Below are 57,671 nucleotides of genomic sequence, written 5' to 3' on the forward strand. Positions count from 1 at the left end.
GAAGCATAGGAAGGCCAAGTTTTCCACCCGATTGTCATTTTTGTTTTTGTTTAAATGAGCTATTTGCCCTCTTTTTTGTGTGCTGTCCTGATTTAATCCAAAGCATAATGCACATCTGCGAAGGCTTTTTGTAAGTACAGTCTGCTCTGCAATTTGTGGCAACTTAGATCTGGCCATGATTTCTCTCTTAGTAGGCGTTAATCGAATTTAATATTTTCATTTTCTTGAAGACAGCTTTGGCGAAAGCGTTGTAAAACCGCGCTTTACAACGCCAGCTGCTCGAAGTCTCCCCCGTCACCCTGCAAGCTGATCCTGTCCCCGGCGGCACCTGCGCCGCCTGATCAAACCACGACAGGAAACGCTTATGACGGCATCAACACAGCCCACCACCCGAGCCTGCCGGCGCGTCGAACGCATCCAGCTTGGCAACCGCCTGTTGCGCCGCCGCGAGGTGGAGCTCAAGACCGGCAAGAGCCGCTCATCGATCTACAAGGGCGTGAGCGAGGGCACCTTTCCGGCACCCGTGCCGATTGGCGACAACAGCGTCGCCTGGCTGGAAGAAGAGATCGACGGCTGGATCGCCGAACGCCTCTCCCAGCGCAACACCACTCTGAAAACCACTGCCCAACCGGAGGCCCGTGCATGAAACGCTTCACCATGAAAATCGGCAATCAGAGCATCGACTTTACAGAGGCCGACATGGAGTCGATGGATTCGGCCCTGACCGGCGCCGTCAACCTGCCGGGCCGCGAGATCGTGCGCGGTGGCAGTGAGCGCTTTGTGTCCGTCACGCAGCACAAGACGAGCACCACACCCGGCCATCACGCCGAACACCCCACCAATCATCACCTGCTGACCGATCTGCACTGGGGCCCCAGCATCGAGACCGATTGCTAGGCCGCGCCACCGCCTGACCCTCTGAACCACTGAATATCACCGCTGCCCGGTAGTCACCGGGTGGGGTTGGGGGAACTCTGCGCCGAAAACGGCGAAAGCCCCGCAGCTGGGGGCCACGGGGCTTTCGGAACATCGTCGAGGAGACCGCTACAGGATACCGCAATGCGCACCGCTGTCACGTCCCACTTTTTGCCAGGCATGGCCGCCGAACGATACCCGCTGACCGCGCCGGACTTGCCCCGGCCACAACGATCTGATTATGATGCTCGCGTCACGGCAAAATCCGTGACCGGGTTTGGCGACCCGAATCACTCAAGGCGCAGTAGCGCCCAAACCATTGCAGGCGCTTTTTTTGTGTCTGTAGTGCGTCGTTATGGCGGGCTGCGTGGGGAGACCTTCGGGTCTGCCGGTTTCCTTGAGTGCCGGTTCGCCAACCCTGCGCAGTCCGCCCCCATGCTGTTTGGCGACAGCCGGGGCGGTTCCGATACTCAAGGAGCCCGTCTCATGGCACATCACGCCCGAAGTGCGTCCGCACGCCCTGAAATCCCCCTCGAACAGCAGGCCATCGCCCTGATCGGCGCGAAGCTGATCGCCTTTCGCATCAACCGTCACCCCGAACAGCTCGCCCAGCTCATCGGCATGTCGCGCATGGCCGCCCAGCTCGGGGCCATCTCCAATGCCGAGCATATCCAGCTGCTGGAAGACCTCTACGCCCTCGCGGATGAGGAGGTGTCCCATGGCTGAGCGCCATAACCTGCCCCTGAGCCACGACATTCCCCTGACCACCAACGTCCGCCACGACGTGCCGGTGCTGGTGATCCGTGCCGATGCCGACTTCCAGAACCTGCACGACTGCGCCGGCCGACGCCTGACCGCCGCCAAGGAGATGCTGTTCTCGATTGCCTCCGTGGGGATCGAGCGCGCCGTGGCCGCCGAGGGCCGCGATCTGGCCAGTATCGCCAACGCCGCCTATCTGCTGCTGGAAGACGCCGACGACATGCTGCTGGCCATCGGCCGTGCCCACACCCGCGAAGTGGCGGATGCCCGGGAGGTGCGCCGTGGCTGAGCACGCAACCGTCGCGAAGATCCGGCAGGTGGCCATGGCCGCCCTGACCGACAGCGAGACCCTGTTGCGCGAGCTGCTGCCGGAAGGCCGGCGCAGCGGCTCGGAGTGGATCGCCCGTAACGTCGCCCGGGGGGATCAGTCCCCCGGCTCGTTCGGCGTCTCGCTGGTAAGCGGCAAGTGGAACGACTTTGCCGACAGTGCCGCCCACGGCGGCGATCTGGTATCGCTGTATGGCTATCTGCACCGCTGCCGGCAGGTCGATGCCGCCATGGCCATCGACCGGCTGCTGGGGCTGGGTATCTTCCAGCACGGCGCCGGAGTGCCACACCCCGCCCCGCAAGACACGGCCGTATCCGACCGGGAGGCATGGCTCGCCCGGCAGAAGCGTATCGAGAGCGAACGCGCCGAAGCCCGCGCCCATGCCGCCGAACGCGCCCGGCAGTGCTGGGACAGCGCCCGGCCGGCCGCGTCCACCCATCCCTATCTGATCGACCGGGGCGTGCCGGCCTACAACCTGCGCCAGTCGAAACGCGGCTGGCTGCTGGTGCCGCTCTACCACCAGGGCGAGCTGGTCAACGTCCAGTCGATCATGCCCAACGGCGGCAAGCGCTTCCTGAAGGGTGGCCGGGTACAGGGCTGTTACGCCCCCATCGGCGAGCCGCGCCCCTTCGGCAAGCTGTTCATCTGCGAGGGCTGGGCCACCGGGGCGACGCTGCACCGGCTGACCGGCGAGCCGGTGGTGTGCGCCATGCACGCCGGCAACCTCGCCGCCGTGGCACGGGCCATGCGCCCGCTGTGCGACGGCTCGCTGGAGCTGATCATCGCCGGCGACGACGACCGCCACACCGAGGGCAATCCCGGGCGCACCGCCGCCAACGATGCGGCGCTGGCCGTGGGCGCGATGGTGCTCTATCCGAAGTGGCCCGAGGGCTGCCCGGACGATCTCACCGACTTCAACGACCTGTATCGCTGGCATCGCCGGCAGCTTGCCCATGGGGACCCTACTGACCTGACAGGGGGTGACCGATGAGCGAACCTCGTCTGAGTCTGGTCGGCGAGCCGGCCGCGCCGCAGCAGGCCGCAGCACTCGCCCGCCCCGGGTATGCCGTCTATGCCGGACCCACCACCGTCGAGGGCCGCGTGTTCGATGGCGGCGTCTGGTATCACGGCCTCAAGCAGACCGGCCCCGATGAACCCGGGCTGCCGTTCGATCTGTGGATCTGTTCGCCGCTCTATGTCGATGCCGAGACGGTCGACAGCGAGGACGGCAGCATCGGCCGGCTGGTGCGCTTTGCGCACCGGGGCCGGGAACGCGAGTGCGTGATCCCCATGGAAGCGCTCGCCGGCAAGGGCGAGGACGTGTTGCGCCAGCTGATGCGGCAGGGCCTGACCGTCGCCTACAACCAGCGCAAGCATGTGCCGGCCTATATCGCCAGCCACCACGCCCCGGCCACGGTACTGGCCACCACCACCCGCACCGGCTGGCACGCTGCCACCGGCTCGTTCGTGCTGCCGCATCGGGTGATCGGCAGCGACGAGGTGCGCTATCAGAGTTCCGGGCTGGAAGCGCGCATCTTCGACAGCCGGGGCACCCTTGCCGAGTGGCAGCAGGAGGTGGCCACGCCCTGCCTGGGCAACCCGGTGCTGATCCTCTCGCTGTGCTGTGCGCTCTCCGGGCCGCTGCTCCGCAGGGTCGGGGTACACGGGGGCGGTATCCACCTGATCGGCGATTCGTCCAGCGGCAAGTCGCTGTGTCAGGACGCCGGGGCGTCTGTGTGGGGCGCGCCGGATCGCTTCAAGCTCTCCTGGGACATGTCGGGCGGCGGCGTCGAGATCGAGGCCACCACCCGCAACGACACCGCCCTGATCGCCGACGAGATCAGCCGCGCCAATCCCAAACGGTTGCAGGAGCATATCTACGCGCTGGCCAACGGGGCCGGCAAGGGCACCATGACCCGGGATCGCGAGGGCCGGCCGAAAAACCACTGGTGTGTGCCCATCCTCTCCAGCGGCGAGCGCAGCGCCGCCGATCATGCCGGCCTGTCCGGCCAGACGGCGCATGCCGGGGCCGAACTGCGACTGGTCGACATCAATGCCGGGACAAGACCCTATCGGGCCTTCGATGACGTCCACGGCACCACCGGGGAAGCCTTCCACCGCGCCCTGACCGGGGCGGTCAATCGCCACTATGGCCATGCCGGCCCGGCACTGATCGAACAGCTGCTGGAGCGCGAGGTGATGGACGGCCTGCCGTGGCGCTTCGGCGAGCTGCGCCGTTCGTTCGACGTGGCCAGCGCTCAGGCCGGCCGGGTGGCCGACCGCTTCGCGGTCATGGCGCTCGCCGGGGAGCTGGCCAGTGAATGGAGCATCCTGCCGTGGCCCGAGGGCACCGCCCTTGCCGCCTGCCGGATGCTCTTTCACGAATGGCTGGCCACCATCGGCGATGGCAATGCCGAGGATCGCCAGATCCTTGCGGCGCTGGCCGACTTCATCGCCCGCCACGGAGACAGCCGCTTTTCGGACGTGAATGCCCAGCTGGCCGCGCATGTGATCAACCGCGCCGGTTTCTACGAGATCGACAACGGGCGTCGGCTGTTCCTGTTCAACCGCGCCGCGCTCATAGAGGCCGCCGAGGGCTACAGCCGCGACCGCATCCTGCGCACGCTGGGCACCCATGACGTGATTCCCAAGACCGACCCGGGAAGGCTCCAGAAAAAGTACCGCCTGCCGGGCGGGGGCAGCGCCCGGTTCTTCGTCATCGATCCCGAAAGGCTCGATCCGGAGCGCCCGGCATGACGAGACACGCCCACCGGCATCTATCCCCCGCACCCCGTGGCCACCGCGTGGCCACGATCACCTGCCCACCCCATGGAGATGACACCCCATGACCGCTGCCAACGCCCGCACCACTCCGGACAACGCCACACAGGAAGCGCCGACCATGACCAGCGAGAATGCCAACATCACAGCCACCACAGACACGCCCCCGTCAATGCCGCAGCCCTCGCGGCGTCTGCTGGAGATCGACTTCGAATACCAGCCGACCACACCGGCCATCGAGGCTCTGACACCGCAAAGGGCCCACAGGGCACTGGACAAGGCGCGGACCGAGTATCTGGCGTGGCGCGAACGCCTGAAACAGGCCAGCGGGGAACTGGCCCGGCTGCAAAAGACCGTCAGCGCCGCCGAAGCTCAGGAGCAGGAGGCCGGCAAAGGCTGGCGCCGGGCGTTTCTGGAAGGGGCCGGCCAGCAGGGCCGGGAAGTACGCGACCAGCAGAAACAGGCCACCCAGTGGCGCATCGAGGCCGAGCAGAAACGCGAGATGATCGAGCTGCTGACCCCGCAGGTGGAGTGGCTGAAGATCAGGACCCGGTACGCCCGGGAAGAGTTCCAGCACCGGTTAAGGGCCGCGCAGGAGGTCACCACGCATCACACACTGCTGGCCGAGGCCGAAAGCCTGTTCGACGGACTGGAGAGCGGGGCCTTCCGGGCCTCTCTCTCGGGCCTGTTCCAACGTATCAGCGATGACCTCTGCAACGATGCCTCGTACATGCTTCGGTACGGTCTGGATGTGTCCAGCCAGCCCGGTGAGGGCATCTTCGCCTTCCTCGACAATCGGCAGACTCAAGCGGTCCGCCACGATATCCGCGAACGCCAGTATGCCGCGCTGGGTGAACTGGTCTGGCACCTGCTGCCGAAGACGGCCACCGAAGAGCCCACCACCCTCAGGGGCATCGCGCCGCTGGACTGCGAAGCGAACGGGAATGAATGGGGCACCAGCATTGCACGTCACCGGCGCCTGAAGGAGCTGGAAGCGTCCATGGAGTACATCCCCGGCCAAACGCAACAATAGCCCCCTGACAGCCGCAGAAGGCCCCGACCGGTGCGGGGCCTTTTTTTCAGGTCAGGTAGAGACTGTTAAACCGAAAGTCAGGCGCTGTCATGCATGGAGAACAGGACATGATGGCCGTCCCAGCCCATATACAGATACTTGCCCACTTCAAGCCTGTCGATAATATCTCGGCCCATTCTGGGCTCGGGAATTCTGTCCGGATTTCTCAAGGCATCGTAATAGCTGAATCTGACAGGCATGGAGTACCTCCCGGATGGGCCCCCCGAAGTCCAGCGCCCTTCATAACCCGGAGCGTGCTGGTCACCACCTTCAAGAGGCTCGATGCCTGCAAGCCGCAAAATGTTTTGTTGCTCGGGGCTTGGAAGATACGCGCGTTTATCAACATCTGTTTTCGTTATCATTTTGGCGGCAGAGGGAATTCTCCTGGAATTGGCACTCATGGCGCGAACCTCATCATGTGAACGGCCCCGGTGTTGATTGACCAATCCAGTACACCTTGTTGGTCGCAACAGGGTCCTGATCCTATCGGCCCCTGTTCGGCCAAGGGGGTAAAAGAGGCTGAGCCCCGGGTGCCCTCCTCATAATGTATCTACGGCACTTCCCGAATAGGCTGTAACGGCTTCAGGGATGAACTGAAGACCTCGGGTATCCCTCGCTTTCTGCGAAGAGCGTCTTGCAGGAGTGCCACTTCCCCCCTCTTTCGCTCGCCAGAGAAAGAAACGGTCATCGACATGATCGGATGCCACTGATCGGCCCGGCCATGCCGACCACCGGAACGCCCCGGAAGGAGCGTTACAGGAACCTGAAACGAGTGGCAACAGTGGCAACGGATCGCTACAGCCCACGGCTGGCGTGGCCTGCCGTGTTGCCACTCCCTATAAATAAGTGGCAACGGCTGGCAACACACCTCTTTGGGTACTTATAGAGAGAGGGTTCTGTTGCCACTCGCCATTTGACTGGCAACAGCGTTGCCGCTCTGAAACCCGCATGGTTGAGCCTTGTACCCGGTGTACCCGGTGTACCCGGTCGAAAATTACAGGTGTGAAAACGTATCAGAGGAATGGGAATCAGTATCAACAAAAGAGAGGCCCGAAACGGCTGGAGTGAGGCGTGATATTTCATTCTGGCGAGCGAAATTACTGACTTTGATAGGCGCGGTAATCTTCATTCTGTAATGGGTTATCGAATCACCATTTTTTGTTCAAGGGGGATCGGGCAAATGCCTTATAGGGTACGGCTGATGTTTGAATGGGGTGGTGGATGTATCTGGTGCGGTAACGATGCTGCTCGGGAAAGGTTTGGTGTGGGCTCCATTGAAGAGAATCTGCCGCTATCGGAAGCCACTCTCCAGAAGCTTCATGCGTTGACTGTCTGGCATGACAAGGCATTGGACTGGGATTATCCACCTGACCCCAGCCCTTGGAGCGAAGAAGAGTTTCGAGCTTTTGAAACTGCCGCCCATGACATGAGATCCAGACTTCAAACGGAGCTTGGTCCCGAGTTTGAAGTCGTTTATGAATCATTTCCCTGATCTGGAATGGTGAGCACAGACTGCCACAGGAACCTGAATCGACTGGCAACAGTGGCAACAAGGCAACACGTCGCTGAAAGCCGCGTCACAGGCGGGCTCCCGTGTTGCCACTCCCCATAAATAAGTGGCAACGGCTGGCAACACACCTCCTTGGGTACTTATGGAGAGAGGGTTCTGTTGCCACTCGCCATTCGACTGGCAACAGCGTTGCCGCTCTGGAACCCGCATGGTTGAGCCTTGTTGCCACTGTTGCCAGTGTTGCCACCGAAAAATCACAGGTGTGAAAACGTATCAGGGGAATGGGAAACGTTCTCACCTTTCAGGCTTCCCCCCGGCCCGAACGAATCGGCATCTCGTTACTGACTGGCGAGCGGGGGTTGTTTGTCGGGCGATGGCGTCAGACCCAGCTACATCGGTTGAAAATCTCGCTCGCCGGAAAGGAAGATCGAGCGGCGACATGGCCGGGCATCGTTGCGTCACCGAAACGGTGCCAATCCCGGAACGGTCGGGAAGCGAGTCACAGGAACCTGAAAACGAGCGGGAACACCGGGAACAGTGGGAACACCTCGCTGGAAGTCGCACCACAGGCGGGCTGCCGTGTTCCCGGTAATCACCATATGAGTGGGAACAAACGGGAACACCTCCCTGATAGAGGGTATATCTACGTGTTTCTGTTCCCACTCGATTTTTCAGTGGGAACAACGTTCCCACGCTGGAACCCGCATGGTTGAGCCTTGTTCCCACTGTTCCCGGTGTTCCCACTCAAAAATCACAGGTGTGAAAACGTTCAGGGAAAATGGGAAACGTTCTCGATAAGTGAAAGGCCATCCAGCTCGAATCGAACGCTTACTCTTTCAGCCTGGCGAGCGATTAGCCGGTGAAGGGAATTCCGGATGGGAGAGCGTCCCCGCTGACAATGTGATCACGGTCCGACCCGCTCCCTTCTTCCTGCCAAAACCAGCGCGATCCTGTGCATACTTTTGTATGGCTTTGTAACCATGGTTATCCGTGATAAAAGTGGACGCTAATTCGATAAAGGATGATGTCTGTTCGGCGGGTAACGGACCGAACAGGACCCCTGATGGCCACCGGCGCTGTGAAACGCTGCCGGAAGCTCGGATCAGCGTCCCACGGGGTGCATTGGGGAGGGTGCAAAATGCAACAAAGCGCAACGTTTTTCGGTGCCCCGAAACCACGCCCTGCCCCAGTACTGGCGCGGTTGGCGCCCTGATGCGTCACTGCAACAAAACCGACCCATTTAGCCCGCAGGCGGGGCGAGGAGTCGACAGCGCGCCGGGGGAGCTGACCGAGGTTTTCACCGTGGGCCGTTGCAGATGTGTTATCCACGGTGTCAGGAGCGCGGCAGTCGTGTCTAACCACTCATGTCGTACCAACAGCAGCAAGGAGTCATTATGGGTCTTAAACCGGGTCCAAAACGGATCGCTGATTCAACCGGCAAACCCGACCGCCGTCGGCGTGACAACAAACAGACATCTGGCAACACACCATCTTTGAAGCCACATAAACATAAAAAGGGTAATTAAGTATTCAAGCTGACATTAAGCCCCGCCATCGCATGGGGTTATCAAGGTGGCTTAATTTCCGGATTCAAAAACGTCAACTATTACTATCTTTTGAACCCACTCGTTTATAACGCCCATATACCGAAGCGCCATTAAACTAGGCAATTTTTCATAACCCAAAGCTGTTCAACAGTTTGCATTCATCATACTCTTTATAAAGAACCTGCTAGTTAGCAACATAACAAACCCCCTCCATTCAGCTTGGAAAGTAAAATGTCTGACATTGCAAACACTCGAACTGAAAAAACTATATTCAAAGAATTAGAGCTGCTTTGCCAGTCGCCGGGATACGTCCATGTTATCGCTTATTTGTGCATCCGAGACAACACTATCAGACATTCTCCTTCCGAGGTTAAGTTGGAAGATATTTTGCAACAATTTTCGATGGAGAGATTAGTTCGCACAGAGCTCTCGACTATAGTCGGCCTTATGTGCAAAAAAAACATAGACAACAGCCTCCCCTCTCCTGATGTTTTCCAAGAATACATCGACAAAACTGATAGCTTATTATTAGAACTCCATGAATCAATGCGTCCCGGTATGGATAGGATCTTTAATACAGAAGAAGCAAGAAAAGGAGAAATCAATCCTTTCCAGTCAGGTTCTATATTGAGAGAGTCCATTTTTTATGGGGGTGAATCAGCTTATCAATTCCAGTACAAAGATTTCTCAAAATTAAAGTACGAAAAAGATGATAACTGGCTTGTTTTAAACAAAGGTTATAATTTAGATCAAGCTATAAAAGTAATTACAGCCATCCAAGACGTCCACGATGAAAAGTTAAATAATGTTTTCATTGATTTTGCTCAAAAAGATCCAAAAGAATGGACTTTTTTGGAAACTTTTAAATTTAAAACAGAGGAAATATCGAATAATTCTGGCGTCGACACAGCCGTGTCACAGAAAGTTATAGAGTCTCTTACATGCTATACAGACATGGCTTGCTTTCAAAATCTGGATGACTTTAACCCTATAAATGCTTGCCCCATAATAAAAGTTGAAGATGGGGAATATCTTTTATTTTCAGTTTACAGCTTATTCCAAGCTTTCTATGAGACTCCCTTTTTTTGGTTTAATGAAGACAAAAGCTACAAGAACAAGGCCATGCAGCACCGCGGCGAATTTACTGAATTATTTTCAAAAGAAAGATTAGAGATCGTTTTTGGTGAAGAACGTGTATTTTGTAATATTGACATTTTCGATTCTGGAAATCAGAAAGTTGGCGAAATAGATGTATTAGTTTTATTTTCTGATAGAGCAATAGTCTTACAAGCCAAATCCAAGAAATTAACTATTGAAGCGCGAAAAGGAAATGATCTTTCTTTGAAAAGCGACTTTAAAAAAGCCGTACAAGACGCTTACGATCAAGCTTTCTCTTGTTCAAGATTGATTCTGGAAGGGAATTGCAGATTTTTTGATAGTCAGAAGGAAGAAATAAAAATTAGCAACGATTTTAAAGAAATATATCCTTTTTGTGTCGTTTCTGATCACTACCCTGCGCTTTCCTTCCAAGCCAAGCAGTTTCTCAAACAGAAACAAACGAATATAATAAAACCAGCATTTGTAATGGACATCTTCTTTCTTGATGTTTTAACAGAAATGCTACAGTCCCCTTTACACTTCCTAAGCTATATTCATAGAAGAGTTTTTTACAACGAAAAAGTCTTATCAACTCATGAGCTTACTGTTCTTTCATATCATCTCAAAACAAACTTGTGGATAGAAAATGATTTCTCACTAATATACCTCGAAGATGATATATGTGCCGATCTCGACCTTGCAATGCTATCGAGAAGAGAAGGGCTGCCCGGCCCGAAACAAGTTGATGGCATTTTAACAAAATACCAAGGGACTCATTTCGAAAAGCTAATTTCTGATATAGAAGAATTAGAACGCTCGGATACAATCGATTTCGGATTTATGATGTTAGCTTTCGGGGGAGATACGATTGAGTTAATCAATGACAGTATCGATAAAATAGCTGAAGCAGTTAAATACGATGGAAAACACCATGATTTGACATTAGTAGTAAGTGATCAAAAAGCAGGCTTGACCATTCATTGTAATAACAATTCAAATCATGATGCTATCCAGTTATTAAATAGGCACTGTGAATCTCGAAAATATTTACAGAAAGCTGACAAATGGTTTGGAATATGCATAGACCCAAAAACTTTAAAATTAAGATTTGGGGTGAATAAAGTTTTCCCTTGGAAACAATCAATTGAAATGGACAATTTAACGAGAAACTTTATGCCAGCCAAACCTATAGCAGCAAACGGTCGCGTAAATTTCAAAACTAAAACAATAACAAAAATTGGCCGCAACGAGAAATGCCCATGCGGTAGTGGTAAAAAATACAAAAAATGCTGTTTATGATAAAAGGATATCCATTCCATAAATGGCGCTGATGGTATACATCAAGGTATAACAAACACGATGCTCAAATAAATACCTTTTAAAAACATAAAGATACATTATAAGTAGAATCCTGACGGGGGCACCAACAGATTTGATGACTTACGGGCGACCCATTGCGGTCGCCCGTTTGTTCTCCTGCCTTCATCACCGCACCAATAATCGCAGTACCGCTTTAAACCAACCAGACAAAACAGAAGTCCAAATGCCCTCCATATCCATTAACTCAACAACAGCGCCTTGATCCGATTTCCAAAGCAGCCCGAGATTGCCAGCGAGTTAAAATGATGGGGATGCCATCTAGCCGCGATGCCAAGGCCTTTCGCGGTGCTATTCGGTCATCTGCTGTCAGGCTGACCGAACTCTCAAAGCCGGATACCGAATCCATCGCAATAGTGCTTGGATCCTGTCTGAAAAGTCACCGAGCGATGTCAGGGCAAGGCAAAAAAACGGCGAAGATACGGAATTTACATGGGGTAAATGAGTATCCTGATCTGGATTTTTAACACAGTATGCACAAGCGTAGGCACTTTTCAGACAGGGCCTGAGTTTCCGCAGAGCGCGGCATTAGGCCGAAAAAGGAAATAACGCAATGACTCAAACAATCTCCGGCGGATGCGCCTGCGGCTCAATCCGTTATGTGTGCACTGGCGCACCAGTCGCGATGCTCAATTGCCATTGCCGCGACTGCCAGCAGTCGAGTGGAGCGCCCTTCGCATCGGGCGTCGTCGTGCGAGTTGCAGATACAGAGGTGTCAGGTAGCCCGGGCACATATTCTGTTCAGGGTAGTAGCGGAGGCACTACAATTCGCAGCTTCTGCATACGTTGCGGCACGCCTTTATTTACCCGTGGCGAGGTCGTCCCGGACTTGATGTCTATTCGCTTTGCCTCACTGGATGATCAGGCCGGATTCAAGCCGATGGTAGACATCTGGACGTCGAGCGCACAGCCGTGGGTGAAGCTCAGCGAAGATATTCCTCACTATCCGCAGTCGCCCTAGCGTGGGTACGCAGGGCTTGCTGTCCGAGTTCCAAATTTGGAGTGCAAAAAGACCGAATCCTGATGCACACCTCCGCCTGCCTACCAATCAGCCCTGCATTGCTCGGCCAGATCAGCCCTCCGGGCGTTCCCTTCATCTCAACCGTGCAGCGATATTCTCAGCCTGCCGATATCGTGTTTCCTGCACCTCAGCCATATCCGCGAGCACGTGCTCACGGATGGAAGTCGGAGCTGTTTCCGGGCGTCCGGCGTTGAATGGCGGTTCGGGGGCGTATTCAAGCGTCAGTTGTGCGATTTGCGCGGTCTCGTCATCAAATAGAGCAGCAATCACTGTCAGCGCAAAATCGATGCCGGCAGTGACGCCGCCACCGGTAATGATGTTGTCATCCCGAACGATTCGCGCCGAATCGGGCACGGCCCCGAAAAGCGGCAGGAGATCGCGCCAGGCCCAGTGGCAGGCAGCGCGTCGTCCCTTCAGCAACCCGGCGGCGCCCAGAATCAGTGAGCCGGTGCAAACCGAAGTGACATACTGCGCCGTTTCGGCCAGTCGCCGAATGGCGTTGATGAATGGTTCATCCTCCGCAGCATCGAGGCATCCCATGCCCCCGGGCACACAGAGCACATCGCATGCGGTGAGATCATCAGGATCGGCCAGATTGGCAAAGGTCAGGCCCTGAGTTTCGATGGGACGGCCACCGGCCGAGGCTACTACCACTTCGACCCCGGGTGTGCGTGAAAAGAATTGATGCGGCCCCGTGAAATCCAGGTGCGTTACGCCAGGATAGATCGGTATCACGATACGTCTTTGCGAGGTCATGGTGCGCTCCGCGGCATCAGGGGTCACACTGTAGAATAGCGCGAGACCTGCCATGTGCGAGCGGGCCACGTCAGCTCATCGCTCGCCGTCTTCAAGACAGCCTCTGAGACCTGCCGACCATGATGCATGTAGAAATTTTCCAGCCCCGGGAAGAGCACCAATCAGCGTTCCTGGCGGCGGTTCAGCGCAGCGAATCCGTTTTTGACCGTTGGGTTATCCCACCGAACACGCCGGAAAAATATGCTGATTATCTGCGCCGGTACTCAGCGAGCACTCACTACAGCTACCTGGCTCGGGCAAGTGACGGCACGCTGATCGGCTGTATCAATCTCAATGAAATTGTTCGCGGGGCGCTTCAGTCTGCCTACCTTGGCTACTACGCCTTTTATCCGAATCAGGGCAAAGGGCTGATGAAGGAGGCCCTGAGCGCCGTGATGTCACTCGCCTTTGATACGCACGAGCTGCACTGACTGGAGGCCAATATTCAGCCGAATAATGTGCGATCGGTGAGTCTGGTCAGGTCGCTGGGCTTTCGGTTGGAAGGCTACTCACCGCGATACCTGAAAATTGATGGCGAATGGCGGGATCACGAGCGCTATGCCATCACCTCGGAAGAATGGGTTTGCCAGAGCAGGTGACGTGCTATCGGTTGGAGGGCCAGAGCTGATGTATTGTTTCTGCGCGGCACGCTTGCAGAGAGACTGCAGAACTGCCGGGTCTTTCGATCAGTGTCTGCCCGTCCAGCGGCGTGCAATCCACCAGCCTGCCACCATGGTGACCATGAAGGCGGCCAGTGGCCAGGAGAGCCCGGTCAGAGACGCAACTGCCGGCCCCGGACAGTAACCCGAGAGCGCCCAGCCAATGCCGAACAGGGCGGCCCCACCGAGCAGACGCGCATCCAGGTCACGCCGCTCAGGCAGCTGAAAACGATCGGCCAGCAGCGGTGCTCCCCGGCGCCAGACAAGACGATAACCGATGAAGGTCGTGATCACGGCACCGCCGAGCACACCCATCAGTGTCGGATCCCAGTCACCGGCCACATCGAGAAAACCGATCACCCGAGCGGGGTCGGTCATGCCACCAATGGTCAGACCAAGCCCGAACAGCAACCCCGCCACATACCCTGCCAGCATTTTCATGCGCTCCCTCCCATCAGATGATGGGTCACGAAGACCGTCAGCATGGCGACAGCCACAAAGGTAAGCGTTGCCGCCAGCGAACGTGGCGACAGCCGTGCCAGCCCGCAGACACCATGGCCGCTGGTACAGCCACTGCCGATGCCGGTACCTGCACCTACCAGCAGCCCGGCCAGCAGCATGATCGGCACACCGGCCATCGGCGTGCCGATCACGGCACCAGCAGAGTCGGCGACATTTCCCCAGCCAGGGCCGCCCAGGGTCAGCCACAGCGGAGCGCTGATCAATCCCAGCACAAACGCCAGGCGCCAGCCGCGATCCGACCGGTCACGCTCAAACAGCAAGCCACTGACCAGGCCACTCACGCCGGCAATACGCCCCAGCAGCCCCATCAGGACGACCGCGGAGCAGCCAATCAGCACGCCCCCTGCGACCCCCTTCATCAGACTCAACATTTCCATTTCACCGCTCCTCGATGATCATCGCGCCCCACCCTTCAGCGCACCGCAGTGTGATCCGATGTTAAAGAAGAGGTTGCGATATCGGGATGCGTCAGCGGCGTAGAGGCATGCCCATGCAGCTGACACCAGGCTTCGAAAGTGCTCAGAAACACCTGACCGTTCAGCGAGGCCAGCAGCCCGGTGCCGTTCAGGCGATCCATGACCGGCCCCTTGACCTCGGCCAGGTGCAGGCCGATACCGACCTCCTTCAGGCGCTGATTGAGTGCTTCCAGGTTCTCCAGCGCCGTGGCATCGATCACGTTGATCGCCTGACACGCCAGCACCAGATCTCGCGGTGGCGGCTCGCGATGGATGACCGTCGTCACCAGATCCTCCAGATAGCGCACATTGGCGAAATAGAGGCTTTCATCCACTCGCAGGATGGCCACGTGTGCATCGGTTTCCACAGCGTGGCGATGGATGTTGCGGAAATGTTCGGTACCGGGAATCCGCCCGACTTCGGCACTGTGGGGCCGGCTGGTGCCATAGAGATGCAACGCCAGTGACATGCCGACCCCGACCAGAATACCGATCTCCACGCCCAGCAGCAGCGTGGTCAGCAGGGTCGCCAGCATGGCGATACCCTCGCCTCGCGAGTAGCGCCAGACCCGCACGAAGGCCGGCAGATCGACCAGCGACAGCACGGCGACCACGATGGTAGCGGCCAGGGTGGCCATCGGCAGCTCGCGCAGCCAGGGGGCAAACAGCAGCATCACCAGCAGAATGCCGAGCGCTGTAAACGCCCCGGCAGCCGGGGTGCGGGCGCCGGCATCGAAGTTGACCACCGAACGCGAGAAACCACCGGTGATCGGCATGCCGCCTGTCACCGCGGCGGCCATGTTGGCGCCGCCAAGGCCAATCAGTTCCTGATCGGGATCCAGTCGTTCGCCCCGCCTGACCGCGAGGGCCTGGGCGACCGACACCGACTCGACATAACCCACGATGCTGATCAGCACCGCCGGCCAGAGAAGGGTCTGCCACAGTTCCGGCTGCCACTGCGGCAGGGTCAATGGCGGCAATCCGGCAGGAATCTCGCCGATGACTGCCACCTGGTGACCCAGCCATCCGGCAGCACCGGCGATCAATGCCGCCAGCGCGATGGTCATGATGGGCGCCAGTCGTACCAGCATCCCGGCGCTGCGAGGTGACAATCCACAGTGCTGGAGGATACTTCGTCCCCGGTGGCGCACACTCCAGAGCAGGAGCAGCGAACCGCCTCCGATGCTCATGGTTGCCGGACTGATGCCGTGTATTGCTTCAGGCAACTGCGCCAACAGGGTCGGGAGTGTGGCACCGGAGAGTTCGATCCCCAGCAGATGTTTGAGCTGACTGGCGGCAATCAGAATGCCCGAGGCGCTGATAAAGCCGGTCATCACCGGGCGACTGAGAAAGTTGACCAGAAACCCCATCCGACAGAGCCCCATCACCAGCAGAATGCCCCCGGAGAGCAGTGCCAGCACCAGCGCTGCGGTCACCGGGTCGGCGAGGCCCTGATCGGTAATCCGATTCAGCGCCGCCGCGGTCATCAGCGAGACAACCGCCATGGGGCCGACCGAAAGCGAAGAGCTGCTGCCCAGCAGGGTATACAGCAACAAAGGCAGCAGACTGGCATAGAGCCCCGTGACCGGCGGCAATCCGGCCAGCATGGCGTAGGCCAGTGCCTGCGGCACCAGCATCAGAGTGACGATGAGCGCCGCCAGCAGGTCATCGCCCAGCAGGCGGCCGCTGTAGTGGCGTCCCCAGTCAAGAATCGGTAGCCAGCGTCGGGGAGCGCGCCTCTCGTGTTGCGTCATGTTTGTGCCCTTACCGGGTTATCAGGCGAAGCTCACTCCCAGGCCGCCCCTTCCAGAGCATTCAGCGGGATTTTCAGATAGCGCTTGCCGTTGTCTTCCGGCTCGGGCAGACGCCCTCCGAGGATATTCACCTGCAAGGCATGCAGAATCAGTTTGGGCATCGGCAGTTCACGGTCGCGCCGTTCCCGCAGTTCGACATAGGCCGCTTCACTGAGCTCGCCCAGCTGGTGCTTGTTATGCCGACGCTGCTCGTGGACGGTGCTTTCCCATCGGGGCTCTCGACCATCGGGCATATAGTCATGGCCGGTAAAGAGCCGGGTCTTTTCCGGCAGGGCCAGAATTGCCTGAATCGAATGCCACAGTTGATGCGCACTGCCTCCGGGAAAATCGGCACGGGCGGTGCCGAAATCAGGCTGAAAGATCGTGTCATGTACGAAGGCGGCATCACCGATCACATAGGTGATCGAGGCCAGGGTATGGCCTGGCGAATGCATGACCCGTACCGGCAACTCACCCACCCGGAAGGTGTCGCCATCCTCGAAAAGGTGCTCCCACTGGCTGCCATCGTCACGCAGATCCGGCCAGTTGTAGATCTGCTTCCAGAGCGCCTGGACACGGGTCACCTCTCGCCCGATGGCGGTCGGCGCGCCGGTCTTGTCATGGAGATAACGAGCCGCGGAAAAGTGATCGGCATGAGGGTGGGTATCGAGAATCCATTCGACGTGCAGACCTTCACGCGCAATATAGTCCAGCAGCTCATCGGCATGATGGGTGGCCGTGGCGCCGGACTTTTCATCGAAATCCAGTACCGGGTCAATCACGGCACAGGCGCGGGTTGCCGGATCGATTACGACGTACTGGACGCTGAAGGTGCGAGGGTCGAAAAAACCGGCGACATTCGGTTGACCCGGCTGGCCTTGTGAGAGCGCAAAAGTATTCATGGCAGCTCCTGAAGCAGTCTCATCACTGCCAGCATAACGCTATTTACATTATAACGTTAGACTTAAAGAGAATATTCAAACTTTCAGTAATAGCCTGTGATGCGCTCTAACGGTGTCGCCCGTTGGCTTGCCAGCGGGTCAGGACAGGGGTGGTGTATCGGGGAACCCGGCGCTGAAGGCGGCTGCCTCTTCAAGTAACCAGTCGATGAATTGTTGGACGGTCGGCGGAGCCTGACCGCTGGCGGGCAGGATCAGATTGTAGGTATAGCTGGAATCGATCACGTAATCGGCGCCGAACGGGCGGACCAGCCCGCCATTGGCGAGCCGGTCAGCAACGACCGGGTAACTGGCGAGCATCACGCCATGACCGGCCATGGCCTGATCGAGCGCCATGCCATAAAGGGAATACTGGCGCTTGATCGGTCTATCGGTCACTTCCAGACCGGCCGCATGAAACCAGTCACGCCATCCCGGCACGTTCCCCCCCTGCCGTGCTCCCCAGTTGACTTCCAGCAGAGAGTGCTCCAGCAGATCCGCTGGCGCGAGAATGGGCAAGCGCTCAAGCAAGGCCGGTGAGCAAACCGGAAACAGAGCATCGCCAAACAGACGCAGGGATTTTACCCCCGGCCAGGGGCCGCGCCCGTAGCGTAGAGCGAGCCTGGCTCCGCTGCCTTGCCAGGCAGGCGAAATCAGCGCCTGTTCCGCTTCCAGGGTAATGTCCAGCCGGCTCTCCCGAGCCTCGAAGGCCTCAAGCCGCGGCAAAAGCCAGAGCTGTGCAAAGGAGGGAGGCGCGTTGAGCGTCAGACGAGCAACGCCAGTATGGTACTTCTCAATATTCCGAACACCCTCGGCAATACGTGCCAGCCCGCCGCTCACATCCCGGGACAGTATCCTGCCGGCCTCGGTAACCCGAACGCCATGGGCCTGACGCTCGAACAGAGCGATGCCGAGGCGCTCTTCGAGCTGTCTGATCTGTCGGCTGACCGCACCCGGGGTGACACCCAGTCGTTCCGCTGCGGCCTTGAAACTCTCGGCTTCGACCGCTTCGGAGAAGGCACGCAAGGCATTGAGTGGGAGCCGTTCAATCTTCATGAGTTGAGTTTTCCTGAGCCTGGATGCGCAGATTAATCGTTTGGCGCCCCAGGCGACAAATGGTGAACTGACGGCCTTTTCAGGACAGGAGTGGTCTCATGAGGCATACAGGATCATCCATGGCAGAAGCCGAGACGTCATCACCCCACAGCCGGCATCGACGCTCCATCGACATGACCGCCAGCGCACTGATGACACTGTTCTGTCTGGCCCTGGGCTTCCAGCAAGTGGCCATGAAGGCCGTGGCCATGGAGATACCCACGCTGGCCCAGGTAGCGCTGCGTTCCACCATGGCCGCCCTGCTGGTCATGCTGCTGATGCGCTGGCGTGGCATCCCCCTCTCCTCCCTGCTCTCTCATGCGAGGCCGGGCGCGCTGGTTGGAGTGGGATTCGCCGCAGAGTTCACATTCGTGGCCTGGGGGCTGAACTACACTCTCGCCTCACATATGTCGGTGTTTCTCTATACCGCACCGGTTTTTGCTGCGCTCGGACTGCACTGGCTGGTACCGGGAGAACAGCTGCATCACCATCAATGGTGGGGGGTAGCACTGGCCTTTGCAGGCATGGTGATCGCCATGGCACCGACGCCGACCCGACTTGATGAACCGGGGCTATTGCTGGGGGATGCACTGGGTCTGCTGGCGGGGCTCTCCTGGGCGGCCACTACGCTGGTGCTCAGAAGCTCGACCCTCTCGGAAGCGCCCCCGGAGCAGACCCTATGCTACCAGCTGGTGGTTGCCGGATTGCTGTTGTTGCCGGCGGCCTTTTTCATGGGCGACCTTCAAGCGATTGACTTAAGCGGCCCGGCTGTCGCCAGTCTGGCCTTCCAGACCCTGGTCATTTCGTTTGGTGCCTTGTTGTTATGGTTTGCTCTGCTGCGCCGTTACAAGGCCTCGCAACTCGGAATCTTCTCGTTTTTGTCGCCACTCTTCGGCGTCCTGTTTGGTGCCCTGTTGCTCGATGAACCATTAACCCTCAATTTCGTGCTTGGCGGGATAGTCATCCTGGGCGGGATCATCCTGGTCAGCCGCTAGCCCTGTATCATGAATTTAGTGTCGGGAAGTCTTGTTATATGAACACTCGCATTTTTCAGGTCGGTTCCCTGCTGCTAACCACAATGCTACTCAGCAGCTGCAGTACCAGTGCTTCACATGTTTCTGCCGTGCCGGACGGAGCCTGCGATAAAGTGGCCCATTACGATCTCCCGGCTCAACGCTTTGATGAAACGGCTCAGCAACTGGCCCATGCCACCGGTTGTTTCATCAGAACGGATTTGGAGAACACCGGCTCGGTAACCGTCAGCCCCGTAAAGGGAGAAATGAGCATTCGCCAGGCTCTTGAAGCGGCGCTTCGGGGGACGCAACTGAGTATTACCGCGAGCCAGCCGGACACCCTCACTGTTTATTGATGTCGCTTTCAACACCCCCTTGATACAACGCTTTGGCGCTTGAAAAGACGCACTGACGACCACCCATGGAGAAATGATCGGATCTGTACAGGAAAAAAGTGTACAGGTCTGCTACAAATGTAATTGAACGTTAATCAACACACCGGAATGTAAAAACGTCCACTCACAGGGAGGTGAGATGACTTATTTGCTGACCGCGATCATTTCCATGGCAGGTATCATTCTCTGCGCTTACGGCACCATTGAGGGGTTGTTCATGATGGGAGGTGTATAGCCCCCGGCACCTCTGCTTACGACAATAGCCCGCCCTTTGGCGGGCTATTGTCATGCCTGAAGCCCTCACCTTGCGCCATATCAAGTGCCGCACAACCGGCGCGGGCGCTCAGCCTGCATAACAGAACACCCCGCGATATTCAGGCGATAACCCTCTCTGTGGCCTCCAGGGTGACACAGGTGCCCGAATGACCACTCAGCAGTGCATCCAGCTCATGCAGTGACCCGATCATGGCGGGCCTGCCGGTGCGCTTCACGAAATCGATTGCGGCTCGGACCTTCGGCTGCATGGAGCCCTCGGGGAAGGAATACTTGGCCAGCTCGTCGGGATGGATGCGAGCGATGCGCCGAGCATGGTCAGTCCCCCAGTCGAGATAGATGCCCGCCACATCCGTGACGATCAGCAACCCATCCGCCTTGAGCTGACAGGCCAGTAGTGCGGCACTGGCATCCTTGTCGATCACCCCTTCCAGACCACACAGCTGTCCCTGTTCATCGCGGTAAACCGGTACACCGCCTCCGCCGGCACAGATCACCAGGGTATTGTGCTGCAAGAGCCGTTCGATCGAATCGATTTCAAGCACATGACGTGGCGAGGGACTGGGCACCACACGACGGTAGTGTGGCCCATCTGCAGCCATTTCCCATCCTCGGCTCTCCGCCAGCTTCAATGACTCTTCCAGGGTGTACACCGGCCCGATGAACTTGTGTGGGTGTTGAAAGGCAGGATCGTCACGTGCCACCTCAACCTGGGTGATGAGTGTCGCAACCGGACGTTCGGGCAACGCATTGCGCAGCTCCTGTTCCAGTACATAGCCGATCATGCCTTCACTTTCCGCGCCCAGCACATCCAGCGGATAAGCCTCAACCGCTGTATAGGCAGCAGCCTGCAATGCCAGCAGGCCCACCTGTGGCCCATTGCCATGCACCACCACCAGCTCATGCGCCAGCCCCGGCTCATGCAGGTGATGCGCCGCTTCACGAATACGCTGGCGCTGATTATCGGCGGTCATCGGTTCGCCGCGCTCCAACAGGGCATTACCGCCCAGGGCGATCACATAACGCATGCTCGTTTCCTCCTTCAGGGCAACGCTCTACCGATCACCCAGTGAAGCGACCATGACCGCCTTGATGGTGTGCAGTCGATTTTCTGCCTGATCGAACACGATCGACGCATCGGATTCGAAGACCTCTTCAGTCACCTCGATACCACCGGCCAGTTCCGGGTGCTGCTGGCATACCTGTTCACCGATATGGGTATCACGGTTGTGCAGCGCAGGCAGACAGTGCATGAAACGCACCTGCGGGTTGCCGCTGGCCTCCAGCAGCGCCGCATTGACCTGATAGGGCATGAGCTCGCGAATACGCTCGGCCCAGCGCTCGTTCGACTCTCCCATCGACACCCAGACATCGGTATGAATGAAATCCACACCCTGCACCGCCTCACGAGGGTTCTCGGTCAACGTCAACCGGGCGCCACTGCGATTGGCCAGCTCCCGGCAAATCGCTTGCCACTCTTCTCGCGGCCACAACGCCCGTGGGGCAGCAATGCGCACATCCATGCCCAGCAGCGCCCCGACCAGCAGCAGCGAATTGCCCATGTTGTTGCGCGCATCTCCCAGATAGGCGTAGCGAATATCCCGCAGGGGCTTGTTGGCGTGCTCCTGCATGGTAAACACGTCGGCGAGCATCTGGGTGGGGTGTTCCTCATCGGTCAGACCATTGAACACCGGCACTCCCGAATAACGGGCCAGTTCTTCCACGACCCGCTGATGAAAGCCACGATACTCAATGCCGTCGAACATGCGACCCAGTACCCGCGCGGTATCGCGCAGGGTTTCCTTGTGACCCAGCTGCGAGGATTCGGGATCGATGAAGGTGACATGTCCCCCCTGCTGATGCGCCGCCACTTCAAAGGCACAGCGTGTACGCGTGGAAGATTTCTCGAAGATCAGGGCAATATTCCTGCCCACCAGGCACGGCTGTTCGAACCCGGCCATTCGAGCAGCCTTGAGCTCGCGCGCCAGCTCGAGCAGATACATGACTTCCCGAGGCTGAAAGTCCCGCAGTGACAGAAAGCTGCGCGCACGCAGATTAATGGCCATCGTGTTTGGCTCCCCTGATGAAAAAAAGGGATCGCAGGCGTTCCTGAACGCCACGATCCGAACGGTTGTCGCTCAGTAATCGACGGCGTCACGCACGATGGGACAGGTCATGCAATGCCCCCCGCCTCGACCACGGCCCAGTTCGCTGGCATTGATGGTGATTACTTCGACCCCGGCCTTGCGCAGCTGAGTATTGGTATAGGTGTTGCGGTCATAACCGATGACGACGCCGGGCTCCAGGGCAATCACGTTATTGCCGTCATCCCACTGCTCTCTTTCCTGCTCATAGCTGTCTCCGCCGGTACGCACCATCCGCAGCTTTTCAAGGCCCAGCGCCCGAGCAACCACTTCCGGGAAGGGGCGCTCTTCGCGCTGCAGTGCCATCCCATTGGGCGCACTTTCATCGGGTGTCAGCGAGAAGGTCACGATATTGTCCACCACCTCGGGAAACAGGGTGACCAGATCGTGATCGCAGAAGGTAAAGACGGTATCGAGGTGCATGGCGGAGCGAGAGCGCGGCAGTACTGCGACGATCACCCGGCTGGCGGCACCATGCTGGAACAGTGCCTGCGCGACCTGGCCGACCGCCTGACGGGAACTGCGTTCGCCCATGCCAATCAGCACCACACCATTGCCCAGCGGCATGACATCGCCCCCTTCCAGGGTCGCCATTGCGTGATCGACATCCGGGTCGCCCCACCAGACATGAAAGTCCTCGGCCACGAAATCCGGATGGAAACGATAGATGGCGCTGGTCAGCAGCGTCTCCTGTCGACGTGCAGCCCAATACATCGGATTGAGCGTGACGCCGTTGAAGATCCAGCAGGTGGTATCGCGCGTGAACAGGGTATTGGGCAGCGGTGGCAGCACGAAACCGGACATGCCCATCGTTTCCCGTATCAGCGACGCAGCCGGATTATGCAGTTCCCGGGGAAGGTCGCTGACAGCCACGCCACCGATCAGATGCCGCGCCAGCAACTCATCGGAGAGTTCATTCAGCCAGCCGCGCACATCGTCGACGAACCCCAGGCCTACCTGGTTGACCGTGGTGCGTCGATCCAGCACCCACTGGCGAGCTTCCGGTACGGCCAGCGTCTCTGCCAGCAGTGCATGCATTTCAACGACTTCGATGCCTCTTTCTTCCATCTTGTTGACGAAGTCGTAATGATCACGCCGCGCCTGATTGACCCAGATCACATCGTCGAACAGCAGTGCATCACAGTTCTGGGGAGTCAGACGCAGATGCGCCAACCCGGGTTCGCAGACCATGACCTTGCGCAGCTTGCCAATTTCCGAAAATACACCGAATGAAGACTGCCTATCGCTCACAAATCACCTCGATCCGCTATCAAAGGGAAAGAAAGCCCGCATAGAGCCCGTACACACCGAACAGCCCTGCCAGCAGCACCACCGCAAACAGGGGCTTCTCGAAACCGACAAACACCGGTTTCCCCTGCTCGCGTCGGGCTCGGGCAAACAGCAGGGCACCGGGGGCATAGAGCACTGCCGAGAGCAGCAGATACTGCAGACCACCGGCATAGATCAGCCAGATCGAATACAGCAGGGCCACCACCGCAATAACCAGTTCATGGCCTTTCACCCCTGCCTGCCGGGTATCCTTGTTGCCCCGCCAGGCAAACAGCACGGCATAGGCTGCCGACCAGAAATAGGGCACCAGAATCATGGAAGTGGCGAGATAGAGCAGGCTCAGATAAGTGCTTTCGGAAAACAGCGTCAGCACAAGAAACAGCTGAATCATGCCATTGCTCAACCAGAGGGCATTGGCCGGCACTTCATTGCGGTTCTCGCGTGCCAGGAATGCCGGCATGGTGCGATCCCTGGCAGCAGCGCTCAGAATTTCGGCACTGAGCAGCACCCAGGCCAGCAGCGCACCCGCCAGCGAAATGATCAGACCGATGTTGATGAGTACACTGCCCCAGGGGCCGATAACCCGAGACAGCACACCAGCCATGGAAGGATTCTTCAGCCCGGCGAGTTCTGCCTGACTCATGACGCCCATGGAGAGAAGATTGATCGCCAGCAGCAGTACCAGTGTGACCAGAAAGCCGATCACTGTCGCTCGTCCAACGTCCCGACGTTTTCTTGCTCTTCCCGAGTAGACACTGGCCCCTTCAATACCGATGAAAACCCAGACCGTGACCAGCATCATGCCGCGCACCTGATCAAGCAAACTGCCGGCATCAGGCGAGCTGTTACCGATAAAATCGCGGCTGAAAACATCCCAGTGAAAAGCCGTAATCACCAGAATAATGAACAACAACAGGGGCACTATCTTCGCCCAGGTGGCCAACTGATTGATGAAGGCGGCCTGACGAATGCCACTGAGCACCAGAAAGTGCACAATCCATAAAAGCAGTGAAGCGCAAAGGATCGAGGCCGGTGTATTGCCATCGCCAAAAATCGGAAAGAAATACCCCAGTGAACTGAACAGCAGGACGAAATAGCTGACATTGCCGATCCAGGCACTGATCCAGTAGCCCCAGGCAGAGCTGAACCCCATGTAGTTGCCAAAACCTTCTCGCGCATAGGCATAGATCCCGCCATCAAGATCAGGCCTGCGATTGGCCAGATTCTGGAAGACAAGGGCCAGCGTCAGCATGCCCACACCGGTAATCAGCCACCCGATCAGGGTCGCACCCACGCCCGCACTTGCGGCGACATTCTGTGGCAGGGAAAAAATGCCACCGCCGATCATCGAGCCAATGACCAGAGCCGTCAGTGCCGGCAATGCCAGTCTGTTACGACTGTCTGACGAGTTCGTTTCCGAAGACATTCCCTGCCCGCCTCGTTGTAATGAATGAAAAATGACGAGTCGCTCCGTCGTCCGGTGCACCCGATAAACGGCATTATTCATGCTCGGAATCGGGTGTTTTTGACGCAGATCAAATTGCCCGATCAAAACATTTCGATAATCGGAAACAGCCCTTGTGGGCCACCATTTCCTGTCGAGAACACACGTCAATGAGTGCAGCCATATCATTCCGGGGCATCATCTCGATTATCGGGGATATCGTTGAAATCGATGTTCGTGCCGCCAGACGCATGGGACTTGTACCTCGCAATCGGGAACTGGCGCTGCTGGAACAGGAGGGGCAGGTCTTTTCACTGGCACAGGTTGTACGCCTGAGCCGGGACAGTGTCTCGCTTCAGGTCTTTGCCGGCACCAAGGGGCTTTCCAGCCGGGCCAGTGTGCGCTTTACCGGTGAAATGATGCGGGCCATCCATTCGGACAACATCTATGGGCGTGTTTTCAGTGGTGCCGGCGTTCCGATCGATGCCGGACCAAAACTCGATAACGATCCCCGGATCCCCATTGCCGGCCCGACGGTCAATCCCATGGCCCGAGTGCTGGCTTCAAAAATGATTCGTACCGACATCCCCATGATCGATGTCTTCAACTGTCTGGTAGAGAGTCAGAAGATTCCGATCTTTTCGGTCGCCGGCGAGCCCTACAACGCCCTGCTGGCGAGAATCGGCATCCAGGCGGATGCCGATGTCGTGGTCTTCGCCGGACTGGGCCTGATTCACGATGATTTTCATACCTTTCGCCAGGCCTTCGAGGATGCCGGGGTGCTGTCGCGCACGGTCATGTTCGCCAACCTGGCCTCCGACCCGGTCGTGGAACGCACCCTGGTGCCGGATCTGGCACTGGCCGTGGCCGAGCGACTGGCAGTAGAAGAAGGCAAGCGCGTCCTGGTACTGATGTCCGACATGACCGCCTTTGCCGATGCCCTCAAGGAAATCGGCATCTCCATGGAGCATATCCCTTCCAACCGCGGCTACATGGGAGATCTCTACTCGCAGCTTGCCAGACGCTATGAAAAGGCCTGCGACTATCGGGGGGCCGGCTCGGTCACCATCCTCACTGTCACCACCATGCCCGGTAACGATGTCACCCACCCGGTACCGGACAACACCGGCTACATCACCGAAGGGCAGTTCTACCTGCATGACGGCATGCTCGACCCATTCGGTTCACTGTCGCGGCTCAAGCAGCACGTGATCGGCAAGGAAACCCGTGAGGATCATAGCCAGATCATGAACACCATGATCCGTTACTACGCCCAGGGCGTGGAGGCCGAGCAGAAACAGGCCATGGCCTTCGAGCTTTCTGCGTTCGATCACCGGTTATTGCGTTTTGCAACAGCCTTTCGTGAGCGCTTCATGCACCTTGATGTCCGCCAACCGCTCGAAGAAGCACTGGATGCCTGCTGGGCACTGTTGGCCGAGTGCTTCGAGCGTGACGAAGTCGTCATCAAACAGTCCCTGAAGGATACCTGGTGGCCCCATGCAGAAACCGGCGCTCAACAAAAGCTCGCTCAGTCATCTTGAGCGTCAGCGCAGCATGTATCAGCGCTATCTCCCGGCGCTGGAAATGAAACAGCGGCTGCTGCTGACTCAACGCAAGCAGACCGGCCAACGCCTGGCGACCCTGCGCCAGCGTATCAATGAACAGCAGGCAACCATTGGTCGGGACCTGCCGATGATGGCTGATGAAGACATAGCGCTGACCGGACTGGTTGAAGTGGAGGACGTTGAAATCGTTCAGGAGAATCTTGTGGGCGTCAGCCTGCCTGCACTCGGTAATGTTCGGATCAGCCGCCACTCCTGCCCGCTGCTGGTTCAACCGCACTGGGTGGATCAGGCACAGGATCAGCTGGCAGCGGCCATGCAACTCGAGGTGGAAAGGCGGGTACTGGAACGCCGCCTGACCCTGCTGGATGACGCCGTCCGCCTGATCACCCAGCGCATCAACCTGTTCTCCCGGGTCATGATTCCCGAGCTCGAACGACACATGAAACGTATTGATCTGCACCTGTCGGATCAGGAGCGTGCCGCCGTGGTCCGCGCCAAGCTGGCCAAACAGAAGCTGGCGCGAACGGAGGCAAGACCATGAGTATCGTGCCCATGCGTCGGGTGACGCTGATCGGGTTGGCCCGGCACCGTCAGGCCATCCTGCAACGACTGCAGTCGCTCGGAGTGGCGCATATCGAAGAGAACGATGACACCGAGCGGGAAGAACGTCGCGAGTACGTCGAACTGATGTCAGCGCTGGAGTATCTGCTTGCCGGCCCCCATCGCCGTCGTCATCAAATGCCTGTCTCGCCGCCCGAACCCGGCGCCGTCATCGAAGAGGTGCTCGCCAACCGGCGTCAACGCGAGGATCTGCTGGATCATCTGACCCTGCTGCGTCGTCATCGCCAGGCCCTGGCGCCATGGGGGGATTTTCGCTTTACACCACTTGACGCCATGGGTGCTTATCGACTCTGGTTCTATCTTGTGCCGCTCGGTCAGCAGGCAGCCATCGATCACATCCGGTTGCCATGGCACATCATCAATCGTGATCACCGCCACTGCTATCTGGTGGTGATTGCCCGTGAAGAACCAGGCGTCGATCAGGTGCCCTTCGAACGCTCCCATACGGGTAGCGAGTCGCTCTCGGAGATACGCCGCCAGGAAGCAGCAGCACAGGCCGAGCTGGAAGAACTCGATACACAGCGCTTTCTGCTGACCCGCTGGATACGGTTTTTGGCCAGCCGAGTAGCGCATACTGTCAACAATGCCGAACTCGGTCGGGCAGAGCGCGCCAGTCATGTCACCGATACACTGTTCATCCTTGATGGCTGGGTGCCTGCCCGCCGCCTCACCACCCTGCAGACCCTCTGCGATGAGCGCGATGTGGCGCTGGTTGATCGAGCCCCGATCAGGGGAGAAGAACCACCGGTGCTGCTCGACAATCCGGAGTGGCTGGCCGGCGGCGAAGAAGCCGTCAGCTTCTTTCAGCTTCCCGGCTATCGCAGCTGGGACCCTTCGATCATGGTGTTCTGCTCGTTCTCGCTGTTTTTCGCGATCATTCTCGCTGATGCCGGCTATGCCCTGATCTGCAGCGCCCTGGTGCTGTTATGGCGACGCCGCTGGAAACGCACCCGAACCGGTCGCCGTCTGGGCATCATGGCACTGGCCATGAGCGGCGCCTCCCTGATCTACGGCAGTCTGGTCGGCAATTATTTCGGCATCACACCACCCGCCGATTCACTGCTCGGTCATCTGCACCTGCTCGACATGGATGATTTCAGCGCCATGATGGCGCTATCGATCGCCATCGGGGTCGTACACTTGATGCTGGCCAATCTGCTGGCGGCCCTGGCAGCCCGACCGCGCTGGCTGGCGCTCGGGCATCTCGGCTGGGTACTGCTGCTGGGCAGCAGCTTCATGCTCTGGTGGCAAACCGGGCACGATCCCGCGGTCTCACTGACCACCTCTGCGTGGTTCTATCTCCTGCCCTGCAGCGCCGTCCTGATCCTGCTGTTTTCCAGTGCCGAACCCGTCGACAGTTGGCCGCATCGCCTGAAACACCTGTTCGGCGGGCTGACCTCGCTGGGAGAACTGGCTCAGGCGTTCGGTAACGCACTGAGCTACATGCGGTTGTTTGCACTCGGTCTATCGAGTGCCTCGCTGGCCATCACCTTCAATCAGCTGGCGGTTGAAGTACGCGATGGCATGCCCGGCGGCGGCACCCTGCTGTTTATCGTCATCCTGCTGCTCGGCCATGTACTCAACCTCGCCCTGGCGCTCATGGGCGGGGTCATCCATGGCCTGCGTCTCAATCTCATCGAATTCCTGCGCTGGGGCATCAGCGGCGAGGGACGCCCATTCCGGGCATTTGCCAACAAGGAGGAATCCACGTGGATCAGGTAATCCTGGTACTCGGCTGGCTGGGGATCTATGCCCCGGTGGCGCTGGGGACCATCGGCAGCTCCATCGGCTGTACCCTGGCCGGCCAGGCGGCGGCAGGCGCACTGCTTGATGTCGAAAGCGGTTACGGCAAATACATCGGCATGGCCGCCATGCCGTCTACCCAGGCCATTCTGGGCATTGTCATCATGTTCTCGCTCAATCGTGAGGTCACGGTGACCAACGGCGCCGCCCTGGCTGCCATTGGTCTGCTCTCGGGCGTGGCCATGCTGGTCAATGGCATCTATCAGGGCCGCTGTCTGGTCAGTGCCATCGAAGCGTCAAAAAACAAGACCGAAATATTCGGCATGTCGCTGGCACCAGCCGCCATTGTCGAAGGGTTTGCCGTCTTCGCCTTTGTCTTTGCACTGGTTCTGAGCAGCTCGCTACCCGGTTGAGGAGAACTTCATGACCACATCGTCCCCATCGGACAGTCATGGCATACAGGAGCTGATCGACACGCTGCGCTCGGAAGGCGTCGAGGCAGGACGTCAGGAGGCCACGGAACTGGTCGCGCAGGCGCACCAGCGAGCCGAATGGCTGATTCATCAGGCCAACGAAGAAGCCGAGCGTATTCGCGCTCAGGCCGAAGAAGAGGCCCGGACGCTGCGCGAGGCCGGCACCCAGGCACTCAGGCTGGCCTATCGTGACCTCTGCCTGACAGCTCGGGATACGTTCAGCCATCAGTTTGCCAACGAGCTGGAGGCCCTGATTCGGGAGTCGCTGGATGAACCGGAAATTCTGGCCGGCATGATCACCGAAGTCGCCCGCCGTACGCCCCTGCCCGAGGGGGTCAAGGGTGAAGCCCTGCTGCCCGAGCACGTGGTCGGCCTCGATGAACTGCGTGATAACCCCCAGGCCCTGCATGAGGGCGCCCTGCCCGGGGTGCTGGCTCAGGTCGCCGGCAGGATGCTGGAGCGCGGTATCGTACTGAAGAGCGACCATGACGTTGAAGCCGGAGTACGTTTTCGTCTTGATGAAGGTCACATTCAGGTCGACCTGACCGACCGGGCGATTGCCGATATGCTGCTGCGCCATCTTCAGCCCCGTTTTCGCGCCCTGCTCGAAGGCGTGGTGGCTTAGGCCGGGAGAGTGCCATCATGACCTTCAGCGCCTATCGCTACATCACGCTACTGAGTTCGTTGCCGCATCTGTCGCCGCCCTGGGCTCATGAGCGGCCACCCATCTCGCGCATTCAGCTTGAGCAGCGACTCGCCATGCTCACGTCATCGGATCTTCAACTGGTCCGACGTATCGAAGCCTTCATGCTGCCTCATCGGCTAACCCCGGCCATCGATGATGCCGAACGGCTGCGGCAGGCCCATGCCCTGCTGGATCACACCGGCTCTGCACGACTGCATCAATGGCTGGAATGGTGGCTGATCATGACCGTGCTGACGGCCGCCCTGCGACAACGTCATCATGGCGCGGACCATCCCGGCCTGCTGGCAGCAGCGCCAGTGGTCGGCCGTCAGTTGAAGCACGCCTGGTCACAGCCCACCTTCGGGCTGGAGAAGCGCTACCCCTGGCTTGAAACGTTCGCAACGCATATCGACCAGAATGACGCCGCCGCACTGGAACAGGCACAACTCACCCTGGGCTGGACCCATTTCAGTCGAGCACGCGCCACCCGGCCCTATGGGCTCGAGGATGTGCTGCTGTATCTGCTGCGCTGGTGGCTGATCGAACGCAGCTGCCAGCGTCATGAAGCACGTGCTCGGCAGCGGTTTCTGGCCCTGCTCGATACCCTCCCCGATTCGGACAGCTTCCTGAAGGCTCATTCATGACTCATCCTGTCGCTATGCCACCTGCCACCAATCAATCGGAAGCCACCGCCCATGTCACGGCCATCAATGATGATGTCGTCACCATCATGCTGGATGATCCGAATCAGGGAGCATTGATCAAGAATGAGGTGGTTCATATCTGCCCGCCACCCGATCCCGGCATGAACCGTACCGCGCTGAAAGCCGAGGTACTGCGCGTTCGGGGTAACGAAGCCGATGTTCAGGTCTATGAGGACACCGCCGGTATCGGGATCGGTGATCCGGTCATTCAGAGTGGCGAACAGCTGGTCGTAGAGCTGGGGCCGGGATTACTGGGCCAGGTGTTCGATGGCTTGCAGAATCCACTACCACAGCTGGAAGTCCTCAATGGACGTTTTCTACAGCGTGGTGTCGAAATCCAGGCCCTCGATCACAAGCGCTCCTGGTCCTTCGAAGCACTGATGCGCAGCGGCGACCAGGCCCGTGCCGGCGACGTGCTCGGCGTCGTACAGGAAGGACGCTTTCGCCATCGTATTTTCGTACCCTTTGCCATGGCGGGAACATGTCGTGTGGAGTGGATTCAGGCAGGCACCTTTCCAGTGGATACCGTAGTCGCGCGCCTGCGTGACGAGCACGGCCATGAACACTCGGTCACCATGGTACAGCACTGGCCCGTTCGACAACCGCTGACCAGCGCCCAGACACGCGAGCGTCGCAGCGAGCGGCTCTACCCGGATACACCACTGACCACGACGCTGCGTCTGATCGACACCTTCTTTCCCATTGCCAAGGGCGGGACCGCCTGTATTCCCGGGCCGTTCGGCGCCGGCAAGACCGTATTGCAGAACCTCATCTCCCGCTACTCGGATGTCGATATCGTGATCATCGTGGCCTGCGGCGAACGGGCCGGCGAGGTGGTGGAGACCATTACCGAGTTTCCCCAGCTCAAGGACCCACGCAGCGGCGGCTCACTGATGGATCGCACCATCATTGTCTGCAACACCTCCTCGATGCCAGTGGCAGCCAGGGAGGCATCGATCCATACCGGTATCACCATGGGCGAGTACTACCGTCAGATGGGATATGACGTGCTGCTCATTGCCGACTCCACCTCACGCTGGGCACAGGCCATGCGTGAAACGTCCGGCCGACTTGAGGAAATTCCGGGCGAAGAGGCTTTTCCCGCCTACCTGGAATCGTCGATTCGTACGCTCTATGAGCGCGCCGGCAGCCTGCGCAGCCCCCAGGGCGACAGCGGTAGTCTGACCCTGATCGGTACCGTCTCACCGGCAGGGGGCAATTTCGAGGAGCCAGTCACCCAGGGCACGCTCAATACCGTCAAGACCTTTCTGGGATTGAGTTACGACCGTGCCTATAAGCGTTTCTATCCGGCCGTTGACCCACTGATCTCATGGTCGCGCTATACCGATCAGCTCGCGCCCTGGTTCAGCCAGCACATGGGTAGAGAGTGGCGCGACCGGGTCGAACGACTCCGGCAGTTACTGCGTCAGGGCGATGACATCCAGCGCATGATGCAGGTCACCGGTGAGGAAGGCGTCAGCAACGATGATTACCTCACTCAACAGAAGGCACAACTGGTCGACATGGTCTATCTCCAGCAGGACGCCTTTGATCCGGTCGATGTTTCCACCCCGCTGAAACGACAGAAAGCCATGGTCGAACTGCTGACGCGAGTCGTCGAGACCCCTTTCGCCCTCTCCGACAAGACTGCCGTTCGCGATACCTTTACCCGGCTGACCGATCTGTTTCGCAATCTGAACTACGCAGCCGATGGCAGCGAAACATATCAGCACTATCTGCAACGCATCGAGGCCGTGATGGCAACCCCTTCCTCCGATCAGACACCTGAAGTATCAGACACTGACTGATGAGCCAACGGGAATCGATAGCCGTGGTGGAATCCCGGGCAGCGTCAGACTGCTTCAGTCCGCGCTCCCGGGAATAAATGCCGATCTTTCATATTCAAATCGAATGACTTCGATGTGAGCTGTGAGCCTGTCGGGCCCCATGAACCGTCAATACCGAGCAGGGTGCGCGATGACTCACCCTGTGTGAGACACCCCCCATCTGTTGACCATGGCCGGCCAGGTTGCTTAAACCGCGACTGCCCATGACGATGGCATCCACACCTGTCTTCCCGGCCTCACGGACGATGTGTTCAACAGGATCTCCCCGGGAGATTTCGATACTGATATTGTCATCCCTGACCCCTGCCTGAGTGGCCAGGCGATCCATCTGCTGACGCATATGATCGATATCATGCCTCTCTGTCGATGGTGCATGCTTACCCCCTTTTGTTTCATCAACAATCAGGGCCATCAAATGGGAGGAGTCATCGCGCAACAGATGACAAGCCAGTTCAAATGCGCAAAAGGCGCCTTCCGAACCGTCCATGGGAACCAGAATTGATCGATACATGTCAGCCGCTCTCCAGGGTGAGTTGATATCATCAATGCACCACAATTACTGGACAGGGTGCTGCATGGCTGACCCGTTGGCAGATGCTCCCTATCAGCAGCCCCTGAACATTACTCATGCCTCTTCTCCCCATGAAGATGGCATCTACATGCAATTTCTCTGCCTGCTCCAGTATCACATCAGCCGGATCGCCACTTGTGGCCAGCAAGGTATAATCATCCTTCTCCAGCGCAGCACTGGAAGCTGATCTTTCCACCATTTGTCGTCCATACTGAACAACTTCCTCAGGCGTATACCCCAATGTGGTCGCTCCCACCCTATCCCTGTGGTCATTCCATATATCGGGTTTGACCGGCACATGCAGCAGAAACAGTGACGCGTCAGTTCTGCGTTTCAGATGGGCAGCAATCTTCAATGCCTTTTGGGCACATTCGGAGCCATCCAGCGGTACAAGAATGGACTGATACATGACATGTTTTCCCATGCTCTATAACCGCACTTCGCGGTCAGGCAACCGCCTGCGATGCCGCTGCAGGCACATCATGGACACAGATCACCGTACAGGGCGCCGTATATCCCACCCGGTGTGAGACACTACCCACCATCAGGCCCTTGATATCACTGAGCCCCCGGCTCCCCATGACAATGGCGTCCACCCCATTTTTCCCGGCTTCGGCGACAATGACATAGGCTGGCGTACCCACCAGCACCTGAGTATCCACCTGGCACTGGTGTGAAGGCATGCTTTTTATCATTCGATCCATGATGGCCTGCCCTTCCTGTTTCTGCTGCTGTTCCGGGAAGGTATCCAGCGGACTTCTCACGCCCATGGTTTCGAGCCCGTACATGATGGGCGGGGGCTCGATAACATGCAGAAGATGCAATACCCCGTCAGGCAAAATCAGCTGACAGGCGACCTTGAGGGCATGACGGGCATGTTCCGAACCATCAACAGGGACCAGCAGTGACCTGAACATAAGCACCTCCCCGATTAGCAGCCGGGAACAGACCGGCATGACAGTTACTGCAGATTAAAACTCTGCATGAAGCGTAATTTGACCCATATCAAATACCGTATGAATCCGGCTGGCTGTCATCAGCCTCGAGCACTTCAGCTCCCGACACAACGCCCTTTCATGACTTATCGAAGAGCGCCCATCCCCCCTGCATGAGAGGGATACTTTTCAGAGAGGCGATAGAGTTCATCAGTCCTGAGAATCTGTAATTCCCGGCCATGGAGACTGATGACGCCCTGTTGTTGCAGCCGACCCAGTACACGGCTGACAGTTTCCAGCGCCAGGCCAAGATGACTTCCGATATCGGTACGTGACATGGGCAGGCGAAAGTGCTCGAAAGCAAATCCGGAACGCCTGAAGCGCCGGCCCAGATCCAGGAAGAAACTGGCAATTCTTTCCTCTGCACTCTTGCAGGTCAGCAATCGGATCAGGTGACGATCCTCGTTCATGCCACGACTGATACTTCGATAGAGCTGCTGGCGCAGACTCGGTATCCGTTCGGCCAGCGTATCCAGCTGCTGAAAAGGGATTTCACATACGGAGGAACGTCCCAGAGCCACCACGAACCCCGGATAATGGCCTTCATCAATGCTTTCCAGGCCAATCAGCTCGCCCGGGAGATAGAAGTGACTGATCTGCTCCTCCCCCTCCTCATCCAGCACGATCTGCTTGAAGCTCCCTGAGCGAACGGCAAATACATTCGTGAAGGATTCTCCCTGACGACACAGGTTTTCTCCCCGGACAAGTGGGGCACGCCGCCGAGTAATGATGGCATCGAATTCCTTCATTTCATTTATGCACAACGCCAGGGGCAAACAAAGAGAGCTGAGGCTGCAGGTTTGACAGGATCCCCAACACTGACTCTCGAGCATGGAAATGCTCATGAGGCTGCTCCTCCCGAGTCATTGAAAGCTGAACACTCAAACAGTATTAACCATAAATTGTATAAGCAAAACTTATAGGAGAACTCTAGCCGTACCCGTCGCCCTTTGGCAATCACACTACTGTGCCTGTTAAGGATAAAAGGCTAGAATTTTCAGAAACTTATAAAATGAAAAAATTTCATGGACAAAATCATCCATGGAATTAACTGATCTTGCGCATCTACAGTTACCACATGTCATGCAGGTGACAGGATGATTAAATAATATTATTTTTTGAAAAATTGTTTATTTTTATATGCTGATATTAGCAGAAAAGAAAAATCCGCCCTGAAACATCTGTTGATTCATCACCATGGGCACATGCGTCTTCACACGAGCCTGTCGAGCTCGGCCCTGGCTGAAGATAGAGCTGGAACAATGGAGTTTACTGATGCAAAAGCGTCCACCAGTATGGCATCCAAGCCTGGCAGCAAATTCGGAACACCTTGAGCTCACATGGGCTTCAGGCGTTACAGCACTATATTGATATCCCAGTCATGCTGCCGGGCTCAGTCGATACGCAGCATGACATCGCTGATGGGTCATCCTTCCATGCAGGAGGGGCAAATCTCATTCAAACCCGGCGATACTACGATGCGCTCGTGTCCTGTTCGAGCTGTGCCAGAAAGCTCATGACTCTCTCATGGACTGCCTTGCTGGAGTCCAGCCTGATAACGGCTGTTGCCAGCAGGCGGCAGGTCGAATGGCTCAAACGTCGGGTCACAAGCTTGAACTCTGCTATATCACGGGCCGGCATGCTGAACTCATCAAGCCCTAACCCCACCAGAATGGGTATGGCCTGGGGGTTGCCGGCCATCGCGCCACACATGCCAACCCGGATATTGGCTTCATGCGCCGCCTCGATCGTTCTGGCAATCATGCGCAGTACTGCCGGATGAAATGGATCGGAGAGTTTCTGAAGTTTTGGATTGGCCCGGTCGGCCGCCATGACATACTGGGTCAGGTCGTTGGTACCGATACTGAAAAAATCGACTTCCGAGGCCAAACGGGGCGCCAGTTCAACTGCTGCCGGCACCTCGATCATGATACCGATCTGCAACTGTTCATCGAACGGTTTCCCTGCCCGACGCAGCCGCTCCATCACCTTGTTCACCCGCTCTCTGGCGGCTCTGGTCTCGCTCAGTGTACTGACCATCGGAAACATGATCCGAACCGGACCATCGGCGCTGGCACGCAGAATGGCCGCCAACTGGGTCTCGAACAGCGCGGGTTCATCCAGACTGTAACGCAGGCCACGCCAACCCAGGTTGGGATTCATCTCTTTTGGGCGCTTCATGTAGGGCACCGGCTTGTCACCACCGATATCTGCAGTGCGAATGGTCAGGGGTCGACCTTCGAGACCGCGCACAATGCGCCGGTAGATCTCGTACTGCTCTTCTTCATCCGGTGCCGTATCACGGCCCATGTACAGAAATTCCGTGCGCAACAGGCCGATTTCTTCTGCCCCACTATGAGCGATCATGGGCAGTTCATCGGCAGAGGTCATGTTGGCGGCAACCTGTACCCGATGACCATCCCGGGTCTCGGCGGTCAGTAGCCTTGCCGCCTCGGCCTCATTTCGTCTGGCCTGCCAGTCCAGGCGGGCCTGTTCCATGGCAGCTACCGCTTCACTATCCGGCGCCTGGAGCAGTCGAGCCGCCCCGCCATCCAGCATCACCTGCTGGCCCTCGGGCACTGCATTCAGTGCCTCCCCGAGTGAAAATATCACCGGGATCGACAGACCACTGGCAAGGATGCCGGCATGAGAGGTTTTACCCCCGTAAGCCGTACAAATGCCCAATGCCGGAGAATCAGCCAGCGCCGCAACATCCGATGGATGCAATTCCTGAAAGGCCAGAACAGCCGGTTCTGTCGGGTATCGGGGAGCGGTTCGTGTATCGGTTAAAAAACGCAGCACACGCTGGCCGACATCGATGACATCAATAGCCCTTGCCTGCAACAACCTGTCTTCCAGCGCAGCATAACGATCTGCCAGCGCTGACAGGGTCTGCTGCCAGATGGCTGCCGCACAAATGCTCTCACGTCGAATGCGCTCTCGAACCTCGGTGATGATCTCCTGATCATGCAGATAGGTAATATGGGCCATGAAGATCTGCCGCTCAGCGTCACCAGGCGAGATATCCGGGTTCTGTAATAGTGTATTGAGTTCGGCTTCGGCATCGATCAGTGCCCTGTCAAGGCGTTCAATTTCGACTGCCGGATCCTCGACCCTGACCGGCTCGATCTTCAAAAGCGCCTGTTGCACATGATGCAGCGGTCCCAGTGCAAAGCCGGGGGCAATGGCGACACCCACCAGTGCGCCCGCCCTGGTCTGCGGCAGAATCGCCATCTCTTCGGCACTGCCAGAAGACGATGCCGACTCAACAGCGGCGTCTTCGGGATCACCGAAGTTGTCATCGATGAGTCGCTGCATCGCCGTAAAAACTGCTTCAGCCTTGTCCGCGGGTGCCGTCACCCGAACGCTGTCGCCACCACTGACATCGGACAGCATGATGCCGTTGATGCTTTTGGCACTGACCGGCTGCTTGCCTCGGGAAAGATTTTCCAGCCGAATATCGCCCTCAAATGCCCCCATGGTTCGAACCAGCAAGGCAGCAGGACGCGCATGCAGCCCCAGTCGATTACGAATGGTGAACTCCCGCTCAACACCACCGCCTGTTGCTTCCGGCGTCTCAGCGAGCATGGCCCCAGCCTGTCGCGCCTCACGCATGACGGTTATCGAATCACTACCGGCGGCAATCTGCACGGCTGCAGCAAGCACCCCTTCGACCAGAGGGGCTTCACAGAAATGTACTTTGGCCTGCTCATCCGCCTCCAACAGTTCGATCGCCATCTCGGCACTCAACCTGGCCGAGCCGATATCGGCAAAGACCAGTGCGCCCTCATCCGACAACACCTCACGAATTGCCTCCAGCACACGCATACCATCGGTGCCCAGCGGATGCTCGGGGTCGTCCACACCGCCAGCTGCAGCAATCGGCACCTGCACCTGACTCATGGCCTCGGCGAGCTCCTTGAGCCCTTCGGCCAGACGACGACTGTGTGACACGATCACGATACCGATCATCGGCTTATCCCCTCGACCGCATCGCCGAGTGCTCGAACGATCAGATAGCTGGAGGTCGCGCCGGGGTCCTGATGGCCTACACTACGCTCGCCCAGGTAACTGGCGCGGCCCCGTTGCGCCAGCATCGGAATGGTGCCCTTCATGCCCGCTTCTGCAGCGTCAGTAGCCGCCTTGAGCGCAGCCGCCAGATCACCTCCTTCAGCAAGCGTACTGCGCAGGGCATCGGCGGCAGGCACCAGCGCATCGAGCATGGTTTTCATGCCTGTGTCGGAACGACCGCGCTTTCTTATCCCGGTCACACCATTTTCAAAAAGCTGTACGACATCCTCGGGCGTCAGCTCGGTCTTGCCAGCCAGCGGTTTGCCCGCCTCCAGAAAGAAGGTGCCATAAAGTGGTCCGGCAGCCCCCCCCACCCTGGAGATCAGCGTCATGGCCACACCCTTTAAAAGGGCACCGATATCCTCGGTCTCCGGCAGTGTTGCCAGCACGGCCCTGAAGCCCCGCTCCATGTTGTTGCCATGATCAGCATCACCGATCGGTGAGTCGAGTTCACTGAGACAGGCGCGATTTTCAGCAAGCACGCTGGCCATTTCCTCGATCCAGCGACGAATCATGGCCGCCGTCACGACCTGCAAGGGAGTATTGGCATTGGCCATTTCATGCCCCCCAGCGCAGCGCCGGCGTATTCACCGGAGCATCATAAAAATGCAGGATTTCCTCATCGGCCTTCACCAGGGTGATGGAAACCCCGGCCATTTCCAGCGAAGTAATGTAATGGCCGATCAGACGGCGTACGATTTTCACACCATGCTGCTCCGCCTGCTCTGCCAGCGCGGCATAGACCGTATAGAGCTCGGAGATTGGCGTACCGCCCATGCTGTTGACGATAGCAATCACCTCATCTCCCTGCTGGAAGGTAATATCCTGTATCTCGACATCGACCCAATCCTCCTTTTCAGAGTCCCACTCGGACAGGGTGCGGGTGTAGGCACCGTCTTCCAGAATGCGCCTGGCGAGCATTGAAGTGACTTCAGTGGCGCTCTTGATCGGCATTCGCTCAATACCGGGCTCACCATGGATGCCAATGCCGATTTCCATCTCGTCTTCACCCAGTTCGAAACTCGGCGTACCGTTTTGCGGCGTCATACAGGATGTCAGCGCCATGCCCATGCTCTTGCCATGGATATTGACCTTTCTACACAGCGCGGCGAGCCGATCAAGATCGTAACCTTCCCGCGAGGCCGCACCACACACCTTCTCGGCAATCACGGTCGTCCCAAGGCCACGTCGTCCAGCGGTATAAAGAGAATCCTGCAGCGCCACGTCATCATCGATGATGATATTGCGCACCTCGATCCCCTCTGCACGTAGCAGATCGGCAGCCATCTGGAAGTTCAGTACATCACCGGTATAGTTCTTGACGATCTGCAGGATACCTTTGCCGCCATTGACGGCCTTGCCTGCTTCATACATCTGATCCGGTGTTGGCGAGGTAAACACCTGACCGGGGCAGGCCGCGTCCAGCATGCCCATCCCGACATAGCCACCATGCAGCGGCTCATGTCCGGAACCCCCTCCGGAGATGACGGCTACACGGCCCTCTACTCCTCCGGCCAGGCAGATGAAATTGGGATCGAAATGCACCTCGACCGTGTCATGGGCGAGGCCAAATCCCTTGAGCTGCTCCAGCGTGACGTCATCGGCATTATCAATCAGCTTTTTCACGGCTTTTTCTCCCATTCCGGTGCTTCGGTGTCATAAATTTTGAAAACCTGGCGATAGAAGCCGCGATAAAACGCTCCTGCGATCATTCCGCCAGCACAGGAAGCGATGGTCGGTATCCACCAGCCGCCTCTTGGGCCGGGAAAGGCCATGTCGCCCCAGCCGAAGATATAGGCCACGACACGCGGCCCCAGATCACGCGCCGGATTCATGGCCGTCATGGAAATGGGCGCCTCGTAAGCCACCAGTGCTGCCACCAGTAGACCAATGAAAAACGGAGCAAGGTTGGCGGTGGGTGCCGAGGTGTTGTGCTGATCGGTCAGATAAAGCACCCCGAACACAAGAATGGCTGTCGTGAAGGCTTCGGACATGAACCATTTGAGCAGCGAGACCTGCTGAAAGGCCTCTGCAGTCGTCCCTGAAAAGGCCGGGTTGGGGGCGTAGGTCGCCAGCCCCATGGCGCTCAACTGACTGCCGGCTTCACCGCGTATGAGATTCGCACCCTGTTCGAAATGCGCCACAATGCCGGCATAGAAAAGATAGATCGCTACTGCCGCAAGTACTGCCCCGAGAAACTGGCCCAGGATATACGGTCCGACCTTTGACCAGGGAAAGCCGGTAAAAACGGCCATGGTCAGTGTGACCGCCGGATTGATATGCCCTCCGGAAATCTTGCCGGAAGCATAGACACCAAGCGTTACGCCCAGCGCAAACATCAGCGAGACCGGCCACAGTGTCAGCCCACCCGTCCAGACGGATACCGCGACCGACCCAACGCCAAACAGTACAAGAATGAAGGTCCCTATCCCCTCTGCGATCGCCTCGAGAAGTATGCTTCGCTGCATGGCGACTTCCCCCTCCGGATGACCGATCCTGTCATCAGACACTGATGGCAGTAACCGCAATTGCGCTCCTCTCCCTGGCAGAATGACGAACGCCCCTGAGGCCAAGATTATCCGGGTGGAAAACAATAAATTTGATCAGCGTCAAAATGAGGCCGGGTTCAACGAAAGCCGAACATTCAGGTCTCTTTCGTTCACTCGAACCGCCACTGAAAATGCCATGGATGCGACTCAGGGCGCCTCTTATGGCCACTTACACAGCCCTGATCAGCTGCCTCCATGAAAAAAGCTCCTGTCTGACGACAGGAGCTCAGTGCTTCCATGCAAATTTTAATATTCCCTGATCCCTGATGAACTTCCTGCTCTTTCGACATCCTTTCCTTGCCCCGAAAAGAGTAAAGGAGGGAGCAAGGTTTTTTTTGATCTCCGTCAAGTCAACTGACTTTTATCCGCGGCATGCTATTAAACGTTTCTTGTCAGGGGATCGATATTCACTCCCTGATTACTCAGCAGGAGAAAAACGGATGAACAAGCGATATCTGCCCGGACTGTTTGCCTGCACATGGCTGGTGCTGGCCAGCCCTCTGGCATCGGCTCATGGCGAACATGGCACCGGTATGATGAGCCATTCAGGCCCCGGAATGAGTTACGGCGCCGGGCAAGGCATGATGAATGATTACGGTTGCAATACCTCCATGATGAATGACTACGGCCCGGGCATGATGATGGGCAGCTATGGTCATGGCCCAGGAATGATGTGGTATGAGTACCCGGATGCCAACGGTAATCTGAACGCTCAGCAACGCAATCATTTGCGTGACATCCAGCAACAGCTGATCAAACAACAGACGCCTTTGATGCAGCAGATGATGGCGCATCAGGCACAATTGCACTCGCTCTATCTGAATGACAACATCGATCCTGAAGCCATCAGCGAACAATACAAGCAGATCTTTTCCCTGCGCCAGCAGATGATTCGTAATAATCTGCAAGCACGCCAGCAGTCCCAGACAATATTTCAGCAGGTGCCTCAACAAACTGGACAGCCATAATTCCGGCTATTGTTAATTGCAAAAAAACCTGCAAAGAAATCTTCAGGATTTCTGTTCTCCTTCCTTCAGGCTTATCCGACGCCTGATCGCTTTGGTACATTCATTTACTGGCATGGTGGCCAATACTGCCATGCCAGTGTTTTTTCATTCTGCGTCGTAGTTGTCTTTCAGTCTCCACAGCCAGCAGCAGTAATACGCCCACCACAGGGATTAATAAACCCTCGAAAAACGGAATGGCTCGGGTGTCGAATATGGCCTGCAATGGTGGCACCCAGATCATGGCGCATTGCGCCATCACGACAATGGCGATTGCACTCCAGACGGCCCGGGTCCCACGCAGTGTGGCAATACTGAACGCTGGAGCGTGAATGCTGCGAATGAAGAACAGATGGGCAATTTCCATCATGATCAGAGTGTTCATTGCCATGGTGCGTGCCAGTGCGATGTCATGCCCCTGCCCGATCGCCCAGGCATAGACACCGAAAACACCTGCCAGAAAAAGTAGCGTCACCAGTACGATATGCCACAGCCAGAACCATCCCAATAGCGGTGCGTGGGGCGAGCGTGGCGGCCGCTGCATGGCACTCCTTTCGCCAGGCTCGAACGCCAGCGCCACGCCGAGAGTGACGGCGGTAATCAGATTGACCCATAAAATCTGTACCGGCGTCACCGGCAGGACCATGCCCAGCAGCAGTGCTGCCATGATGGTAGCCGCCTCACCAGCACTGGTCGGCAGGGTCCAGCCGATCACTCGGGTAATGTTGTCGTTTACGGTACGGCCTTCGCGTACCGCAGCCACTATGGAGGCAAAATTGTCATCGGCCAGCACGATGTCGGCTGCTTCCCTTGCCGCTTCACTGCCCTTGCGTCCCATGGCGATGCCGACATCGGCGCGCTTGAGCGCTGGCGCATCATTGACCCCGTCACCGGTCATGGCGACGGTCAGACCATGCGCCTGCAGGGCTGTAACCAGTCTCAGCTTGTGCTCAGGGCTGGTGCGAGCAAAGATATCCGTTTCCATTACGGCGCGGCCGAGCTCACCATCATTCATGGTATCCAGCTCGGCACCCGTGATGACACGTTGGGTCCGTGCCAGCCCAAGCATGCGACCGATGGCTGCTGCGGTAGTGGCATGATCACCGGTAATCATGCGTACACCGATGCCAGCTCGCTGACACTCGGCAATGGCCGCTACAGCTTCCGGGCGCGGCGGATCCATCAGAGCCACCAGTCCGAGCAATACGATCCCGCCTTCCACGTCAGCGCGCGCAAGCACCGTCTGGGAGGCTGGCACCATCCGACTTGCCAGCGCCAGAACCCGCTGTCCACGAGCAGCCAGTGCTTCAATCCGGGCCTGCCACCAATTGTCATCCAGGTACGCCTCCCCACCATCGGCGGTACGTACCCGACGACACATCGCCAGCACTCTCTCCGGCGCCCCCTTGATGAATAACCGGGCATGGCCCTCGTGATCGTGATGCAGCGTCGCCATATAGCGATGCTCGGCCTCGAACGGCAGCACATCGGTGCGTATCCACTGCTGTTGTGCCTTCGCGCGGGTAACGCCAAGACGCGCAGCCAGGGCCAGCAGTGCGCCCTCCATGGGATCGCCTTCAACCCGCCAGCTACCTTCGCTATTTTGCAGCGCCGCGTCATTGCAGAGCGCTGCCACCTGAGCCAGTTCCTGCAATCCCGGACGGGTCTGCGGATCAAGGCGCAGCTCTGCGCTACGAATCTCGCCGTCAGGTGCATACCCTTCTCCCGAGATGACCAGACACTCATCCACGGTCACCAGTTCTGAAGCCACCATTTCGTTGCGTGTCAGGGTGCCGGTCTTGTCAGTACAGATAACGGAAACACTGCTTAGTGTCTCGATAGCCGGCAAATGGCGCACCACAGCGTTGCGTCGCGCCATCGCCCGCGCCCCCAACGCCAGCGTAATCGTCATGACCGCTGGCAGACCCTCGGGGATAGCCGCAACCGATAGCCCTACCACAGCAATAAACAAATCACTGAACGGGTAGTGCCAGATAAAGTGACCCAGCGCCAGCACCACCAATGCCAGAGACAGGATGACGACCGTCAACCGTCGAGCGAATACATTCATCTGTCTGACCAGGGGCGTAGTCAGAGTAGTGACATTGCCGAGCAGGTGACTGATCCGCCCCATCTCGGTATCGGTACCTGTCGCGACCACAACACCCACTCCCTGACCGCTGACCACCAGGGTGCCACCGAATGCCATACAGCTTCGCTCGGCCACTGCGACGGCAGGGAAAACCGGATCGGTATGCTTCTCCACCGTCAGCGACTCGCCAGTCAGCATGGCCTCCTGTATACCCAGACCATGGCTTCGAAGCACCCGCAGATCGGCAGGCACCCTGTCCCCTGCTGAAAGCAGCACGATATCCCCCGGGACCAGGTCTTCCACCCTGACGCTGCATCGCCCCCCGTCACGCAGCACATTGGCATACGGGGCCAGCAGGTCGCTGATGGCAGCCAGCGCGCGCTCTGCTCGATACTCCTGGACCAGTCCGATGGCTGCATTGATGAAGACCACCCCGAGGATAACCGCCGTATCCACGACGTGACCCAGTAAAGCCGTCACCAAAGCCGAACCCAGCAGCACATGGATCAATACGTTGTGAAACTGCAGCAGAAAACGCCGCAACAGACTGCGTTTGGGGGGCTCCGGCAATCGATTGGCACCGTAATCACGCAGGCGTGCAGCTACCTGGACACTGCTCAGTCCGGTCATCACCGAATCCAGTTCGCTGAGTACCGCATCCCTGGTCAGCGCATGCCACTGCCTGGATTCCATGACGGTGTTCCTCGCGTAGAACTGCATCTCACGCCCGAATGGCGGCATGATCGTGGCGAGTAGAGTCGCTGGTTATCAGACTTGCACGGACCATTCGAGACTTTCTTGATGCAGATCAATATGCCCATCGACATGGCAGGTAACCTCGCAATACAAGGGGATCGCCCGAAGGCTCGTTAACGAATGCGAGGTAGACGCCATGTTCAGGTCACTGCTGGTTCCCATTGATGGCTCGGATTACGCCCAGACCGCGCTGCAGATCGCCTGTCAGCTGGCAACGCCGAATCAGGGCACAATCCATCTGCTGACCGTGCAGGAGCCTTTCGAACCCATGCAATACGGCGGCGATTATCGGGTCCATCAAATGGTGCGGGAAGCAGTCATCGACAAGGCCGAAAAGGAAGGGCGAGCCATTCTCGATCGCGCCATCGAGCTGATGCCGAGCAGCCATTACAAGGGGGATGTACAGACACTGCTGCGGCTGGGATCGCCGGCGGACATCATCGTCGAGGAAGCCAAACGACTCAACGTCGATGCCATTGTCATGGGAAGTCGAGGGCTTACCGATTTACGTGGTTTCATCGTAGGCAGTGTTTCGCACAAGGTCAGCCATGTTGCCGAGTGCATGGTCATCAGCGTCCATGAACAGCATGGCGGGAGGGCATGAGACACTTTTCCGCCCGACCGCTACTGCGCTGGTTTGGACTCGCCACCATTCTCATTCTGTCAGGCGGCGTTCTCTGGTGGTGGCTCCAGCCTGCCGAGCCTGATGACGTCTTCGCTCGTGGTAACGGTCGCGTGGAAGCCACGGAGATCGACGTTGCGACTCGACTGGGCGGTCGAGTCGAGGCGATAGCGGTAGCCGAAGGTGCGCTTGTCGAACCGGGGCAGTTGCTGGCACGCATGGATACCCGTCCTCTCGAAGCCCAGCTCGACCAGGCACGGGCACAAAAGCGCCAGGCCGAGAACGCTCTGGAGACCGCGCGTTCCCTGCTCGCCCAACGCAAAAGCGAAAAAACCACGGCACAGGCTGTAGTGGAACAGCGCCGGGCGGAACTGGTGGCTGCCCACAAACGCTATCAGCGAACCCGGGAACTGGTAGCGCGTAACGCCCTGTCACGGCAGCAGCTCGATGATGACCAGGCCAGCTGGCAGAGTGCGCAGGCCGCACTGACTGCAGCCCGGACCGAAGTACTCTCCGCCGAAGCTGCGATACGAGCGGCCGACTCACAGGTCATCGAGGCCGGCTCATCCATAGAAGCCGCTCAGGCAGCCGTACGTCAGCTGCAGGTGGATCTCGACGACTGTCAGCTGCACGCCGATCGGGTAGCCCGTGTGCAGTACCGCATTGCCGAACCCGGGGAGGTACTGGCACCGGGCGGGCGAGTGCTTAATCTGGTTGACCTTACCGATGTCTACATGACCTTCTTTCTACCCGCCACTCAGGCTGGTCGGGTAGCCCTCGGCGAAGAGGTCCGTCTCGTACTCGATGCTGCCCCACAGTATGTGATCCCTGCCCGGGTCAGCTATGTCGCCAGCGTCGCCCAGTTTACTCCCCGCACAGTGGAAACACGTGATGAACGCGAGAAGCTGATGTTTCGGGTCAAGGCCCGGATCGATCCGCAACTACTGCGTGAGCACATTGAACAGGTCAAGACCGGCCTCCCCGGCATGGCCTGGCTCAAACTCGATGACAGCGTCGAATGGCCGCCGGAATTACGGATCAATGTCTCATCATGAATCGAGAAGCTGCCGCACCGGTTGTCCGGCTTGCCGATATCCGCCTGCGTTACGGTAAAACGATTGCACTGGATGCCCTGAGCCTGACACTGCCAGCCGGTCAGTTGATCGGTCTGATCGGGCCGGATGGTGTGGGCAAGTCCAGCCTGCTGGCCCTGATTTCAGGTGCTCGCAGATTACAGGATGGGACGCTCGAGGTGCTCGGTGGTGACATGGCCAGTGCCGATTACCGGCGCTCGGTCTGTCAGCGCATCGCCTACATGCCCCAGGGCCTGGGCCGCAATCTCTACGCCACATTAAGCGTACGCGAGAACCTCGATTTCTTCGCCAGACTCTTTGGCCATTCCGCCACCGAACGCCGTGAACGCATTGATGCGCTGGTACACGGAACAGGACTGGCCAGTTTTATCGACCGGCCGGCCGGCAAACTTTCCGGAGGCATGAAGCAGAAACTTGGCCTGTGCTGCGCTCTGATTCATGACCCTGATCTGCTGATCCTTGATGAGCCAACGACCGGCGTCGATCCACTGTCAAGGGCCGGCTTCTGGACACTGATCGAACATATTCGTCGCGCTCGCACGGACATGAGCGTACTGGTGGCCACCGCCTACATGGATGAAGCTGCGAGATTCGATCGACTGCTGGCAATGAATGAAGGGCAAATACTGGCCAATGGCACCCCTGCGGAACTGTTGACCCACACCGGCGCCACCACCCTGGAAGAAGCCTTCATTGCCCTGCTGCCCGAGCAGTACCGTCGTCAGCATCATCCCGTGGATATTGCACCGAGAACAGGTCATGGCGAGATGGCCATCGAGGCCGAAGGGTTGACCCGTCACTTCGGCGATTTCACTGCCGTCGATCATGTCAGTTTCCATATCGAACGGGGTGAAATTTTTGGCTTCATCGGCTCCAACGGCTGTGGCAAGACCACCACCATGAAGATGCTGACCGGTCTGCTGCCCGCCAGTGCGGGCAAGGCCCGACTATTCGGCAAAACCGTGGATGCCGGGGATATCCATACCCGGCAACGGGTTGGCTACATGTCCCAGGGGTTTTCGCTCTACAGCGAGCTGACGGTCTACCAGAACCTGGTGTTGCATGCCCGACTATTTCGACTGCCCGCCGACCAGCAAGCCGCCCGCATCAGTGAGATGCTGGAGCGCTTCGGGCTCAGGCAGGTCGCCAATCGGTTACCGGAACAATTACCACTGGGTGTGCGTCAGCGTCTTTCACTGGCAGTCGCCGTGATTCATCGTCCGGAACTGCTGATCCTGGATGAGCCGACTTCCGGTGTTGACCCGATTGCTCGCGACGCTTTCTGGGGCCTGCTTGGCGAGCTGTCGCGACAGGATGGCGTCACCATTTTCATTTCCACGCATTTCATGAACGAAGCCCTGCGTTGCGACCGTATTGCACTGATGCATGCCGGTCGGGTGCTGGCCAGCGATACGCCCGGAAAGCTGATGGAAGAGCGCGGGCTGGATGACCTGGAAGCCACGTTCATCGCCTGGCTGCAGGAGGCCGACCCCCAGGGAAAGCAGGCCGTTTCCGCACTGCCGCTATCCGATGCCATGAGTCGCCCCGCCAAACGGCAACGGGGCTTCAGCCTACAGCGTCTGTGGGGCTACTCCCTGCGCGAGACACTGGAACTACGACGGGATCCGATTCGTGCCAGCCTCGCATTACTGGGAACCATCGTGCTGATGCTGGTCATCGGCTATGGCATCAGTTTCGATGTCGAGGGGGTGAACTACGCCGTGCTTGATCGCGACCAGACGACCACCAGCCAACGCTATGTGCTCAACCTGGCGGGGTCGCGATATTTCAACGAGCAGCCACCGTTGAGAGATCCTGCCGATATCAACGCTCGCCTGCGCAACGGGTCAATCAGTGTGGCCGTGGAGATTCCGCCGAATTTCGGGCGCGATCTCAAGCGTGGTCATCAACCTGAGGTGGCCTTCTGGATCGATGGTTCCATGCCGAGTCGCGCCGATACCATCCGCGGTTATGTTCAGGGCATTCATGAGTCCTACCTGGAGCAGTTGGCCAGAGAGGCCCCCGAAGTCGCTGGCAGGCCCCCCATTGATATCGCCCTGCGCTATCGCTACAACCCGGACGTAAAGAGTCTCCCGGCAATGGTGCCGGCCGTGATCCCACTGCTTTTGATGCTGATTCCGGCGATGCTGACAGCGCTCGGCGTGGTTCGTGAGAAGGAACTGGGATCGATCACCAACCTGCATGTCACACCCGTTACCCGCACCGAATTTCTGCTAGGCAAACAGTTACCCTATATCGCCATGGGCATGATGAATTTCCTTACCATGCTGCTCATGGCCCAACTGATTTTCGATGTACCGGTCAAGGGCAGTCTGGTGGCACTGTGTACGGGGGCACTGCTTTATGTCACCTGCGCCACAGCTTTGGGCCTGCTGCTGTCCACCCTGATTCGCAGCCAACTGGCCGCTGTCTTTGGCACCGCCATTGCCACCGTGATTCCAGCCGTTCAGTTTTCCGGCATCATCGATCCCGTTTCAGCCCTACAGGGGGTAGCTGCGGGCATCAGCAAGGTCTATCCCACCACGCATTTCATGACCATCAGCCGCGGAGTCTTTGCCAAGGCCCTGGGATTTACCGAGCTGAGTCACGCCTTTGTACTGTTGGTACTGACCATACCGGTATTGCTGACGCTCAGCATACTGGGACTTCGCAAGCAGGAGAGATGAGATGCCACGACTCATCAATATCCTGCAACTGGGCATCAAGGAACTGCATAGCCTGTGGCGGGATCCGGTACTACTGCTGCTGATCGGCTATGCTTTCACACTGAGCATTTACGCCAGCGCCCACGGTATCGCCGAGGTACCACATCGCGCCAGTATCGGCGTGGTCGACGAGGATCGCTCCCAGGTCTCACAGCGTCTGCTTGATGCTTTCAGGTTGCCCTGGTTTCTCCCCCCCGAGCGCATCGACCCAGCACGAATGGATAGCGGGCTGGACAATGGCACTTACATCTTTGCGCTCGATATTCCACCCGATTTCCAGCAGAAGCTGCTGCGCGGCAACCAGCCGACAATCCAGCTCAACGTGGATGCGACCCAGGTCAGCCAGGCCTTCTCGGGTGCCGCCTATATTCAGCAGATCCTCACTACCGAAGCCGAAACCTTTCTGCAGCGCTATCGCCAGGAGGCGACACCAGCTGTCAGGGCAGTGATCCGCAACGAGTTCAATCCCAATCTCACCCGCAGCTGGTTCGGGGCAGTCAACGAAATCGTCAATCAGCTCACCATGCTGGCATTGATCCTCTCGGGGGCAGCACTGATCCGTGAGCGTGAACACGGTACCCTCGAGCATCTACTGGTGATGCCGGTCACACCACTGGAAATCATGCTGGCCAAGGTCACTTCAATGGGCATGGTAGTTCTGGCTGCGGCACTGCTTTCGTTGAAGCTGATAGTCGCCGGGTGGCTGGAGGTCCCCTTGCGTGGGTCCCTGATGCTGTTCACCGCGGGCGCCATGTTGTTACTGTTCGCCATGACTTCGCTGGGCATTCTGCTGGGCACGATCGCCCGCTCGATGCCTCAGCTGGGAATTCTGGTGATTCTGGTCCTGATTCCATTAAGAATACTCTCCGGTGGCGAAACACCCCGTGAAAGCATGCCGACCGCTATTCAGGACATCATGCTGCTCGCCCCGACAACCCAATTCATCGAGCTCGCTCAGGCCGTACTGTTTCGCGGCGCGGGACTGGATATCATCTGGCCTCGACTGTTTGCGCTTGCCCTGCTCGGCGCTCTTTTCTTCGGCAGCGCTCTGGTACGACTGCGCCGTTCACTTGCCTGAAAGGTATTTCCCATGGATGATCCGAGGCGCCCACACCATTACCGACCGCCCATGAAACATCTGTTGATTGCAGCAATCACCCTGTTGGCCATCGCAACAACGCCAGCCAGGGCCGAAACTTCATCTCACTCACTGCCGCTCTATACCACCATCGAGCATCAACCCCAGTCGGCCACACTGGCAGCGCTCGCCCCCGAAGCCGATCCCGAGGTACTCTCGCTGGCACTGGCCGCCATGCGCTGTGCCCAGGCCCATGGCGTGGGTACCTCAGCACATCGGCTGGCTGTAATCGACTACAGCCGTTCGTCGCTGACCCCACGGCTGTGGGTTTTCGATCTGGCGCGCAACCAACTGCTGTTTCATCTGCTCGTCGCTCATGGTCAGGGGTCCGGCGGTGATATCCCGCAGCATTTCTCCAATGCGGAGGGGTCGCACGCTTCAAGTCTGGGGCTGTTTCACACGCTCAACACCTACCAGGGAAGCAATGGCTACTCCCTGCGCATGGAAGGACTGGAACCCGGTTTCAATGACGCTGCATACAGCCGCGCCATCGTCATGCACGGCGCCGGATATGTGAATGCCAATGCCGGTCAACAGATGGGCCGTCTGGGCCGCAGCTGGGGCTGCCCTGCGGTACGCAATGCCATGGCCCGACCGGTCATCGATGTGCTGAAGGATGGTCAGTTCCTGTTTGCCTACTATCCCGAGCAAAAGTGGCTGATGCGCTCTTCGCTGGCGCAATGCGCCCAGGCCCGGGTACGTCGCAAGCAGGAAGAAGCCACCCGGCTCGCCTCTTCGCGTTAGACTGTAGCTACCGAAACAGACCGTCTTTTCCAGCCGGACATCGAACCATGCGACGCCTGACGACTCCCCTGCTGCTGCTGACCCTTTGTCTGTCGCTGCCTGCGCTTGCTGTACCCTTCTGGGGCGCCCGCGACTCCAGCCCGGTCGATACATCGCCAACGGCGCTGAAAGCCGGCGACTGGATCTGGCTGGGTCACGAGGGGATTGGTGGCCCGATGGCCGTCATCGTCAGCCTGACCGAGCAGCGCGCCTATGTGTATCGAAACGGCATTCTGATTGGCGTCACCACCATCAGCAGCGGTCGTCAGGGTTACGAGACACCCACCGGGGTCTTTACCGTGTTGCAGAAGGATCGCGATCACCGCTCGAATCTTTATGGCAACGCGCCCATGCCCTATCAGCAGCGTCTGACCTGGGATGGGGTAGCGTTGCATGCTGGTGGCCTGCCGGGTTACCCCGAATCACACGGTTGTGTCCATCTCCCCAGCGAATTCGCCCGGCTGCTGTTCGATGCCTCTACGCTGGGCATGACGGTAGTGGTCACCGAGACCGGCAAGGCACCCATGGCGCTGGTCCACCCCGGCCCGCTGAGTCCTATCGACCCGCATACCGGCACCAGCGTTGACACGCCACTGCTGGCCGATGGCCATCGCTGGCGCTGGGAGCCCTGGCGCTCTGACGAAGGCCCCCTGTCGATGGTCCTCAGTCGAAGTGACCAACTGCTGATTGTTTATCGCAACGGCGTCGAGATTGGACGCTCGCGTGTCACCCTGCAGCATCCAGAGCCGCGTACCGGCACCCACGCCTATATCGTGGCGGGCGATCACACCACCTCAAACAGTCAGGAAACGATGCCGGACTGGATTGCCATCGGGGTGCCAGGACGAGAAGCCGAAGCTGGCAGTCGCGTGCCGATCAATGTCGTCAATCAGGTCGTCATCCCCGAGGGATTCCAGAACCATGTACTGCCACTGCTCTCACCCGGGACGGTACTGGTCGCCACCGATGCTCACCTGCAGCCGGAAAATACCGGTCAGCCGGTACGCGTCATTGATGCCGAAGCGCCCCAGTCATGGCTGGATGCCGTCCCCATGAGCAGACCCTGACACATTTCAGCCAGGATCATGTGCACCGAGCCCTTTACAAAACCGCGTCGTGCGGAGCACGACGCGGCGGCCCTGAATGCCCTGTTACCTGTTACGGCCGGCTTATTCAGCCTTGACGGTAATCTTTTTGGAGGGCGCTACTTCTGCCTTGGGCACATGGATACTCAGCATGCCATCCTTGCCTTTGGCACTGATCTGATCCTCGATCACATCGGTGGGCAGTGAGAAACTGCGTGAAAAGCGACCATAACTGGTTTCCACCAGATGGCGTTTGGCGTCCTTGCTCTCCTTCCTGTCATGACGCTCGCCCCTGAGTGTCAGCACGTTGTTCTGTACCGTAATTTCGACATCCTTGCTGTCGATACCGGCCAGCTCCGCGGTGATGACGTACTCCTTCTCCGTCTCGCTGATATTAACTGCCGGCGCCCACATCTCACGGGACGGAGTGGTGCGATTACGGTTATAGCGATCAAAGAACTCTTCCATTTCACGGAAGGGGTTCCAGGTCGTCAGTTCCATGGCTATCTCTCCCTGATCAATGCTGTGGAATCGGCCGAAGCCAGAATCAGTTTGCGCCGAGCAAAGCTTCGAGCCTTGACCTGCATCAAGATTTCACAGGAAAGCGCTGACAGGTTGCGCTATAACGCACACGCCCTTTCGCCATGAACATGAGGGGCATCATGCACACTGATGACGGTACAGGGCGCAGTGTGACTTACCCGATGAGAGACACTGCCCACCATCATGCCTCGAAAGTCACTTAGCCCACGGCTGCCCATGACGATGGCCTCTACGCCGAGCCGTTCGGCTTCCTCGATGATGGTATGGGCCGGCGAACCCACCCGGACTCCGGTTTCTACCCGACACTGATGAGCCGGCATGGTTTCCATCATGCTGTCGAGCGCAGCACGTCCGGCTTCCTCGGCGACCTCTTTGGAAAAGGTGTCCAGCGGCGGGCGCGTCCCGATGGTGGCAATCCCGTAAGTGCTGGTCGGAATTTCCTGGACATTGAGCAAATGAAGCACCCCATCGGCTGCCACCAGCTGGCAGGCGATGCTCAGCGCACGGCGGGCATGCCCCGACCCATCCACGGGAATCAGCAGTGATCTGAACATGGCAACACCTCAATGACAGCGGGAAAGCGCCGCATTCACGGCAATGATGCACTCTATTCCGCGCCCGAAAATCAGGACTTGATGCCGATCAAACCCACGGCGATTTCCGAAGAGCTTGATGCAGATCAAAGCCTCCCGTGATAACAGCGATAGCCTTGCAAAACGGGCGCCATGGCAGCCAGGCGTTGTCGCCATCACGGAGCAGGCCCATGAACGGCAAATACCGCTTTAATCTCGCCTTCGCGCTGATTGCACTGGGAATCGTGATCCTGGTTCAGAGCACGCTCATCTCCACTCGTTCAGTGGAATCCATCCCCTATTCGCAGTTTCTGCAACGTCTCGATCAGGGCGAAGTGGCTTCCGTGGAAGTCGGAACAGACAGCATTACCGGTCGCTACAAGAGCCCACGCGAAGGAGGCGTCAGCGGCTTTACCACGCATCGAATCGATAACGATCTCGCAGCCACCCTGGCAGCGCATGACGTTACCTATGATGGCGCCCCGGAAAATACCTTTCTGAGCTCATTATTGGGCTGGCTGCTGCCCATGCTGGTACTGTTCGGGCTGTGGATTTTCATCATACGACGCATGGCCGGGCAGTCCGGGGTCGGTGGCATGATGACGCTGGGGCGTTCCCGGGCGAAAATCTATGTCGAAACGGAGACGAAAGTCACCTTTGCCGATGTTGCCGGCATTGATGAAGCCAGAGCTGAACTGCAGGAGGTTGTCGCCTTCCTGCGCGCTCCCGAACGCTACGGTCGGCTGGGGGCCAGAATCCCGAAAGGGATTCTGCTGGTGGGGCCACCCGGGACCGGCAAGACCCTGCTGGCACGCGCCGTAGCCGGTGAGGCCGGGGTTCCGTTCTTCTCCATTTCAGGTTCCGAATTCGTGGAAATGTTCGTCGGTGTGGGCGCTGCCCGGGTGCGGGATCTGTTTCAACAGGCCAGCAAATCCAAACCCTGCATTATTTTCATCGACGAGCTTGATGCGCTGGGTGGCATGCGTCATCCCGGTGCCGGTGGCAATGATGAAAAAGCCCAGACCCTTAACCAGTTGTTGACCGAACTCGACGGCTTCGATCCATCAGCCGGTATCGTGCTGCTGGCGGCCACCAACCGCCCTGAAACGCTCGATCCAGCACTGCTGCGCGCCGGACGCTTCGATCGCCAGGTCGTCGTGGATCGGCCCGAGTTCAAGGGGCGACTGGCCATTCTCGAAGTGCATATCAAGCGACTGACATCACTGGCAGCGGATGTCGATATCCGTCAGATCGCCTCGCTGACACCCGGTTTTACCGGCGCCGATCTTGCCAATCTGATCAATGAAGCAGCGCTGCTGGCTACACGACGCAATGGCGATACCGTCACCATGGCGGACTTTACCAGCGCTATCGAGCGAATCGTGGCAGGACTGGAAAAGAAAAGTCGGGTACTGAATGCGCATGAGCGACGCGTGGTCGCCCACCATGAAATGGGCCATGCGCTGGTAGCTTCTGCCCTGCCCGACATGGACCCGGTGCACAAGGTCTCGATCATTCCACGTGGTGTAGGGGCACTGGGTTACACCATCCAGCGCCCTACCGAAGAGCGTTTCCTGCAAACCGTCAGCGATCTCAAACACCGCATGGCGGTGCTGCTGGGCGGCCGTGCCGCCGAGCAATTGATCTTTCATGAAATCTCTACTGGCGCTGCGGATGATCTTGACAAGGTCACCGAGATCGCGCGGCGTATGGTGGTGCGCTTCGGTATGTCCGCCGAGCTCGGTCAGGTGGTCCACGATGAACAGCGCCCGGGCCTGCTCGGTGAGCAATATGCCCTCACTCAACCGCGCAACTACTCCGAGATCACTGCCCGGGAGATCGATGTAGCAGTCCGTCGGCTGGTAGATGAAGCCTACGGTATGGCCACCCATATCCTCACCGCTCGTCGCGCTGAACTGGAAGAAGGTGCCCAACGTCTGCTGGCCAGCGAGACCCTGACCGCGGCTGATTTTCTGCCGCTGGCACCGGGATCATTCAGGCTCGACGACTCCGCCACACCGGACAACAGCGACGACTGGACGCGCGCTGAAAACGAAGGCTGGCATCTCTGGCCCGGCCCATCGAAGCAAAACGGGCAACACCGCGAAAAGTGACGTTCACCAGGTGATGCATCGAAAGGATCGCCCACGATCTGTACATGTCATCGAACGGGCAACCGACGCTTACATGGTCGGCTGCCTTTTTACTCCTTCCGCTTACCCGATAAATCGTTTGGCAAGGTCGAGCCGCTGCGCTCTGATTGCCGTATTCAGGATGCCTCATCATCGGCATCGGGAGCAGCATGCACGCTGATCACTGTACACGGTGCCGTATGGCTGACCCGGTGCGAGACACTGCCTACCACCAGACCACGGAAGTCGCTGAGACCACGGCTGCCAATCACGATCGCATCGACCTTCAGACGCTCGGCTTCATCGACAATGATATGGGCCGGAGAGCCAATATAGACCCACCGGTGTACCGAAAACGAGCTCGACAGAGGGTTCGCCACTCGCTCAAGCACGCGCTCTCCCTGCTGTTGCAACCGATCCTGAGCGGCGCTGTCCAGCGCTGCCCGAATACTGGCGCCATCCACCCCGTAATCATGGCGAGGCAGTGTTTGTACATTGATCAGATGCAGATCTCCCTTCTCCCCAAGCAGCGAGATGGCGATCTCCAGCGCTCTTGAAGCATGATCAGACCCATCAATGGGCACCAGTATCGATCCAAACATGTGATTGCCTCCCGGCTGATGATGACGCCCCCTGCCTTCCCGAACACCGTCACCCTGCATCGATGCCGATATCATCGACAGGTCGTCATCTCCATCCTTGCCCACTCTGCTTCAGGCGCTCTTGATCCCGATCAAGAAATGGCAAGCATACCCGCGCGTTTTGATCATCCGGAGCTGGCTTGATCCAGATCAATATGAGCCATGGTCTCCCACCGGATACTGCCGATATCAGCCGGCTGTTATCGAATAGTGCGCATACAGGGGAGGTTGGTCATGTTCAGGATGAAAGCTGCTGTCTATGTCGAACCGGGTCGCATCGAGCTGACGGAAAAGCCCATGCCTGCCATTGGCCCCAACGATGCGCTGCTACGTATTACGACTACCACCATTTGCGGGACCGACGTACACATCATGAAGGGAGAGTATCCGGTCAAGCCGGGACTCACCATTGGTCATGAACCGGTCGGGATCATTGAAGAACTGGGGTCCAACGTACATGGCTATCGCGAGGGGCAACGGGTCATCGCCGGCGCCATCTGCCCCGGTTTCACGTCCCATGCCTGTCAGGATGGTCATCCGGCCCAGGATGGCGGCTGCCATGGGCATGGCTACAAGCCAATGGGCGGCTGGCGCTTCGGTAACACCATTGATGGTGTGCAGGCCGAATACGCCCTGGTGCCCGATGCCCAGGCCAACCTGGCACCGATCCCCGATGGCCTTACCGACGAACAGGTCCTGATGTGTCCGGACATCATGTCGACCGGCTTTGTCGGTGCCGAAAGTGCCAATATCCGCATCGGCGATACCGTGGCGATATTTGCCCAGGGACCCATCGGTCTATGCGCCACGGCCGGCGCACGCTTGCGCGGTGCCAGCTGCATCATCGTTGTTGATGGCATCGATCAGCGCCTGAGCATCTCTCGCAACATGGGCGCCGACATTACGCTGAACTTTCATGAAGTCGATGTCATCAGCGAGATCCTCCGTCTCACCGGCGGACGTGGCGTCGATGCGGCCATCGAAGCCCTGGGCACTCAGAGTACCTTCGAATCCGCGCTGCGTGTCCTCAAGCCCGGCGGCACGCTCTCCAGTCTGGGCGTCTATTCCAGCGATCTTACCATTCCGCTGAACGCTTTCTGCTCCGGCCTCGGCGATCACCGTATCGTCACTTCACTGTGCCCCGGTGGCAAGGAGCGTATGCGTCGACTGCTCGACGTCGTCAGTGCGGGTCGCATCGATACTGCTTCGCTGGTCACCCACCGCTACGCGCTCGATGACATCGTCGAAGCCTATGAGCTGTTCGCACATCAGCGCGATGGCGTGCTGAAGGTCGCCATTACACCGTAACGCCCGGCAGCCGGGCCGGTACCTTTTGATACCCGGCTGCCGCTCTCTCCTACTACAAGAGGTCATCATGTCCGATACCCCGCTGACGCTGGACGAGCAGGAACTTGCGCGCATCGATGCCTGGTGG

54 protein-coding genes (2 of these 54 only partly in view) are annotated in these 57,671 nt (G+C 58.3%); 30 read left to right on the plus strand and 24 right to left on the minus strand.

The genetic code is table 11. The features are described from left to right. A protein-coding gene (locus FY550_RS11400) for a hypothetical protein (protein WP_149054541.1) crosses the window boundary here: on the minus strand, positions 1-177 show its 5' portion. Its footprint begins 507 nt before the window's first position; 177 of the gene's 684 nt are visible here — the first part of the coding sequence; its start codon is at positions 175-177; its stop codon lies off the left edge, out of view. A 187-nt stretch (positions 178-364) separates the two neighbouring features. Between FY550_RS11400 and FY550_RS11405 the strand changes: the two genes are divergently transcribed. The 7 genes from FY550_RS11405 (at position 365) to FY550_RS11435 (ending at position 5,816) form a co-directional block, all read left to right on the plus strand. Continuing rightward, positions 365-646: a helix-turn-helix transcriptional regulator gene (locus tag FY550_RS11405; RefSeq protein ID WP_070979153.1), complete on the plus strand. Its 282-nt coding sequence runs from the start codon at positions 365-367 to the stop codon at positions 644-646. Continuing rightward, entirely contained in the window at positions 643-897 is a 255-nt protein-coding gene (locus tag FY550_RS11410) for a hypothetical protein (protein WP_070979155.1), read from the plus strand. Before FY550_RS11405 ends, FY550_RS11410 begins: the two co-directional genes overlap by 4 nt. Positions 898-1,401: 504 nt before the next feature. Next, on the plus strand, positions 1,402-1,641 hold the full coding sequence (locus FY550_RS11415; protein ID WP_139148709.1) for a hypothetical protein: 240 nt from the start codon (positions 1,402-1,404) through the stop codon (positions 1,639-1,641). Beyond that, positions 1,634-1,963: a hypothetical protein gene (locus FY550_RS11420; protein WP_070979159.1), complete on the plus strand. Its 330-nt coding sequence runs from the start codon at positions 1,634-1,636 to the stop codon at positions 1,961-1,963. The genes FY550_RS11415 and FY550_RS11420 overlap by 8 nt, the downstream gene beginning before the upstream one ends. Continuing rightward, on the plus strand, positions 1,956-2,993 hold the full coding sequence (locus FY550_RS11425; RefSeq protein WP_199287801.1) for a toprim domain-containing protein: 1,038 nt from the start codon (positions 1,956-1,958) through the stop codon (positions 2,991-2,993). Before FY550_RS11420 ends, FY550_RS11425 begins: the two co-directional genes overlap by 8 nt. Continuing rightward, complete coding sequence (locus FY550_RS11430; RefSeq protein WP_070979163.1) at positions 2,990-4,759, plus strand: DUF927 domain-containing protein; 1,770 nt, start codon at positions 2,990-2,992, stop codon at positions 4,757-4,759. Before FY550_RS11425 ends, FY550_RS11430 begins: the two co-directional genes overlap by 4 nt. 88 nt (positions 4,760-4,847) lie before the next feature. Beyond that, positions 4,848-5,816, plus strand: coding sequence for a hypothetical protein (locus FY550_RS11435; protein ID WP_070979165.1), 969 nt, complete (start codon positions 4,848-4,850; stop codon positions 5,814-5,816). Between the two features lie 77 nt (positions 5,817-5,893). On the opposite strand, the gene FY550_RS11440 is transcribed toward FY550_RS11435, so the two are convergent. Further along, positions 5,894-6,256: a hypothetical protein gene (locus FY550_RS11440; RefSeq protein WP_139148710.1), complete on the minus strand. Its 363-nt coding sequence runs from the start codon at positions 6,254-6,256 to the stop codon at positions 5,894-5,896. 779 nt (positions 6,257-7,035) lie between these two features. Between FY550_RS11440 and FY550_RS11445 the strand changes: the two genes are divergently transcribed. The 3 genes from FY550_RS11445 to FY550_RS17260 all read left to right on the plus strand — a co-directional run bounded on the left by FY550_RS11445 (position 7,036) and on the right by FY550_RS17260 (position 12,348). Continuing rightward, a complete protein-coding gene (locus FY550_RS11445; RefSeq protein WP_070979169.1) occupies positions 7,036-7,347 on the plus strand; it encodes a hypothetical protein in 312 nt (103 codons plus the stop codon). Between the two features lie 1,796 nt (positions 7,348-9,143). Continuing rightward, complete coding sequence (locus FY550_RS17095) at positions 9,144-11,309, plus strand: SEC-C metal-binding domain-containing protein (RefSeq protein ID WP_070979171.1); 2,166 nt, start codon at positions 9,144-9,146, stop codon at positions 11,307-11,309. Positions 11,310-11,940: 631 nt separating this feature from the next. Next, positions 11,941-12,348, plus strand: coding sequence for a GFA family protein (locus FY550_RS17260; protein ID WP_070979174.1), 408 nt, complete (start codon positions 11,941-11,943; stop codon positions 12,346-12,348). Positions 12,349-12,480: 132 nt separating this feature from the next. On the opposite strand, the gene FY550_RS11460 is transcribed toward FY550_RS17260, so the two are convergent. After that, a complete protein-coding gene (locus tag FY550_RS11460) occupies positions 12,481-13,164 on the minus strand; it encodes a DJ-1/PfpI family protein (protein ID WP_070979274.1) in 684 nt (227 codons plus the stop codon). 119 nt (positions 13,165-13,283) lie between these two features. On the opposite strand from FY550_RS11460, the gene FY550_RS11465 reads away from it, so the two are divergent. After that, the gene (locus tag FY550_RS11465; protein WP_084388138.1) at positions 13,284-13,634 is read left to right on the plus strand and encodes a GNAT family N-acetyltransferase; all 351 of its coding nucleotides are present in this window, start codon (positions 13,284-13,286) and stop codon (positions 13,632-13,634) included. A 255-nt stretch (positions 13,635-13,889) separates the two neighbouring features. On the opposite strand, the gene FY550_RS11470 is transcribed toward FY550_RS11465, so the two are convergent. The 5 genes from FY550_RS11470 to FY550_RS11490 all read right to left on the minus strand — a co-directional run bounded on the left by FY550_RS11470 (position 13,890) and on the right by FY550_RS11490 (position 18,626). Next, positions 13,890-14,303: a DUF6691 family protein gene (locus tag FY550_RS11470; protein ID WP_149054542.1), complete on the minus strand. Its 414-nt coding sequence runs from the start codon at positions 14,301-14,303 to the stop codon at positions 13,890-13,892. Further along, a complete protein-coding gene (locus tag FY550_RS11475; protein ID WP_070979176.1) occupies positions 14,300-14,761 on the minus strand; it encodes a YeeE/YedE family protein in 462 nt (153 codons plus the stop codon). Before FY550_RS11475 ends, FY550_RS11470 begins: the two co-directional genes overlap by 4 nt. A 35-nt stretch (positions 14,762-14,796) precedes the next feature. After that, a complete protein-coding gene (locus FY550_RS11480; protein WP_149054543.1) occupies positions 14,797-16,593 on the minus strand; it encodes a SulP family inorganic anion transporter in 1,797 nt (598 codons plus the stop codon). A 32-nt stretch (positions 16,594-16,625) separates the two neighbouring features. Next, positions 16,626-17,534: an MBL fold metallo-hydrolase gene (locus FY550_RS11485; protein ID WP_070979181.1), complete on the minus strand. Its 909-nt coding sequence runs from the start codon at positions 17,532-17,534 to the stop codon at positions 16,626-16,628. A gap of 138 nt (positions 17,535-17,672) precedes the next feature. Beyond that, positions 17,673-18,626, minus strand: coding sequence for a LysR substrate-binding domain-containing protein (locus tag FY550_RS11490; RefSeq protein ID WP_070979183.1), 954 nt, complete (start codon positions 18,624-18,626; stop codon positions 17,673-17,675). 119 nt (positions 18,627-18,745) lie between these two features. On the opposite strand from FY550_RS11490, the gene FY550_RS11495 reads away from it, so the two are divergent. Together FY550_RS11495 and FY550_RS11500 are read left to right on the plus strand one after the other, a co-directional pair. Then, positions 18,746-19,660 carry a DMT family transporter gene (locus FY550_RS11495; protein ID WP_070979185.1) on the plus strand — a complete coding sequence of 305 codons (915 nt, stop codon included), beginning with the start codon at positions 18,746-18,748 and terminating at the stop codon, positions 19,658-19,660. 38 nt (positions 19,661-19,698) lie between these two features. Then, entirely contained in the window at positions 19,699-20,034 is a 336-nt protein-coding gene (locus tag FY550_RS11500) for an STN domain-containing protein (RefSeq protein WP_070979188.1), read from the plus strand. A 413-nt stretch (positions 20,035-20,447) separates the two neighbouring features. On the opposite strand, the gene arcC is transcribed toward FY550_RS11500, so the two are convergent. The 4 genes from arcC to arcD all read right to left on the minus strand — a co-directional run bounded on the left by arcC (position 20,448) and on the right by arcD (position 25,206). After that, positions 20,448-21,374, minus strand: coding sequence for a carbamate kinase (gene arcC / locus FY550_RS11505; protein WP_070979190.1), 927 nt, complete (start codon positions 21,372-21,374; stop codon positions 20,448-20,450). Between the two features lie 27 nt (positions 21,375-21,401). Then, entirely contained in the window at positions 21,402-22,412 is a 1,011-nt protein-coding gene (locus tag FY550_RS11510) for an ornithine carbamoyltransferase (protein ID WP_070979192.1), read from the minus strand. Between the two features lie 72 nt (positions 22,413-22,484). Beyond that, entirely contained in the window at positions 22,485-23,741 is a 1,257-nt protein-coding gene (gene arcA, locus FY550_RS11515; RefSeq protein ID WP_070979195.1) for an arginine deiminase, read from the minus strand. Between the two features lie 19 nt (positions 23,742-23,760). After that, positions 23,761-25,206, minus strand: a complete 1,446-nt coding sequence (gene arcD / locus FY550_RS11520; protein ID WP_070979197.1) for an arginine-ornithine antiporter — start codon at positions 25,204-25,206, stop codon at positions 23,761-23,763. Between the two features lie 188 nt (positions 25,207-25,394). Between arcD and FY550_RS11525 the strand changes: the two genes are divergently transcribed. From FY550_RS11525 to FY550_RS11555, 7 genes are read left to right on the plus strand one after another with little or no spacing between them, the layout of a single operon-like run. Continuing rightward, complete coding sequence (locus FY550_RS11525) at positions 25,395-26,765, plus strand: V-type ATP synthase subunit B (protein WP_070979199.1); 1,371 nt, start codon at positions 25,395-25,397, stop codon at positions 26,763-26,765. Next, entirely contained in the window at positions 26,722-27,330 is a 609-nt protein-coding gene (locus FY550_RS11530; protein WP_070979201.1) for a V-type ATP synthase subunit D, read from the plus strand. The genes FY550_RS11525 and FY550_RS11530 overlap by 44 nt, the downstream gene beginning before the upstream one ends. After that, positions 27,327-29,132 (plus strand): V-type ATP synthase subunit I, encoded by a 1,806-nt coding sequence (locus tag FY550_RS11535; RefSeq protein WP_070979203.1) that lies wholly within the window; start codon positions 27,327-27,329, stop codon positions 29,130-29,132. The genes FY550_RS11530 and FY550_RS11535 overlap by 4 nt, the downstream gene beginning before the upstream one ends. Continuing rightward, positions 29,120-29,566: an ATP synthase subunit C gene (locus FY550_RS11540; protein ID WP_070979205.1), complete on the plus strand. Its 447-nt coding sequence runs from the start codon at positions 29,120-29,122 to the stop codon at positions 29,564-29,566. The genes FY550_RS11535 and FY550_RS11540 overlap by 13 nt, the downstream gene beginning before the upstream one ends. A gap of 10 nt (positions 29,567-29,576) precedes the next feature. Then, positions 29,577-30,251, plus strand: a complete 675-nt coding sequence (locus FY550_RS11545; protein WP_070979207.1) for a hypothetical protein — start codon at positions 29,577-29,579, stop codon at positions 30,249-30,251. Positions 30,252-30,268: 17 nt separating this feature from the next. After that, positions 30,269-30,955, plus strand: a complete 687-nt coding sequence (locus FY550_RS11550; RefSeq protein ID WP_070979209.1) for a DUF2764 family protein — start codon at positions 30,269-30,271, stop codon at positions 30,953-30,955. Then, on the plus strand, positions 30,952-32,823 hold the full coding sequence (locus FY550_RS11555; RefSeq protein WP_070979211.1) for a V-type ATP synthase subunit A: 1,872 nt from the start codon (positions 30,952-30,954) through the stop codon (positions 32,821-32,823). The genes FY550_RS11550 and FY550_RS11555 overlap by 4 nt, the downstream gene beginning before the upstream one ends. A 94-nt stretch (positions 32,824-32,917) precedes the next feature. Here FY550_RS11555 and FY550_RS11560 read toward each other — a convergent pair whose 3' ends face one another. From FY550_RS11560 to FY550_RS11595, 8 genes are all read right to left on the minus strand, one after another. Continuing rightward, a complete protein-coding gene (locus tag FY550_RS11560; RefSeq protein WP_070979213.1) occupies positions 32,918-33,373 on the minus strand; it encodes a universal stress protein in 456 nt (151 codons plus the stop codon). Between the two features lie 31 nt (positions 33,374-33,404). Continuing rightward, positions 33,405-33,842 carry a universal stress protein gene (locus FY550_RS11565; RefSeq protein WP_070979276.1) on the minus strand — a complete coding sequence of 146 codons (438 nt, stop codon included), beginning with the start codon at positions 33,840-33,842 and terminating at the stop codon, positions 33,405-33,407. 37 nt (positions 33,843-33,879) lie between these two features. After that, complete coding sequence (locus FY550_RS11570; RefSeq protein WP_070979216.1) at positions 33,880-34,350, minus strand: universal stress protein; 471 nt, start codon at positions 34,348-34,350, stop codon at positions 33,880-33,882. A gap of 164 nt (positions 34,351-34,514) precedes the next feature. After that, entirely contained in the window at positions 34,515-35,273 is a 759-nt protein-coding gene (gene fnr, locus FY550_RS11575) for a fumarate/nitrate reduction transcriptional regulator Fnr (RefSeq protein WP_070979219.1), read from the minus strand. 628 nt (positions 35,274-35,901) lie between these two features. Further along, positions 35,902-38,400, minus strand: a complete 2,499-nt coding sequence (gene ptsP / locus FY550_RS11580; protein WP_149054544.1) for a phosphoenolpyruvate--protein phosphotransferase — start codon at positions 38,398-38,400, stop codon at positions 35,902-35,904. After that, positions 38,397-39,056 carry a dihydroxyacetone kinase subunit DhaL gene (dhaL, locus tag FY550_RS11585; RefSeq protein WP_084388145.1) on the minus strand — a complete coding sequence of 220 codons (660 nt, stop codon included), beginning with the start codon at positions 39,054-39,056 and terminating at the stop codon, positions 38,397-38,399. The genes ptsP and dhaL overlap by 4 nt, the downstream gene beginning before the upstream one ends. 1 nt (position 39,057) lies before the next feature. After that, a complete protein-coding gene (gene dhaK / locus FY550_RS11590) occupies positions 39,058-40,125 on the minus strand; it encodes a dihydroxyacetone kinase subunit DhaK (protein WP_149054545.1) in 1,068 nt (355 codons plus the stop codon). Next, the gene (locus FY550_RS11595) at positions 40,122-40,967 is read right to left on the minus strand and encodes an MIP/aquaporin family protein (RefSeq protein ID WP_070979221.1); all 846 of its coding nucleotides are present in this window, start codon (positions 40,965-40,967) and stop codon (positions 40,122-40,124) included. Before FY550_RS11595 ends, dhaK begins: the two co-directional genes overlap by 4 nt. 347 nt (positions 40,968-41,314) lie before the next feature. Here FY550_RS11595 and FY550_RS11600 point away from each other — a divergent pair, with 347 nt between their 5' ends. Continuing rightward, entirely contained in the window at positions 41,315-42,016 is a 702-nt protein-coding gene (locus FY550_RS11600) for a Spy/CpxP family protein refolding chaperone (RefSeq protein WP_084388146.1), read from the plus strand. A gap of 100 nt (positions 42,017-42,116) precedes the next feature. On the opposite strand, the gene FY550_RS11605 is transcribed toward FY550_RS11600, so the two are convergent. Next, entirely contained in the window at positions 42,117-44,837 is a 2,721-nt protein-coding gene (locus tag FY550_RS11605) for a cation-translocating P-type ATPase (protein WP_199287802.1), read from the minus strand. 199 nt (positions 44,838-45,036) lie between these two features. On the opposite strand from FY550_RS11605, the gene FY550_RS11610 reads away from it, so the two are divergent. The 6 genes from FY550_RS11610 to FY550_RS11635 are packed head-to-tail and all read left to right on the plus strand — an operon-like array spanning position 45,037 to position 52,330. Next, positions 45,037-45,504 carry a universal stress protein gene (locus tag FY550_RS11610; RefSeq protein ID WP_070979225.1) on the plus strand — a complete coding sequence of 156 codons (468 nt, stop codon included), beginning with the start codon at positions 45,037-45,039 and terminating at the stop codon, positions 45,502-45,504. Beyond that, on the plus strand, positions 45,501-46,577 hold the full coding sequence (locus FY550_RS11615) for an HlyD family secretion protein (RefSeq protein ID WP_070979232.1): 1,077 nt from the start codon (positions 45,501-45,503) through the stop codon (positions 46,575-46,577). The genes FY550_RS11610 and FY550_RS11615 overlap by 4 nt, the downstream gene beginning before the upstream one ends. Next, a complete protein-coding gene (rbbA, locus tag FY550_RS11620; protein ID WP_070979234.1) occupies positions 46,574-49,303 on the plus strand; it encodes a ribosome-associated ATPase/putative transporter RbbA in 2,730 nt (909 codons plus the stop codon). The genes FY550_RS11615 and rbbA overlap by 4 nt, the downstream gene beginning before the upstream one ends. 1 nt (position 49,304) lies before the next feature. Next, positions 49,305-50,420 carry an ABC transporter permease gene (locus tag FY550_RS11625; RefSeq protein WP_149054546.1) on the plus strand — a complete coding sequence of 372 codons (1,116 nt, stop codon included), beginning with the start codon at positions 49,305-49,307 and terminating at the stop codon, positions 50,418-50,420. A gap of 51 nt (positions 50,421-50,471) precedes the next feature. Beyond that, on the plus strand, positions 50,472-51,224 hold the full coding sequence (locus tag FY550_RS11630; protein ID WP_084388147.1) for a murein L,D-transpeptidase catalytic domain family protein: 753 nt from the start codon (positions 50,472-50,474) through the stop codon (positions 51,222-51,224). A gap of 47 nt (positions 51,225-51,271) precedes the next feature. Then, complete coding sequence (locus tag FY550_RS11635; RefSeq protein WP_070979237.1) at positions 51,272-52,330, plus strand: L,D-transpeptidase; 1,059 nt, start codon at positions 51,272-51,274, stop codon at positions 52,328-52,330. Between the two features lie 102 nt (positions 52,331-52,432). Here the strand turns inward: FY550_RS11635 and FY550_RS11640 are convergent, their stop codons facing one another. Further along, on the minus strand, positions 52,433-52,849 hold the full coding sequence (locus FY550_RS11640; RefSeq protein WP_070979239.1) for an Hsp20/alpha crystallin family protein: 417 nt from the start codon (positions 52,847-52,849) through the stop codon (positions 52,433-52,435). Positions 52,850-52,968: 119 nt separating this feature from the next. Further along, a complete protein-coding gene (locus tag FY550_RS11645; RefSeq protein WP_070979242.1) occupies positions 52,969-53,445 on the minus strand; it encodes a universal stress protein in 477 nt (158 codons plus the stop codon). A gap of 209 nt (positions 53,446-53,654) precedes the next feature. Between FY550_RS11645 and ftsH the strand changes: the two genes are divergently transcribed. Further along, the gene (gene ftsH, locus FY550_RS11650; RefSeq protein ID WP_149054547.1) at positions 53,655-55,577 is read left to right on the plus strand and encodes an ATP-dependent zinc metalloprotease FtsH; all 1,923 of its coding nucleotides are present in this window, start codon (positions 53,655-53,657) and stop codon (positions 55,575-55,577) included. 155 nt (positions 55,578-55,732) lie between these two features. On the opposite strand, the gene FY550_RS11655 is transcribed toward ftsH, so the two are convergent. Further along, complete coding sequence (locus tag FY550_RS11655; RefSeq protein ID WP_149054548.1) at positions 55,733-56,197, minus strand: universal stress protein; 465 nt, start codon at positions 56,195-56,197, stop codon at positions 55,733-55,735. 273 nt (positions 56,198-56,470) lie between these two features. Here FY550_RS11655 and FY550_RS11660 point away from each other — a divergent pair, with 273 nt between their 5' ends. Both FY550_RS11660 and FY550_RS11665 read left to right on the plus strand, forming a co-directional pair. Continuing rightward, positions 56,471-57,544: an NAD(P)-dependent alcohol dehydrogenase gene (locus FY550_RS11660; protein WP_070979288.1), complete on the plus strand. Its 1,074-nt coding sequence runs from the start codon at positions 56,471-56,473 to the stop codon at positions 57,542-57,544. A gap of 67 nt (positions 57,545-57,611) precedes the next feature. Beyond that, a protein-coding gene (locus FY550_RS11665) for a phosphoketolase family protein (protein ID WP_070979290.1) crosses the window boundary here: on the plus strand, positions 57,612-57,671 show its start. The gene runs 2,331 nt beyond the window's last position; only the first 60 of its 2,391 coding nucleotides appear in the window; its start codon is at positions 57,612-57,614; its stop codon lies beyond the right edge, outside the window.

The organism is Kushneria phosphatilytica (assembly GCF_008247605.1).
Lineage (GTDB): Bacteria > Pseudomonadota > Gammaproteobacteria > Pseudomonadales > Halomonadaceae > Kushneria > Kushneria phosphatilytica.

Coding starts and splice junctions, on each gene's coding strand:
- FY550_RS11405 (WP_070979153.1), top strand. CDS start 365: ATGACGGCATCAACACAGCCCACCACCCGAGCCTGCCGGCGCGTCGAA.
- FY550_RS11410 (WP_070979155.1), top strand. CDS start 643: ATGAAACGCTTCACCATGAAAATCGGCAATCAGAGCATCGACTTTACA.
- FY550_RS11415 (WP_139148709.1), top strand. CDS start 1,402: ATGGCACATCACGCCCGAAGTGCGTCCGCACGCCCTGAAATCCCCCTC.
- FY550_RS11420 (WP_070979159.1), top strand. CDS start 1,634: ATGGCTGAGCGCCATAACCTGCCCCTGAGCCACGACATTCCCCTGACC.
- FY550_RS11430 (WP_070979163.1), top strand. CDS start 2,990: ATGAGCGAACCTCGTCTGAGTCTGGTCGGCGAGCCGGCCGCGCCGCAG.
- FY550_RS11435 (WP_070979165.1), top strand. CDS start 4,848: ATGACCGCTGCCAACGCCCGCACCACTCCGGACAACGCCACACAGGAA.
- FY550_RS11440 (WP_139148710.1), bottom strand. CDS start 6,256: ATGAGTGCCAATTCCAGGAGAATTCCCTCTGCCGCCAAAATGATAACG.
- FY550_RS11445 (WP_070979169.1), top strand. CDS start 7,036: ATGCCTTATAGGGTACGGCTGATGTTTGAATGGGGTGGTGGATGTATC.
- FY550_RS17095 (WP_070979171.1), top strand. CDS start 9,144: ATGTCTGACATTGCAAACACTCGAACTGAAAAAACTATATTCAAAGAA.
- FY550_RS17260 (WP_070979174.1), top strand. CDS start 11,941: ATGACTCAAACAATCTCCGGCGGATGCGCCTGCGGCTCAATCCGTTAT.
- FY550_RS11460 (WP_070979274.1), bottom strand. CDS start 13,164: ATGACCTCGCAAAGACGTATCGTGATACCGATCTATCCTGGCGTAACG.
- FY550_RS11465 (WP_084388138.1), top strand. CDS start 13,284: ATGATGCATGTAGAAATTTTCCAGCCCCGGGAAGAGCACCAATCAGCG.
- FY550_RS11470 (WP_149054542.1), bottom strand. CDS start 14,303: ATGAAAATGCTGGCAGGGTATGTGGCGGGGTTGCTGTTCGGGCTTGGT.
- FY550_RS11475 (WP_070979176.1), bottom strand. CDS start 14,761: ATGGAAATGTTGAGTCTGATGAAGGGGGTCGCAGGGGGCGTGCTGATT.
- FY550_RS11480 (WP_149054543.1), bottom strand. CDS start 16,593: ATGACGCAACACGAGAGGCGCGCTCCCCGACGCTGGCTACCGATTCTT.
- FY550_RS11485 (WP_070979181.1), bottom strand. CDS start 17,534: ATGAATACTTTTGCGCTCTCACAAGGCCAGCCGGGTCAACCGAATGTC.
- FY550_RS11490 (WP_070979183.1), bottom strand. CDS start 18,626: ATGAAGATTGAACGGCTCCCACTCAATGCCTTGCGTGCCTTCTCCGAA.
- FY550_RS11495 (WP_070979185.1), top strand. CDS start 18,746: ATGGCAGAAGCCGAGACGTCATCACCCCACAGCCGGCATCGACGCTCC.
- FY550_RS11500 (WP_070979188.1), top strand. CDS start 19,699: ATGAACACTCGCATTTTTCAGGTCGGTTCCCTGCTGCTAACCACAATG.
- arcC (WP_070979190.1), bottom strand. CDS start 21,374: ATGCGTTATGTGATCGCCCTGGGCGGTAATGCCCTGTTGGAGCGCGGC.
- FY550_RS11510 (WP_070979192.1), bottom strand. CDS start 22,412: ATGGCCATTAATCTGCGTGCGCGCAGCTTTCTGTCACTGCGGGACTTT.
- arcD (WP_070979197.1), bottom strand. CDS start 25,206: ATGTCTTCGGAAACGAACTCGTCAGACAGTCGTAACAGACTGGCATTG.
- FY550_RS11525 (WP_070979199.1), top strand. CDS start 25,395: ATGAGTGCAGCCATATCATTCCGGGGCATCATCTCGATTATCGGGGAT.
- FY550_RS11530 (WP_070979201.1), top strand. CDS start 26,722: ATGCAGAAACCGGCGCTCAACAAAAGCTCGCTCAGTCATCTTGAGCGT.
- FY550_RS11535 (WP_070979203.1), top strand. CDS start 27,327: ATGAGTATCGTGCCCATGCGTCGGGTGACGCTGATCGGGTTGGCCCGG.
- FY550_RS11545 (WP_070979207.1), top strand. CDS start 29,577: ATGACCACATCGTCCCCATCGGACAGTCATGGCATACAGGAGCTGATC.
- FY550_RS11550 (WP_070979209.1), top strand. CDS start 30,269: ATGACCTTCAGCGCCTATCGCTACATCACGCTACTGAGTTCGTTGCCG.
- FY550_RS11555 (WP_070979211.1), top strand. CDS start 30,952: ATGACTCATCCTGTCGCTATGCCACCTGCCACCAATCAATCGGAAGCC.
- FY550_RS11560 (WP_070979213.1), bottom strand. CDS start 33,373: ATGTATCGATCAATTCTGGTTCCCATGGACGGTTCGGAAGGCGCCTTT.
- FY550_RS11565 (WP_070979276.1), bottom strand. CDS start 33,842: ATGTATCAGTCCATTCTTGTACCGCTGGATGGCTCCGAATGTGCCCAA.
- FY550_RS11570 (WP_070979216.1), bottom strand. CDS start 34,350: ATGTTCAGGTCACTGCTGGTCCCTGTTGATGGTTCGGAACATGCCCGT.
- fnr (WP_070979219.1), bottom strand. CDS start 35,273: ATGAGCATTTCCATGCTCGAGAGTCAGTGTTGGGGATCCTGTCAAACC.
- ptsP (WP_149054544.1), bottom strand. CDS start 38,400: ATGATCGGTATCGTGATCGTGTCACACAGTCGTCGTCTGGCCGAAGGG.
- dhaL (WP_084388145.1), bottom strand. CDS start 39,056: ATGGCCAATGCCAATACTCCCTTGCAGGTCGTGACGGCGGCCATGATT.
- FY550_RS11595 (WP_070979221.1), bottom strand. CDS start 40,967: ATGCAGCGAAGCATACTTCTCGAGGCGATCGCAGAGGGGATAGGGACC.
- FY550_RS11600 (WP_084388146.1), top strand. CDS start 41,315: ATGAACTTCCTGCTCTTTCGACATCCTTTCCTTGCCCCGAAAAGAGTA.
- FY550_RS11605 (WP_199287802.1), bottom strand. CDS start 44,837: ATGGAATCCAGGCAGTGGCATGCGCTGACCAGGGATGCGGTACTCAGC.
- FY550_RS11610 (WP_070979225.1), top strand. CDS start 45,037: ATGTTCAGGTCACTGCTGGTTCCCATTGATGGCTCGGATTACGCCCAG.
- FY550_RS11615 (WP_070979232.1), top strand. CDS start 45,501: ATGAGACACTTTTCCGCCCGACCGCTACTGCGCTGGTTTGGACTCGCC.
- rbbA (WP_070979234.1), top strand. CDS start 46,574: ATGAATCGAGAAGCTGCCGCACCGGTTGTCCGGCTTGCCGATATCCGC.
- FY550_RS11625 (WP_149054546.1), top strand. CDS start 49,305: ATGCCACGACTCATCAATATCCTGCAACTGGGCATCAAGGAACTGCAT.
- FY550_RS11630 (WP_084388147.1), top strand. CDS start 50,472: ATGAAACATCTGTTGATTGCAGCAATCACCCTGTTGGCCATCGCAACA.
- FY550_RS11635 (WP_070979237.1), top strand. CDS start 51,272: ATGCGACGCCTGACGACTCCCCTGCTGCTGCTGACCCTTTGTCTGTCG.
- FY550_RS11640 (WP_070979239.1), bottom strand. CDS start 52,849: ATGGAACTGACGACCTGGAACCCCTTCCGTGAAATGGAAGAGTTCTTT.
- FY550_RS11645 (WP_070979242.1), bottom strand. CDS start 53,445: ATGTTCAGATCACTGCTGATTCCCGTGGATGGGTCGGGGCATGCCCGC.
- ftsH (WP_149054547.1), top strand. CDS start 53,655: ATGAACGGCAAATACCGCTTTAATCTCGCCTTCGCGCTGATTGCACTG.
- FY550_RS11655 (WP_149054548.1), bottom strand. CDS start 56,197: ATGTTTGGATCGATACTGGTGCCCATTGATGGGTCTGATCATGCTTCA.
- FY550_RS11660 (WP_070979288.1), top strand. CDS start 56,471: ATGTTCAGGATGAAAGCTGCTGTCTATGTCGAACCGGGTCGCATCGAG.